Below are 57671 nucleotides of genomic sequence, written 5' to 3'. Positions count from 1 at the left end.
GTTCTCCCCCACCAGCGCCAGCTTCTGGCCGGGCTTGAGCGTGAGGTTCACGTTGCGCAGCGCCCACGCGTCCTTGCCCGCGTAGCGGAAGGAGACGTCTTTCAGCTCGATGGCGTTGTTGCGTCCGCGCGGCGGTGAGACGGCGGGCAGCGCGCGCGGCGTGTTCTCCAACGTGGGGATGTCCAGGTAGGCGAAGAGGTTGCTCATGAAGAGCGCGTCCTCGTACATGGAGCCCACGCTGGTGAGGATGCCCTGGAACGCGGCCTGCCCCTGCCGGAACACGGCCAGGTACAGCACCATGTCGCCCACGGAGATGCCGCCGGCCGCCGCGCGGCTGGCCACGAAGAGGTAGCAGCCGTAGAAGGCCGCCAGCGACAGGAGGCCCAGCCCCAGGCCCCACACCATGCGCTTGCGCGCGAGCGCCCGGTCCTCCGCGAAGAACTTCTGGAACAGGTCGCGGTAGCGCCCCAGCACCAGCGGCCCCAACCCGAAGAGCTTCACCTCCTTCACGGTGCTGTCACGCGTGAGGATCCACTCCAGGTAGTTGAGCTTGCGGCCCTCCGGCGCGCGCCACGAGTACAGCCGGAAGCCCTCCGCCGCCAGCCGCGCCTCCGCGATGAACGCGGGGATGGACGCGGCGAGCAGCACCACCACGCTCCACGGCGACAGCGCCACGAGCAGCACCGCGTAGGTGGACAGGGTGATGACGTTGCGCACGATGCTGAACGCCTGCATCACCAGCGACAGCGGGCGCGCGTTCGCCTCCCGCCGCGCGTTCTGCATCTTGTCGTAGGTGTCCGAGTCCTCGAAGTGCTTCAGCTCCAGGTCCAGCGCCTTCTGGAGGATGCGCTCGTTGAGCAGGTTGCCCAGGTGCGCGCGCAACAGGTCCTTCGTGAGCGTGAGCCCGCGTTCCACCACCGCGGAGGCCACCATCAGCGCGAACTCCGTGGCCACGAGCCCCAGCACGCGCGAGTTCGCCGCCGCGTCGCCCTTCGCCGCGGCCACCACCGTGTCGACGATGAGCTTGCCCACCCACGCGATGGCCGCCGGCAGCAGCGCCGCCACCAGCGTGAGCACGCCCAGCACCACCGCGCCCCGGGGGCTCGCCCGCCAGAAGAGCTGGAAGGTGCCCGGCAGCTGCTTGAAGAGGACGCCCGCGTTCTTCAGACGGGCCCGGAGCGAAGGCGGCGGTGTCGGCAGGGGACGTGGCAAGGTGCCGCCCCTCATAACGCCTTGACGCGCGCCGCGCTGGACTTCCCTGCTTTCAGGAAGCCGGTGCGCCCCCGCCGTCCGGCAGGGTGGCGGGCGGGGCGGCGTGCCGCGAGATGAGCACGTCGCAGCGCGAGTGCCGCAGCACGCCCTCCGTCAACGCGGTGGGCGGATTCGCGGAGGACATGCCCAGCGTGAGCAGGTCCGAGTCACGCTCCCGTGCCTCCGTGAGGATGCACTCGCACGGGTCTCCGAAGCGCAGGCGGAGCTCCATCACCCGGCCCGTCTCCCGGTACGGCGCCAGGAAGCGCGCGAGCGCCCTTCGTGCCGCGTCCTCGCGCTCCTGCCGCCGCAGCAGCTGCTCCGCGAGCGGGGCGTCCTCGTCCTCGCGCAGGTCCACCACGTGCAGCACCTCGATGGGGGTCGAGGCCGGACACAGGCGCATCGTCAGCTCCAGCGCGCGGCGGGACTCCCGCGAGAAGTTCACCGCGACGAGGGGCCGGTGGTAGACGCGGCCCGGGTGCGGCATCACCACCAGCACGGACGCGTCCACCTCCCGCACCAGGCGCATCACCAGGGCGTCGTCCGGCAGCGGCTTCGCCGGTTGGGGCAGGTGCGGCCGGCCCACCACCAGCACCTCCACACCCTGGTCCTTCGCCAGCTCCGCCGCCTCGTGCGGCGCGTCACCGGTGCGCAGCTCCTCGCGCACGTCCACGTCCGGCCGCTGCCGCAGCCGCTTCGCCGCGGACGTCACCGACCGGCGCAGGCACTGCTCGCCGCCCACCGCCCCCTCCGGGCCGGTATGGCCATCCGTTGGCGGGCTCACATGCAGCACGCTGAAGGCCGCCCCGTGCGCGAGCGGGAGCCGCAGCGCGCGCGCCAGCGCGAACTCGGACTGCAGGGAGAAGTCCAACCCCACCGCCACCCGCCGCAGCCCCCGCTGGGCGCGGAGGAGGCCGTCGGGCAGCAGGGGCTGACTCCTTCTGAAAGATACGTTTGGCCTCATCTCGACTCCCTTCCACCTCACCGCTGGACGCACCGCGCGGAAGGGCTTGCCGCCCCACGCGGGCCCTCATCGACATACATTCAGCCCCGTCGGTGGATGTGCCACCCGTCTTCTGCGGGGACGCTGCGTCCGCTGCCGGGCGGCGGTGCACGCGAGCGGCGTGGCCCGGCGGGACGCCCTGGCGGGGGCAGGCGGACAGGCCTTCCATCCTCTGGACGCAGCCCTGTTTCTGTAACGTTTTCAGGGGGCCGCACCGCTTCGTTCAAGGACTCCAGGGCAGGCGTGCGTTCAGGGCCGCCATTTCAACGGTTTGAGACGTTCACCGCAGGACCTTGGGGAGAGCGGGCGTTTTCAGGGGCTCGGCCAGCCCTTTGCAGAGACCTCTGCCCGGCCTCTCACGAGGCCATGGGCGGCGGGTCGGACGGCAGGACGCAAGGGAGCGGGAACATGCGAGGGGTCATCACCGGACGTGAGGTGGTTGCCAACCTGGGACTCATCTACCGGGAGTTCGGAACAGCCTGTGTGTTGCGCTGTCTCTGGGTGATGCTCAGCGGGAAGTCCACCACCTTCCTGGAGGTGGCGTGCCCCTGCGAGAAGATGCGGCAGTGAGCACGCGCAGCGCAGAGACAGCTCGGGCCGCGGGAAGCGCTGGCTTCCGCGGCCCGAACGGTTTCAACGGCGATGCGGTGAGGCGTCGCTAGCGCTGATAGGGGTCCGCGTCACCGCGGCGCACTTCCTCGCGCTCGTCGCTCTTGTCCTTGATGGCGTGCTTCACGTCCTCGACCACGCCCTTGACCTTGCCCTTGAGCGTGTCCGCCTTGCCTTCGGCTTCCAGCGAACGGTCGCCGGTCGCGACACCCACGGTTTCCTTCACCTTGCCCTTGGCCTTGTCAGTCCACTCGCCCATGGCGTCCTCCTGACGTCGGTGTGTGAATCGTTGTGGAGGACAACGTGCTCACGTCACAGGCGCGCGGCAGGTGACGGTGGCTCGTCCGCACGGCCGCCCTGCTCGAGCCGGGACAGGCCGGAATGTCAGGCAATGGACAGTGCGCGGCGCGCGATGAAACGACACGCGCCCTGCCCTCCCTACCCCTTGCGTCCCTGTTATCCACGGAGACCCGGGAGTCTGGCTGGCAAGACGAAGACGTTGCATTGACGCATCCGCACTTCGCCCTCAGGCTGGGTCCGTTCAACCGGATCCGTCACCCGATGACCCAGCCCGATTCCCCTTCGACCCAGGCGCTGCTCTTCAAGCTGCTCTTGCTGCGCACGCTGGTCGTCACGGTGGCGGTGGCGCCGGCCATCTACGTCGACATGCAGCTGCTGGACGTGGACGCGAGCCATGCGGGGTTCGTGCTGGGCGTCGTCACGCCCATCGTCATTGGCGGGTTGGCGTTGGTGGTGCCCATTGGAGCGGTGGGCGCGCTGTTGCGGCACGCGGTGGAGGCGAAGGCGAGCCCCGCGGAGCGGCTGAGGCGGCTGTTGCGGCTGCCGGGCGTTCTCACGTTCGTGGAGGCGCAGGCGGGCTGGTTCCTGGGCGGCATCTTCTTCAACGGCGCCATTGGCCTGGCGCTGGACCGGCCGCCGCGCGTCATCCTGGTGGGCGTGGCGGTGGCGATGAGCGCGGGGCTCTTCAGCGCGCCCATCATGTACATGCTCTACGAGAAGGCGCTGGCGGCGGTGACGCTGGAGGCGTTCCGCCGCGCGCCGCATGAGCGCCCCGCTGGCGAGGGACTGTTCCTGCCCAGGCAGAGCTGGTTCCTGCCGGCCATCGTCGTGTCCGCGCTGCTGATTACGTGCATCACGAGCATCGCCACGTTGCAGCTGCGGCTGGAGAAGAACCTGTCGTCGCTGGCGGACGACCTGGAGCTGTCGGGCCAGTACCGGGGCGCGGCGCGGGTGCGCGCGCGCATTGAACCGTTGCAGCGCGACCTGACGCTGCCGGTGGCGTTCCTGGGCGGGTTCGCGGCGCTGGGGGCCATCCTCACGGCGGCGTGGGCGGCGCGCCGGCTGGCGCAGGGCGCGCGGGCGGTGGGGGCGTCGCTGGACGCGCTGGTGGAGGGCCGCGCGGCGCCACCGCAGTGGGTGTCCACGGATGAGCTGGGCGATCTGTCCGCGCGCACGTGGCTGCTCTATGAACAGTTGCAGGAGCTGCCTCGGGCGCTGAGCTCGTCCGCGGGGCACCTGGCGAAGGCGGGCACGCGGCTGACGGAGGCGAGCGACCAGCAGAACCGCACGTTGTCGCGGCAGGCGTCGGCCATCCACCAGGCGCGCACGACGGCGCAGGAGATCCAGCAGATGTCGAAGCTGGCGGCGAGCCGCGCGGGGAGCGTCCTGCAGGTGGCGGAGCGCGCCGCGGCGATGGGCAAGCTGGGCGAGGAGTCGCTGGCGGGCACGGAGCAGGGGCTCGACGACATCCGCGGTCTGACGCACGGCTTGAATCAGCAGGTGGTGGACCTGGGCACGCGCGCCCGCGAGGTGGGCCGGGTGTCGGAGGTGGTGAAGTCGCTGGCGGACCAGTCGCACATGCTGGCCATCAACGCGGCCATCGAGGCGAGCCGCGCGGGCGAGCAGGGCCGGGGCTTCGCGGTGGTGGCGCGGCAGATGCGCGAGCTGGCGGACCAGTCCATCAAGGCGACGGGCCAGGTGCGCGGGCTGCTGGAGGGCATGGAGACCGCGACGGGTGAAGCGGTGGCCACGGCGGACAAGAGCTCCGCGGGCGTGGAGGCGGCGCTGGTGCCGCTGCGCAAGAGCGGCGAGCGGCTGCGGGGGCTGATCAAGCTGACGCACGAGTCCGCGGCGGCGGTGCGGCAGATTGCCGAAGCCGTGGCGCAGCAGCACGCGGGCGTGGATCAGCTGTTCAGCGCGGTGAGTGAGATGGACGAGCTGATGGCCGCGACGCTGCGGCAGCTGGGCACGACGCAGGAAGCGGCGACGGCGGTGGCCCAGGCGACGGGGCAGGTGTCGGAGCTGGCGGAGCGGTACGTTTCATAGTCTGGCATTCCGTCTGCCATTGCATTAGCCTCCCCCCGGTCGAAAAACGGCGGACCGGTTCGGTGAGCCCCGGTCACTTCCATGGTGGAAGCACTTGTCCGTCTCCTTCGGGATTCAGGACCCACGGCCCTTCGAAGGCATTCGTGTGCCTTCGCGAGGTCCACCATGAAGCTGAATCACCTTGATCTGCAGGTCCCCGACGTCCAGGCCACCGCCCGCTTCTTCGTGCGCTACTGCGGCTTCACGTCGCACGCGAAGAACCATGACTCGCCCGCCATCGCCATGCTCGGCGGGGCGGATGGCTTCGTGCTCATCCTCCAGCGCCGCAAGCGCGACTCCGACGTCTTCCCCGAGGACTTCCACGTCGGCTTCCTCCAGGACTCCGAAGCCCCCGTGCTCGCCTTCCATGAGCGCGTGAAGGCAGACGGCCTGGAGGTGTCCGACGTCATCCGCAACAACCGGGGCACCCTCGTCTACTGCCGCGCCCCGGGCGGCATCCTCGTGGAGGTGAGCTGCCGCCCCGGCGCCGCCTGACGCGCGCCCCGTCAGCCGCTCCGCGCCATGCGGAGCGGCGCCTCTGCTCCGGCGTCCTCCATGGGCGGCACGTACGGCCAGCCCTTCAGCGGACCCTTGCCGGCCTCGCGCGTGAGGTAGTCCGCCGCGATGTTCGCGCTCTCCATGATGGTCAACAGCCCGCTGCCCGGGTGCGTCCCACCGCCCACGAAGTACAGCCCTTCCACCTGCGCGTTCTTCACGCGGGGCCGCAGCGGGCCCAGCTGCATCCAGGTGTGCGACAGGTTGAACACCGCGCCCCGGAACACGTTGAAGTCGTCCCTCCACGTCTCCGCCGTGAAGTAGCGCTCCGCCTTCACGTGCTCTCGCAGTCCCTTGATGCCCACCTTCTCCAGCATCTTGGGGATGCGCTCGCGCAGCGTCGCCTCCGTCTTCGCCCAGTCCACCGGCCTGGCCGTGTTGGGCGTGGGCACCAGCACGTACAGCGTGGAGTGCCCCTTCGGTGCTCCCGTGCCGTCCGTCACCCCCGGGTTGCACACGTAGAAGGGCGGGTCGTCCACGTCCATCGTGCGGTCCTCCAGCGCGTCCCTGTCCGTGCGCCTCGCGCTCTCCGACAGGTAGATGAGGTGGTGCGGCAGGTCCGCGTACGTCGTGTCCACCCCGTAGTACGCCATGAACGTGCTGCACGAATACTTCGCCCGCTCCAGCGCTCCGTCCGACAGCCGCGTGCCCTCCCGCAGTTCCGGCGCCAGCAGCTTCTGCGCCGCGTACGCCAGGTCCGCGTTCACCACCACCGCGTCCGCGTCCAGCACCGCGCCGCTCGCGAGCTTCACGCCCACCGCGCGCCCGGCCTCCGTGCGCACGCGCTCCACCGCCGTGCCCATCCGGAACGTCACGCCCAGGTCCTGGGCGCACTTCATCATGCCTCGCGCCAGCTCCCGGAAACCGCCCTGCACGTGCCACACGCCGAAGCACAGCTCGATGAACGGAATCACGCTGAACACCGAGGAGCACGTCGTCGGGTGCAGGCCCAGGTACTTCGACGGATACGCCAGCGCGTACGTCATCCGGTCGTCGTGGAAGAACGAATCCAGCTGCCGGTAGAGCGTCTGCCACGGCTTGAAGCGCAGCGTGGGCGCCAGCCGCCAGGGCGCGTAGTAGTCCAGGCTGCCCGCGTTCGTGCAGATGAACTTCTCGTACGCGAGCGCGTACTTCCGCCGCCCGTCCTCCATCCACTCCTGGAGCGCGCGCCCCTTCCCCGCGCCGAACCTCTCCAGGTCCTGGCCCATCCGCTCCAGGTCCCGCCGCGTGTCCAGGTGCGTGCCGTCCCAGAAGTGCACGCGCGTGTTCGGGTCCACCGGCACCAGCGTGACGTAGTCCTCCAGCCGCTTCCCCGAGCGATGGAAGATCTGCTTCAGGATGCCGGGCAGCTGGAGGATGGACGGGCCCGTGTCCACCGCGTACTCGCCGCCCTCCCCCAGCGTGAGCCCCTTCATCCGGCCCCCGGGCACCGGGTCCTTCTCCACCACGGTGACCCGGAAGCCCTGCCCCGCGAGGTTGATGGCGGCCGTCAGGCCTCCCGGGCCCGCGCCCACGACGATGACGTGCTGAACCATGTGCCTCACGATGCCCGGCCCCATGCCGCCTGGCGACTGTCCCTTGAGGACGGCCCGCACGAAAAAGCGTTTCCATCCGGGACTCCGGGCGCTCCGCCGGGCGTTGGCTCCAGTGCGGACCCGCTCCCTTCCCCGGGAGCGTTCTCTGGAAGACGGGCCTACATCCTGAATCCCCAGGGTGCCCTGCCTCTTGTAGCCTGCGACGCGCATCCATGAATCCCCCCTCGGAGGCCCGCCCACAGGAAGTCCTGCTGTTCACCCTGGAGCGGCAGCGCTATGGCCTGCCCGTGGAGGACGTGCGCGAGTTGGTGCGCGCCGCGCGCCTCACGCCCCTGCCCCGGGCCCCCGACGTGGTGGAAGGCCTGCTCAACCTGCGCGGTGAGCTGCTGCCCGTGCTGGACCTGCGCCGCCGCTTCCGCCACCCCGCTCGCGCCCTGTCCCCCATGGACCACTTCATCGTCGCCTCCGCCGCTGGACGGCTGGTGGCGATGCGCGTGGACCGGGCCGAAGGGCTGCACACCGTCACCTCCGGGGAATGGGACCCGTCTCCCCGGGAGCTGCCGGGCGTGGGGTTCGTGGCCGGAGCCGCGAAGCTGACGGACGGGCTCGTGCTCGTGCACGACCTGCGCTCCTTCCTTTCCGAGGCAGAGGCCCTGCAACTCGACAGCGCGCTCGGAGCCCTTCCGGAGCCCGCTTGATTGGCGGCGTCCTCCCCCCGGGCTTCAAGGAGGTGCTCGCCCTGGTGGAGGAGCGCGCGGGGCTCGCCGCGCCCAGCTGCCTGGCCGCCGCGCTGGAAGGCATCCAGCGCGCCATGGCCCGCGCCAACCAGGACGACGTGGAGTCCTACCTGCGCGAGCTGTCGTTCAACAACGCGCTCCTGGACGACCTGCTCACCGAGCTCACCATCGGGGAGACGTACTTCTTCCGCACCCACGAGCACTTCGACCACCTGCGCCGCGTGGTGCTGCCGGAGCTGCGCGAGCGCCGGGGGCAGGACCACCTGCTGCGCGCGTGGAGCGCGGCGTGCTCCTCCGGTGAAGAGCCCTACTCCATCGCCGCGCTGCTGATGGCCGAGGGCTGGGAAGAGCGCATGACGGTGCGCGCGACGGACGTGTCGCGCACGGCGCTCCAGCGCGCCCAGCAGGCCCGCTACACGGATTGGTCCCTGCGCGGCCCCTCCGCGGACCGCATGCGCCCCCACCTCAAGCAGGAGGGCCGCTTCTACTGGCTGTCCCCGGACGTGAAGCGCCACGTGCAGCTGGGCTACCTCAACCTGGCGCTGGAGACGTGGCCCTCGGCGGAGAGCGGCCTCTGGCAGATGGACGTCATCTTCTGCCGCAACGTCCTCATCTACTTCAACCGCGCCACCATCGAGGGCGTGGCGCGCAGGCTCCATGCGTCACTGAATGACGGCGGGTACCTGTTCACGGGGCCGTCGGATCCGCCGCTCGGGGACTACGCGCCGTTCGAGCCCGTCCTCACGGAGTGGGGCGTGCTGTACCGCAAGCCCCTGGCCGGCTCGAACGCCGGGCACTTCGTCCCGCTCCAGCCTCTGGCGCCGCTGCGCGCGGATGGCACGCCCTTCCCCGTGGGCACGCCGGGTGCGACCTCCGGCGGACGTCCCGGCTCCGGTTCGTCCCCCGCGGCGGCGGGAGCCCGGCCTTCTGCGGCGGGAGGGACCGCGCCGGGAACGTTCACCGCCGGGATGTCCTCGACCGCCGGAGCGGATGGAGCGACCGCGGGGGGCTCCCCGTCTTGGACATCCGGGCTCGCGGGCGCGGGGACCGGCTCCTCCGGCGGGGCTCCCGCTTCGGGCCCCGGGACTCCAGGTGGCGGTGCACCCTCGTCGGGAGGCGCGCTCTCCGGCGCCATTCCCGCCTCGGGGACACCGGCGGTTCGCACCGGGGATGCGTCCACTTCGGGCACCCGCACCCGCTTCACGCTCAGCGTGGAGGCCCTGGAGGCCGTGCGGGCGGCGCTGGCCCGCGGCGACTGGCGCGAGGCGGCCCGGCGGGCGGGGGCCCAATCAGCCGATCCGGAAGGCGCCCTGGCCGCGGTTCGTGCACTGGCCAACCTGGATCCGCGCGCGGCGCTGTTCGCCTGCGAGGAGGCCTCGGTTCGTCACCCACTGGTCGCCGGTCTGCGGTATCTGGAGGCCTTGCTGCTCCTGGGACAGGCGCGGCTGTCCGACGCGGAGAGGTCCGCCCGGCAGGCGCTCTACCTGGAGCCGGGGCTCGCGGTGGGCCACCTGCTCCTGGGCCACGTGCTGCGCCGGCAGGACCAGACCGCCGCCGCCGCGCGGGCCTACCGCGAGGCGGAGGGGCTGTGCCGGAAGCTGCCGCCAGAGGCGCTGGTGCCGCTGGCGGAGGGTGAGCGGGCCGGAGCGCTGGCGGACGTGGCCCGCGCGGAGTGGCGGCGCCTGGAGCGGACGGAAGGCTAAAGAGGCGAGCGGATGCCGAAGCGCGAGGGAAACATCGACTGGGACAAGGCCCGGGCCCGGCTGGAGGCGCTGGAGCGCGCCACCGAGGCGCGCGACACCTTCACCGACGAGGCGGCCCTCGCCGCGCTCGACGCGCGCGCCCTCTCCCTGGCCCGCCCGGCGCAAGTCCCCGTGCTGCCCGGCAGCCAGCGGGAGATGGTCCGCTTCAAGGCCGCGGGCCAGACCTACGCGCTGGAGTCGCGCTTCATCCTGGAGGTCATGCGCGCGCCGGAGCTCACCCTGCTGCCGGGCGCGCCGCCGCTGTTGCGCGGCCTGACGCTCCTGCGCGGCGAGGTGCTGCCCGTGGTGGAGCTGGCGCCGCTGTTCGGCCGGCCCGCGGCGCAGGGCACCGGCCCCGTGCTGGTGGTGGGCACGGCCCGCGCGGAGCTGGGCCTGCGCACGGATGAGGTGATGGAGGTGGTGGTGCTGACGGGCACGGAGCTGTTGCCCGCGCCCCCCGCCCTGGAAGAGGAAGCGGGCGCGCTGGTGTCCGGCGTCAGCCCCGACGGCACGCTCGTCCTGGAGGGAGAGGCCCTCCTCGCCGACGAGCGTCTCGTGTTCGAGCTTTCCGAAGAAGGAGTCGCATGAGCATCGGGAATCGCATCGCGCTGGGCTTCGGGCTGTCCCTGCTGGTCCTGCTGATCATCGCCGCCGTGGCCTTCCAGGGCGCCCAGCAGCTCACCACCACCACCGAAGGCCTGCTGGAGTCGCACAACAACTACAAGATGCTGCGCGAGGCGCGCGCCCTCATCGTGGACGCGGAGACGGGCCAGCGCGGCTTCATCCTCACCGGCGACGAGGCCTACCTGCGCCCGTACCAGAACGCCATCACCGAGCTGCGCGCGGACCTGGACGCCCTGCGCCCCGCGATGGCGAAGTACGCCGACCAGCGCACGCGCTTCGCGAAGCTGGAGCCGCTGGTCGCGAGCAAGCTGGACGAGGTGGCCGACACCATCCGCCTGCGCCGCGAGCAGGGCTTCGAGGCGGCCGCGGCCGTGGTGAAGACCAACCGTGGCCAGCGGGAGATGGAGACCATCCGCGAGCTCATCGCGGAGATGCGCGAGACGGAGGAGGACCGCTGGAAGCTCTACTCCGACGCCGCCACCCAGGCCGCGCAGCGCAGCGTCTGGGTGCTGGCGCTGGGCACCCTGATGGGTCTGGCCATCGTGGGCGTGGGCAGCTACGTCATCACCCGCGGCATCACCGACCCCCTGCGCAAGCTCACCCTGGGCGCGGAGCAGCTGGGCAGGGGCGAGCTGGCCCACCGCATCGACGTGCGCGGCAAGGACGAGATGGCCGACCTGGCCGGCGCCTTCAACGCCATGGCGGAGCGCCGCCAGCAGGCGGAAATCCAGCTGGCGAAGCAGGCCGAGCAGCGCGAGCACACCCTCAAGACGGTGGCGGAGTTCGTCAACCAGCTGGCCGGCGCGTCCTCCGAAATCCTCGCCAGCACCACCGAGCAGGTGGCCGGCGCCCAGGAGCAGGGCACCGCCGTCACGGAGACGGTGAGCACCATCGAGGAGATCACCAAGACGTCGGAGGAGGCCGCCGGCCGCGCCCGCGCCGTGAGCGAGTCCGCCCGTCACTCCGAGGAGGTGGGCCGCTCCGGCCGCCGCGCCGTGGAGGAGGCGGTGTCCTCCATGGGCGCCGTGCGCGAGCAGGTGGAGTCCATCGCGTCGCGAATCCTCGCCCTGGCCGAGCAGGCCCAGGCCATTGGCGACATCATCACCACCGTCAATGACATCTCCGAGCAGACGCACATGCTCGCGCTCAACGCCTCCATTGAAGCGAGCCGCGCGGGCGAGCACGGCCGCGGCTTCGCCGTCGTCGCCTCCGAGGTGAAGGCCCTGGCGGACCAGTCCAAGAAGGCCACCGCGCAGGTGCGCCAGATCCTGGGGCAGATCCAGAAGGCCACCCACGGCGCGGTGATGACCACGGAGGAGGGCACCAAGAGCGTGTCCGCCGCCACGCGCGTCGTCACCGAAGCGGGCGCCACCATCCAGCAGCTGGCGGACCTGCTCACGCAGGCGTCGCTCACGGCGGCTCAAATCGCCGCGTCCGCCAACCAGCAGGCCACCGGCATCGGGCAGATCCGCCAGGCGATGCACGACGTGAACCAGGCCACGCAGCAGGGGCTCATCTCGTCGCGGCAGACGGAGCGCGCGATGCAGGACATCAACGCCATGGGCCAGAAGCTCAAGGGACTGCTCGGGGAGTTCGGGCGCTAACCCATGGATCGCGACAGGCTGGCGCAGGCACTGCTGGACTCGTTCCTGGAGGAGCTGGAGGGGCACGTCGTGTCCCTCAACCGGGACCTGCTCGCGCTGGAGCAGGCCCCGGCGCGCGCGAAGGAGCTCGTCCCGGGCATCCTGCGGACGCTGCACAGCGTGAAGGGCGCGTCGCGCGCGGCCAGCGCCAGCATGGTGGAGAACGCCTGCCACCGCATGGAGGAGGTGCTGGAGCCGCTCATCCACGGGCGCGCGCCCTCGCCGGACCTCTTCGAGCTGTGCTTCGCCACGGTGGACGCGCTGGACGACGCGGGCCGCCGCCTGGCCGCGCGCCAGGAGCTGGCCGGCTCGCCGCTGGAGACGCTGCTGCCCCAGCTGGAGCGGGCCGCGCACGGCACGCCTGGCCAGGCTCCGCCGGGGCCCGCTCCGAAGCCGGCGCCCGCCGCCCCTGTTCCCAACGCGAAGCCCCCGGCCACCGCGGAGGCCGAGCCGGAGCTCGCCGTCCCCTCGCAGGCCAGCGGGGAGATGCTGCCGGTGCGCGTGTCCGGGCAGAAGCTGGACGCGCTCCTGGGCCGCAGCGGCGAGCTGCGCGTGGCGATGCTTCGCCTGGAGGGCCACGCCGAATCGCTGGAGGCGCTGCGCGACGACGTGATGGGGCTGCGCGAGCGGGTGCGCGGCACGCAGTCCGAGACGACGCTGCGCCGCGTGGAGCTGGAGCTGGGGCGGGTGGCGCGCGTGCTGGCGCAGGACCGCCGCGCGCTGTTCCAGTCCTCCACCGGCCTGGATGATGAGGTGCGCCGCGCGCGCATGCTCCCCTTCGAGGAGGGCTGCACCGGCCTGGAGCGCGCCGCGCGCGACGTGGCGCATGGCCTGGGCCGGCGCGTGCGCATGGAGGTGCACGGCGGCGGGTTGGACCTGGACCGCTCGCTGCTCCAGTCGCTGCGCGAACCGCTGCTGCACCTGGTGCGCAACGCGGTGGCGCACGGCCTGGAGTCGCCGGAGGAGCGCGTGCGCCACGGCAAGCCGGAGGAGGGCCGCGTGGTGCTGTCCGCGCGGCTTCGCGGCAGCCGGGTGGAGGTGGCGGTGGAGGACGACGGGCGCGGCCTGGACCTGGAGGCCCTGCGCGAGCGCGCGCGGACCCGGGGCATGGAAGCGCCCGAGGACGACGAGGACGCGGCGCGGCTGGTGTTCCTGCCGGGACTGTCCACCGCGCAGAAGGTGACGGCGGTGTCCGGCCGGGGCGTGGGCCTGGACGTGGTGCGCGCCCAGGTGGAGGCCCTGCGCGGCAGCGTGGAGGTGGCCTTCAAGGCGGGCCAGGGCACCCGCTTCACGCTGGACGTGCCCCTCACCCTGAGCACCCTGCGCGTGCTGCTGGTGTCCGTGGGCGGGCAGGTGCTGGCGCTCGCCAGCGAGGGCGTGGACCGGCTGTTGCGCCTGTCGCCCTCCGACGTGCGCGAGGTGGAGGGCCGCATGTCCTGGGTGACGCCGGAGGCGCTGGTGCCGCTGGCGTCGCTCGCGGGCGTGCTGGACCTGCCCCCGGGGCCGCCGAAGACGCGGCCGCCCGCGGTGGTGCTGTCCGCGGGCACCGCGCAGGCGGCGCTGGTGGTGGACGAGGTCATCGCGGAGCAGGAGGTGCTGGTGCGCTCGCTGGGCAGCCGCGTGAAGCGGGCCCGGCACGTGGCCGCCGCGGCGGTGCTGCCGGATGGGCGCATGGCGCTCCTGCTCAACCCCGCGTCGCTGGTGCGGGCCGCGGGGGGACGCCCCTCCGCGCAGTTCTTCCCCACGCCCAAGGAGCAGGTGGCGCGCCGGCGCGTGGTGCTGGCGGACGACTCGCCCACGACGCGCATGCTGGAGCAGAGCATCCTGGAGGGCGCCGGCTACGACGTCGTCGCGTGCGCGGACGGCGCGGAGGCGTGGGAGCGGCTCCAGGCGGGCGGCGCGGACGCCATGGTGATGGACGTGGAGATGCCGCGCATGGACGGCTTCCAGGTGACGGAGGCCGTGCGCACCTCTCCACGCTTCGGACGGGTGCCGGTGGTGCTCGTCACGTCCCGAGAGAAGCCCGAGGACAAGGCGCGCGGCCTGCAAGCCGGCGCGAGCGCATACATCGTGAAGAGCGCGTTTGACCCCACGAGTCTGCTGGAGACCCTGAGGCGACTGCTATGAAGACCGAACCGTTGCGCATCCTGGTGGCAGAGGACTCGCCCACCGCCCGGCGGCTGCTGGTGGAAATCCTGCGCACCGACCCGGCGCTCACCGTGGTGGGCGAGGCCCGGGACGGCCTGGAGGCGGTGGAGCTGTGCCAGCGGCTACAGCCGAACCTGGTGACCATGGACATCCAGATGCCGCGCATGGACGGCCTGGACGCCACCCGCCGCATCATGACGGAGGTGCCCACGCCGGTGGTGGTGGTGTCCACGCTGGTGGAGCGCGACATCCAGACGTCCATGGCCGCGTTGAGGGCCGGGGCGTTGGCGGTGCTCCAGAAGCCGGTGGGCCCGGAGTCGCCGGACTTCGAGGCGGACAGCCGCCGCCTGCGCGACACGCTCAAGGCCATGTCCCAGGTGAAGGTGGTGCGCCGCTGGCCGGACCGTTCCGTCGCGCCGCAGCCCCCGCCGGAGGCGACGCCCACACCCGGCGCCCGCCCGCCCGCCGTGCTGGCGATGGCCGCGTCCACCGGAGGCCCCGCCGCGCTCTACCGCATCCTCTCCGACATGGGCGGCAGGGACACGCCCCCACCTCCCATCCTGCTGGTGCAGCACATCGCGCTGGGCTTCGGCTCCGGCCTGGCCACGTGGCTGGGCACGGCCACGAAGCTGCGCGTGAAGGTGGCCGAGGACGGCGAGCCCCTGATGCCCGGCACCGTGTACCTGGCTCCGGACGACAAGCACCTGGGTGTCACCATGGACCAGCGCGCGCAGGTGTCCGGCGCCGCGCCCATCCAGGGCTTCCGGCCGTCCGCCAACTGGCTCTTCCGCAGCGTGGCCCGCGCCTACGGGCAGACGTCGTTGGCGGTGGTGCTCACCGGCATGGGGCAGGACGGCCTGGACGGCATCCGGGACCTGCACCAGGCAGGCGGGCGGGTGATCGCCCAGGATGAGGCGACGTCCGTCGTCTACGGCATGCCCGCCGTGGTGGTGGCGGCCAACCTGGCGCACGAGGTCCTGCCGCTCGGGCAGATCGCGCGGAGGCTGCTGGCGCTGCTCCAGCCCACGGGCCGGCTCACCTGAAGTGTTGGTTGAGTGAAACTCATTCTCGGGAGTTCGTGGCCGGAATGGCGGGCCTGGAACGGAGTGTCAATATCGGGTCCAATCCGGGCCTCCCCCAGCCCCTTCTTCCTGATGAGCGCGCCCATAACCGGTCTGGCCTACGAAGCGGTGTTCGCCGCCATCCCCGACCCTGCCTACCTGTTGGATGGCACGGGCCGGCTGGTGTCGTGTAGCGCTGCGGGCGCCCGGGCGCTCGGCCGTGAGGCGGGCGCGCTGGCGGGCCGGCACTGGAGCGAGCTGGGCCTGCCGCAAGAGGCCCTGGCCGCGCTGGAGTCCGCGCGCGTCCGCGTGGTGACGCTGCGCGAGTCCACCACCGTGGAGGCGCCGTGGCCGGGCGCGCAGGGCATGTGCCGGCACGCGCTGGTGCTCACGCCGCTGGGCACGGACGCGGATGCGTCCCCGGCCGTGCTGGTGACGGCGCGGGCGCTCACGGAGGCCGAAGCCATCTATTCGCGCGCCCTGGAGCTGGAGCAGGCCGCGCGCGCGGAGGTGGAGACCGCCGAGCGCCGCCGCTCCTTCCTGTACCAGGCGATGACGACGCTGTTCACGCACCCGCCGGATCCGCAGGGCATGTACACGCTGCTCGCGCACCTGGCGGTGCCGGACCTGGCGGACTGGTGCCTGGTGGACGCGCTGGAGCAGGGCCCGTGGGTGGGCCGCGCGGCGGTGGCGTGCCTGGACCCGACGCAGCAGGAGCGCGCCCGGGGTCTGCCCATGCGCACGGAGCTCCGCGACGACGCGCCCGTGGGCCTGTTGCGCGTGCTGCGTACGGGCGAGCCGGAGCTGGTGCCCGCGGTGACGGAGTCGCTCTTGCGCGCGGCGGCGGCGGAGCCCGCGCACCCGGCGATGCTGGAGGCGTTGCAGGCGCGCTCGTACATGATCATCCCGCTGCGCGCGCGCGGCCACACGCTGGGCGCGGTGACGTTCGTGAGCTCCGGCTCCGGGCGCCGCTACGGCCCGGACGACCTGGCGCTGGCGGAGGACCTGTGCCTGCGCGCGAGCCTGGCCATCGACAACGCGCGGCTGGTGGGTGAGTCCCGCCGGGCGGCGCGCGCGCGTGAAGACCTGCTCGCGGTGGTGTCGCACGACCTGAAGAACCCGCTGGGCGTGGTGCAGCTGGGCGCGGCGCTGCTCCTGCGCGGCACGGCGGGCAAGCCGGGCGGCGAGGCGGTGGCGAAGCAGGCCACGCGCATCAACGACGCGGCGGAGCGCATGTCGCGGCTCATCTCCGACCTCCTGGACTGGGGCCGCCTGGAGGCAGGCCACCTGCCGCTGGAGCTGGGCGAGCACACCGCCGTGGCGCTGGCCACGGAGGCGCTGGAGGCCATCCGGCCGCTGGCGGAGGCCAAGGGGCTGCACCTGGAGGCGGACCTGCCCACGGAGGGCCTGCGCGTGAAGTGCGACCGCAGCCGCGTGCTCCAGGTGATGGGCAACCTGCTGGGCAACGCCGTGAAGTTCACCCCGCCGGGCGGCACGCTGGCGGTGAAGGCGGTGATGCGCAACGGCGAGGTGTCCTTCGACGTGCGCGACACGGGCAACGGCATCGCGCCGGACGCGCTGCCGCACATCTTCGACCGCTACTGGCAGGCGCGCGACGCGGCTGCCCGCGGCACCGGCCTGGGGCTGGCCATCGCCAAGGGCCTGGTGGAGGCGCACGGCGGCTCCATCCGCGCGGAGAGCATCCTGGGCACCGGCAGCGTCTTCACCTTCACGCTGCCCGTCGCACACATCGGGATGCCCGTCGCCGCTCCGCAGGCCGCCGCGACCGGCGGCCTGTCGCGTCCGCGCGACACCTACGAGCACTGAGTCTCATCCCAGATGAAGTTCGCCGGTTAGTAGCAGAAAGTGCGGTGCGGATTGGCAAGGGTAGCGGCCCAGCGATAGGGACCGCGTTGGCGGCAGACATTGCGCTCCCAGGCGCGGGGCCTGTGGCGCAGGGCCGCTACTGCGTCGACTCGCTAGCGTCCCGAGCCCCAGGTTAGAAACAAAGGTCACCTCGACGTCCGATTGCTTGAGCCAGCTGCCATGCACCGGGGTGTAGTGGACGCAGAAGGGATTCCACGTCCGCAGGCCCTCCTTGGACCCAACGCCGATGTTAGCAAGAAGCGTGTGTGGACGTTGAGGTCGTCCACCACGAGGTGAGTCCTTCTTCGCGCTTGGGGTAGCGAGGTGCGCTAGGTCCCTCCCAGCCTCCGCGAAGCAGACAACGGGCCCACACCGGTTGAAGAGCTTCTCTCAGAGGCACATCACGTCCTCGACGCGCTAGATGTACTGCGCGTCCAGACATGGCTCGCACCACGTCTCTTCACGCCAGCGCTTCAAGTCGTGCCGCTGAAAGAGTTCCCGCACCTTCTCCATCTCTACTCACAGTACGATTCCCTGCCTAACTACTTCACGTACCAGGAGACTCAGCATCCACCGGGCATATCCTTCAGGCGGACTGCTTCACACCAGCGCCACCACCAGGGAGGCCTGCCTAGCGGTGAAGCGCCGCTGATGGCCGTGACCTATCCTGAAGGGCAACGTCGAGTCTTTCACGCCATAGAGCTCTCGCTCCTGCCGCACCGTCCGCTCCGAGAGGTCAGCGGTTTGTGCAGCGGCCCCCCCCGTCCCAGCCTTCGCCCAGCAATTGCGGAGCGCGCTCGATTCAAGACCCGCACGGACTGACGGTCCCGACGCGTCAGCGCGTACGCCTCTTTCTCAGCATGCTTCAACTTCAAAGCGAACTCCTGCATGTCGCCCCATCTACCTGGGACAATATGCAGGCACGGCAGACTTCATTCGGCGGGAGGACTAGTTACTCTTCATGATGAAAAACTCGAAGGCAGTGAAGGTGCCGCCCGTAAGATTCTTGTGGGAGTCGTCCAAGCCTCCGACGAAGTGATTCAGAGGAGTCATCCTCTTTGGCAAACTTGATGGGGTATCGCTGCTCCATGTACAGAGATATTTGTAGGTCAACTACCTATTCAGCAGCCCTTGGGGCGGAGCCTGAGCGTGGCGCGTAAGGGAACGCAGGACAGCAGCCAGACGGCAAGCCTAGGCTTCGAGGCGAAGCTCTGGGAGGTAGCGGATCTCCTCCGCAACAACATGGATCCTGGCGAGTACAAGCACGTCGTACTCGGCTTGCTCTTTCTTAAGTACATTGATGATGCCTTCGCGGAGCGGGGTGAGCAACTCCAGGAGGCGGTCGCAGATCCCAAGAGCAGCTACTACATCGCAAATGCGAAGGAGCGCGAACAGGAACTAAAGGCTTTGCTGGAGGATCGGGACGAATACACGGCCGAGAACATCCTCTGGCTTCCTCCCAACGCTCGCTGGTCTTACATCCGGAACATGGCCCCGCAGCCGAACATCGGCCGGATCATTGATGACGCGATGTACGCAATCGAGAAGGAGAATCCTATCTTCACGGTCCTTCCGAAGGTTTATGCCCTACCGAACCTCACCCGGGAGAATCTCCGGGACCTGATCAACTTCGTCAACCGCATCAACCTGGGGACCTTGGAGCACCAGCGCAAGGACACTCTCGGTCGCGTCTACGAGTATTTCCTGTCCCGATTTGCTGGCGCAGAAGGCAAGGCCGGCGGCGACTTCTATACTCCCAAGAGCGTCGTCCGCCTCCTGGTTGAGATACTGGAGCCTTACAAGGGCCGCATCTACGACCCGTGCTGTGGCTCGGGCGGCATGTTCGCACAGGCACTGGAGTTCATCTTGGCCCACAACGGCCGACGTGACCAAGTCACCATCTACGGACAGGAGTCCAACTACACGACTTGGCGGATGGCCCAGATGAACCTCGCCATCCGAGGCATTGAGGCCAGCCTGGGAAAGAAGCATGCGGACAGTTTCCACGAGGACCTACACCTAGACCTCCAGGCTGACTACATCCTCGCCAACCCGCCATTCAACACCTCCGATTGGGGCAGTGAGCGGCTAGAAAATGACGTACGCTGGAAATACGGGCGCCCTCCGGCCAGCAACGCGAACTTCGCCTGGATTCAGCACATTCTTCATCACTTAGCACCCTCTGGCACCGCAGGCGTGGTTCTCGCCAACGGCTCAATGTCTTCTCTGCAGTCTGGAGAGGGTGAAATCCGACGAAGTATCATTGAGGCAGACTTAGTCGACTGCATGGTGGCCCTACCGGGCCAACTCTTCTACTCGACGCAGATCTCTGCCTGCCTTTGGTTCCTCACGAAGAGCAAGAGCACCCTAGGCCACCGCCCCAGGAAGGGACAGACACTCTTCATTGATGCTCGCAGGCTGGGACAAATGGAGAGTCGAGTGCACAGAGCACTCACTGCGGAGGACATCCAACGGGTAGCAGATACCTTCCACGCATGGCGCAATAAGGATGGCCGCTATAAGGACATACCGGGTTTCTGTAAGTCCTCCACGCTGGAGGAGATTCAGGCGCGCGACTTCGTCCTTGCCCCTGGCCTGTACGTCGGAGCCGAGGAGACCGAGGACAGTAGGGAGCCATTCGAAGATCGAATGGAAAGGCTCGTTACGGACTTGCGAGACCAACTCGCACGCTCGGAGAGATTGGAGGTGCAAATTAAATCGGCGCTAAAGGGTCTCGGTTATGAAATTTGATCCCATCGACCAGAGGGTTCCGGACACATGGACGGTGACCACCCTCGGCGAGATCTGCGACGCGTCGGGCGGCGAGATCCAGACAGGCCCCTTTGGCAGCCAACTCCATGCCTCCGACTATGTCTCCTTGGGCATTCCGTCCGTAATGCCCAAGGACATCAAGGCAGATCGAATCTCAAGCGAAGACATCGCACGTGTCTCAGAGGCTGACGCAGAGCGACTCTCGCAGCATCGACTTCGAGAAGGGGACATAGTTTGCAGCCGCCGGGGCGACGTGGAGCGCCGGGCGTTCGTCACTAAACGAGAAGAGGGGTGGCTTTGTGGAACCGGGTGCCTGCGGATCCGCCTTAATGCGTCCCAACTGCTCACTCGCTATCTCTACTACTATCTCGGACATCCGTCCGTCCGGGCTTGGATTGTCCGCCACGCCCAGGGCGCCACGATGCCCAACCTCAACACGTCCATCATGCGGACAATACCTGTCGCCTTTCCACCGCTTGATGAGCAACTCCGCATCACGTTCACACTGGGCGGGCTCGACGAGAAGATCGAACTGAACCGTCAGATTAACCAGACACTGGAAGGCATGGGTCGAGCACTCTTCCGTTCCTGGTTCATCGACTCGGACCACGACGGAGTGGTCGTCGCCAGTGGCCCGGGTCGGAGGCCCAAGGACTGGGAAACCATGCCGCTGGATCAGGTGGCCACGTTCCTCAACGGGCTCGCGCTCCAGAAGTACCCTGTGCAGCCCGGCAGGGCCGCCCTACCCGTCATTAAAATTCGCGAATTAAATCAAGGAAGCATCCGCGACTCGGCTGAGGCCTCTGCGGAACTCCCGAGTGAGTACATCGTCAAGGACGGTGACGTGCTGTTTTCCTGGTCGGGCTCGCTTGTGGTGAGGCAGTGGAGCGGAGGCCTAGGCGCACTTAACCAGTACCTCTTCAAAGTCACGTCCAGCCGCTTCCCGAAATGGTTCTATTATCATTGGCTGCAGCACTATCTTCCGGAGTTCCGGCGGATCGCTTCTGACAAGGCAATAACAGTGGGGCACATCCAGCGCCGTCACCTGACGGAGGCAGAAGTGCGCATCCCACCTTCCAAGGAGCTTGAGAGGATGGGTGGCGTGCTTGCTCCTCTCCTGGCCCGCCAGCTCGAGAACGACCTTGAGTCGCGAACGCTGGCGCGAATCAAAGATAATCTGCTGCCACGACTGATTTCGGGAGAATTGCGCGGACCTTCGGCTGATGCCCTTCAGGGAGTGCCATGAGCCTGCGCGAGTCCGCCATTGAGGAGGCCGTGCTCTGCTGGTTTCGCGAGCTGGGCTACAGCTGCGCTTCGGGGACGGCCATCAATTCGGATGGAGGGACTCCTGAGCGGAGCGGCTCCGACGAGATCATCCTAGCGGGCCGTCTCCAGGAGGCGCTCAGGCGCATCAATCCGCATCTTGAGCCCGACACTCTTGAGGGCGTAGCACGCATGCTCCTCCACCCGGAGTCTCCCTCACTGGAGGATACGAACCTCACCTTCCAGCGGCATCTAATGTGGGGGGTAGACGTTCAAGTCCGCGCAGGCGCCAATCTCCGCGGTGACAAGGCTTGGCTTTTCGATTTCTCGAGGCCGGATAACAACGACTGGCTAGTCGTCAGTCGACTGCGAGTCCAAGAGGAACGGGTCATCTTCACGCCGGACCTCGTCGTGTACATCAATGGTCTGCCGCTCGCCGTCATCGAACTAAAGAATCTGAGTCTTCCCTCTGTTTCCCTGAGAGAGGCCTACGCTCAGCTCGACAATGCCCGTAGAACAATACCGGCACTGTTCCGTACCAACGAACTCCTCGTGGTCTCGGACGGTATCGAAGCTCGGGTAGGCAGCCTGACCACGGGCTTCGAGCGGTTCAGTCCGTGGCGTACGGTTGACGGGACGACGCTTAGTCCGGCCGACACTGCCGGGCTAGAGGTACTCCTCCGAGGGCTGTTCGACCGACGGCGGCTGCTTGAGTTCATCCGACACTTCGTGCTCTGGAAGACCGAAGGCGGCTTGGTGAAGACGATCGCCAGCTATCACCAGTTCTACGCCGTCAACAAAGCTATTGAACAGACGCTCCGGGCCTCCCGCGAGAAGGGAGACAAGCGCATTGGCGTCGTCTGGCATACCCAGGGCGCGGGCAAATCAATCTCGATGGTGTTCTACACGGCCCGACTGCTCCTCCATCCGGAGATGTCCAATCCGACCGTTGTTGTTCTCACAGATCGAAATGATCTCCACCGGCAGCTCTTTTCCCAGTTCTACGCGGCCAGGGAGTTACTCCCGCCCCCCGTGCAGGCTGAGAGCCGCGAGCACCTCAAAGAGCTGATCCGGGAAAGGAGCGGCGGACTCGTATTCACGACGATCCAGAAGTTCGGAACCTCGCGTGGCGAGCGGTTCCCGCTGCTATCTGACCGACACAACATCGTGGTCATCGCTGACGAAGCCCACCGTAGCCAGTACGACTTCATTAAGGGCTTCGCTCGGAACCTGCGAGATGGGCTGCCTAATGCTTCGTTCATCGGTTTTACCGGTACGCCCCTTGATTTTGATGACAAGAGCACTCCGGCAGTCTTCGGCGACTACATCGACATATACCCTATCGACCAAGCGGTCGAAGACAAAGCTACCGTCCCACTCTATTACGAAGCCCGGCAGCTCCTATTAGCTTTGCCGGAGAATCGACGTCTGCATTTTGAGACAAACATTGAGGAGGTAACCGAGGGCGAGGAGGCACTCCTTAAAAGTTCGCTCACGACACGATGGGCTCGCGTCGAGACGCTCGTAGGCGCTGAGGATCGAATCCGCCTTTTAGCGGAGGACATCGTGCAGCACTGGCAGCGACGGCAGGAAGTGCTCGATGGCAAGGCAATGATCGTTGCCATGTCCCGCCGCATCTGCGTAGCCCTCTACCGGGAGCTGATCCGGATCCGTCCCGAGTGGCACTCGGACAAGGATGAGGATGGCGCCCTCAAGGTCATCATGACCGGGGCGGCGGACGACCCCGAGGAGTTTCAACCTCACATCCGCAATAAAACTCGCATCGCTGAGCTCGCCCGGCGATTCAAAGATCCCGAGGACCCGCTCAAGCTCGTCATCGTCCGGGACATGTGGCTCACCGATCTCGACGTTCCGTGTGCCCATACCCTCTACCTGGACCGGTGGATGAAGGGGCATGTCCTGATGCAAGCCATTGCCCGTGTCAACCGCGTCTTCAAGAACAAGCCCTCCGGGCTCATCGTGGACTACACCGGCCTGACCCAAGCGCTTCAGGAGGCCATGCAGGACTATGGGGCGGTGGTCCGCGAACACCCTGGGATTCCCATGGAAGAAGCATTTCAGACGCTCCAGAATAACTTTGGAGTTGTCCAGGCTCTCTTCCACGGATTCGACTACCAGGGGTACTTCGAACCGGACGCACCGCAGCGGCTCGCCGCACTCGCGGGAGGTGTCGACTACATCTGCGGGCTTATCGAAGGCAAGACGCGCTTCTTCACCGCAATGGATGCGCTAAACCGCGCGATCGGTACCGCTATCCACCTCGACGAGGCGCGCCCCCTTCGGAAAGAGATCGATTACTTTCAGGCCGTCCAAACCCATCTGAGCAAGTACATCGTTCGTGCAAGCAATGGCACGGACGGGGAACTGAACCTCGACGTCCAGCAGACCATCAACCGGGCTATCGAGTCAGTGGAGACGTTCGACATCTTCAGCCTGGCCGGACTCAAGCATGCGAATATCTCCATTCTCAGCGACGAGTTCCTAGAGACGCTCCAGACGAGTCCTTATCGCAACCTCCAGGTCGAGCTGCTCAAAAAGCTGCTTCAGGATGAGCTACATACGCTTCAGAAGCAGAACCTCATCCTGGCGCAGAGATTCTCGGACATGCTGGAACAGACGTTACTCAAGCGCCAGAACCGCTCGTTGGAGACGCCCCAGGCTCTTCAGGCGCTGGTCCTCCTTGCCCGAGAGATGCGGAACTCACCCCTACGTGGGCAAGAACTAGGCTTGAGCCAGGACGAACTGGCCTTCTATGACGCGCTTTCGCTTCACGGAAACGTCCGGAACCTGATTGGGGACATGGAGCTGGTAGGCATCACCCGTGACCTAGTGCAAACCATCCGGTCCTCGGTGACCATCGACTGGCTCCAGAAGGAGTCAGTCCGCGCCGATATGCGGAGGAAGCTTAAGCGGTTGCTGCGCAAGCACGACTACCCGCATGATCGCCTTGAATCAGCCGTTGCGACCGTAATCGAGCAGGCGGAAGTCCTGTGCAAGGACTGGGCGGAGGCGTCGTGACACCGAAATACGACGACCACCCAGACTTTAATGCAGAGCTCGATGCGGACGGCGCCATCACCATCGCCGGAGCGGTCTTCTCTCGGAGCCGAATTCTCTTCGATCTGGAGCAGGAGACTTATCGCCTTGCCTTGATGGATTGGCAGCGCCAGCGCCAGGAGGAGCGCAGGGAGGAACTCCGAACGAAGGTCCAAGATACGCTCACGCTCCGAGCCAACGACACCCGGTTCAAAGAGCTCGTCAAGGTTGCTCGGAATGGAGGGCTTGTCCCCTTCGTCGGTGCAGGCATAACCAAGCCTTGTAAGATGCCCATGTGGACGGAGTTCTTGATCCTGGCTGGCATTCAAGTCGGCTGCGATGCCGTTGTGACCAAGCAGCGACTAAGCCTGGGTGAGTATGAGGAGGTAGCCGAAGAACTAGTCACTAAAATGGGACCGAATTGGTTCAACGAGCACGTCGAGCGCACATTCTGCCAGGACACCCCGCTTACAGGCCCTGTTCTGCACATTCCCCGGATTACCGACGGCTGCGTCATCACGACGAACTTCGACGACGTCCTTGAGCGTGCATTCACGCAGTTTGGAAACCCCTTCACCGAAAAGATCATTGGGAAGTCCCAGACCGGATTCCGCAAGGCACTGATGGAAAAGCGTCGCTATCTCCTGAAAATCCATGGAGATGCCAAGGATCGAAGGGGGCGGGTCCTCACGATAGCGGAGTACAATGATGCCTATGGAGGTGCCTCGATCGACTTCACGCGCGAGCTCCCTAAGAACCTCAAGACAGCGTTCACCTACTCGACGCTATTGTTCCTAGGGTGCAGCTTGGAAACAGACCGCACCCTGAAACTATTCAAGCAGGTCGTGAATGACGAGGGTACAGATGATCTCGCACGACACTATGCGATTCTTGAGTTGCCAGCTGTCAATGTGGAGGAGCGGGAGCGCTTCCTGACGGAGCATCACATCTTTCCAATTTGGTTCCCTCCCAAGCGATTTGATGTAGCGGAGGCCCTCGTGGCACTTCTGGCGGAGATGGCGACGTGCTGATGCAGTCCGGCTTCGTGCAAAGCATCTTGTCCAAATGGATTAGCCCAATTCGTTGACACCTGAGATGTAATGAAAGGACTAGAGGATGTCCACGAACGAGACGAGGCCTCCCAAGCCGCATTGTGAACTCTCGGCGAGTTCGAGACCGAGACCATAAAGCTTGTGTTGGAAGAGGTGAGTCCATCGTCCAGATAGCTCACGACTTGGAGGCGCACGGCGGCTCCATCCGCGCGGAGAGCATCCTGGGCACCGGCAGCGTCTTCACCTTCACGCTGCCCGTCGCACACATCGGGATGCCCGTCGCCGCTCCGCAGGCCGCCGCGGCCGGCGGCCTGTCGCGTCCGCGCGACACCTACGAGCACTGAGTCAGCGCCCCTTCCTCCTCGCGGGAGGGCGCGCGTGCTCCAGGAAGGCGCGCAGCGCGGGGGACACCTGCGCGCGGCTGGGGAAGTAGAGGAAGAGGCCCGGCACGGACGCGGCGTACTCCTCCAGCACCCGGCGCAGCGTGCCCGCCTTCAGCTGTGCCTCCACCTGTGACTCCAGCACGTACGCCAGGCCCAGGCCGGCCTCCGCCAGTCCCAGCCAGACGCGCTCGTCGTTGGTGGTGACCGCGCCGCGCACCGGCAGCCGCCACGTGCGCGAGCCCTTCTCCAAATCCCACGGCAGCAGCGCGCCGGTGTTGGACGAGCGGTAGGTGAAGCAGTCGTGCTGGAGCAGGTCCTTCGGCTTCACCGGCGTGCCGTGGCGCTCCAGGTACTCCGGCGCGCCCACCACGATGAAGCGGAACGGGGGCGCGATGCGCACCGCCACCATGTCCCGCTCCAGGTACTCCTCCAGCCGGATGCCCGCGTCGAAGCCCTCCGCGACGATGTCCGCCTTGCGGCTCTCCACCACCAGGTCCAGCTCCACCTGGGGATGCCGCTCCCGGAACGACGCCAGCAGCGGCGTGAGCACGAAGGGCAGCGCGGTGGACGGCAGCGTCAGCCGCAGCGCCCCCGTCACCTCGCCGGGCCGCGAGGACGCATCCTTGAGCGCCCCCAGCGCCTGAGCCACGCCCGGCCCGGCCTGCTCCACCAGCCGCCGTCCCGCCGCCGTCACCGCCACGCTGCGCGTCGTGCGCGACAGCAGCGGCACGCCCAGCCGCTCCTCCAGCTGGCGCACCGTGTGACTCAGCGCGGAGGCGGACACGCCCAGCTCCGCCGCCGCCGCCGCGAAGCTGCGGTGCCGGGCCACGGCGAGGAACTGGTGCAACGCATTGAGCGGGGTCAGGGCCATTCCTGAGTTTTCTTCAGGAGTCCATCCGGATTCCAGACCTACTCCCGGAGGCGCCCGTTTCCTATCCCTTGTCCTGTCTCGCGAAAGCAGCACCCTTCCCGAGCGCGAGCAGGAGTCCTCCCATGGCATCCCCTCCCCTGCCCCTGTCCGGCCGCGTCGCGGTCATCACCGGTGCCTCCAGTGGCATTGGCGCCGCCACCGCCCTGCGACTCGCACGCGACGGCGCGAGCGTCGCCCTGCTCGCACGCAGCAAGGAGCGGCTGGACGCGCTCGCCTCCACCATCACGCAAGGGGGTGGCCGGGCGCTCGCCCTGGGCACCGACGTGCTGGACGCGAAGTCCGTGAGGGAGGCCGCGAAGGCCATCGCGGGCGAGCTGGGCGTCGCGGACCTGGTCCTCAACAACGCCGGGTTCATGCGGCCCACGCCCATGGAGGCACATCCCACGGAGGATTGGGAGCGGATGATCGACCTGAACGTGAAGGCCACCGTGCGCGTCGTGGAGACCTTCGTGGACCCGCTACTCGCGGCGGCGAAGGCGGGCGGACGCTCGGACCTCATCAACGTGTCGTCCGTCTCCGCGCAGACGGTGGCCCCGAACTTCAACGTCTACGCGGCCACCAAGGCCGCCGTCACCCACCTGTCCCGCCACCTGCGCGCGGAGCTGGGCCCCCGCTTCGTCCGCGTGATGGCGCTGGAGCCGGGGCTGGTGGACACCGCCCTGCACGAGGGCAACACCGACCCGGGCGCGCGGGCCTGGCTGGACAACGCCCGGAAGTCCCTCACCTGGATGTCGCCGGAGGAGGTCGCGGGCGTCATCGCCTTCGCCACCGCCCTGCCGCGGCACATCAACTTCCAGCAGCTCACCCTCATGCCCACCCAGCAGGCCTGAGCCGCGCCCCACGCCTGTTGCCGAGGTGGCCTTCAGCGTGCCATGCAGGCGCCTTATGTCCTTCCTGCATCAGGCGCTGGTGTTCCTGGCCGCCGCGGTCGTCGCCGTGCCCCTCTTCAAGAAGCTGGGGCTGGGGTCGGTGCTGGGCTACCTGGCGGCGGGCGCGGCCATCGGGCCGTATGGCGCGGGCCTCATCTCCGACGTGGAGAATGTCCTCCACACCGCGGAGCTGGGCGTGGTGCTGCTGCTGTTTGTGATTGGCCTGGAGTTGCAGCCGTCGCGCCTGTGGAACCTGCGCCGCTCCGTGTTCGGCATGGGCGGCGCGCAGGTGGTGCTGACAGGTCTCCTGCTCGCGGGCGTGTCGAAGGCGCTGGGTCTGTCCTGGGGCGCGGCCATCGTCGCGGGCTTCGGCCTGTCGCTGTCCTCCACCGCGTTCGCGCTCCAGCTGCTCGGGGAGAAGAACCAGCTCACCACCGAGCACGGGCAGCTGGCCTTCGGCATCCTCCTGTTCCAGGACCTGGCCGTGATTCCCCTGCTGGCCGCGCTGCCGCTTTTGGGCAGGTCCGACACGCCGTCCACGGAAGCCGGCTGGTTGATGGCCGTGAAGGCCGTGGGCGCGGTGCTGGTGGTGGTGGTGGCGGGCCGCTACCTCTTGCGGCCGGTGTTCCGCGCGGTGGCGTCCGTGCACAGCCAGGAGCTGTTCACCGCGACGGCGCTGCTCGTGGTCGTGGGCACCGCTTCGCTGGTCAGCGCGGTGGGCCTGTCCATGGCGCTGGGCGCGTTCCTCGCGGGCGTGCTGCTGTCGGAGTCCGAGTACCGCCACGAGCTGGAGGCGGACATCGAGCCCTTCAAGGGCCTCTTGCTGGGCCTGTTCTTCATCGCCGTGGGCATGTCCGTGAACCTGGCGCTGCTCGCGCGCGAGCCCCTGCGCGTGCTGGCGCTGGTGCTGGGCCTCACGTTCCTCAAGGCGCTGGTGCTGTACGGGCTGGGGCGCGTGGGGCTGAAGAAGCCGGGCTCCGCGGAGAGCCTGGCGGTGGTGATTTCGCAGGGCGGTGAGTTCGCCTTCGTCCTCTTCTCCCTGGCCGTGTCCTTCCACGTGATGGACCGCGAGCAGGCGGACCTGCTGGTGCTGGTGGTGGGCCTGTCCATGGTGGTGACGCCGTTCCTGTCCGCCATCCACGAGCGCTGGGTGGCGCCGCGCTTCAAGCACAAGGGCCCGCAGCGCGAATACGACGTGTCCCCGGAGGAGGACCACCCGGTCATCATCGCGGGCATGGGGCGCGTGGGGCAGGTGGTGGCCCGCCTGCTGCGCGCCCGCCGCATCGGGTTCACCGCCATCGACGTGAGCGCGGAGCACATCGACTTCATCCGGCGCTTCGGCAACCAGGTGTTCTACGGCGACGCGTCCCGGCTGGACCTCCTGCGCGCCGCCCGCGCGGAGAAGGCCAAGGTGTTCGTGCTGGCCATCGACGACATGGCCGCGTCCCTGCGCACCGCGCAGATGGTGAAGGAGCACTTCCCGCACCTGACCATCTACGCGCGGGCGCGCAACCGCGAGCACGCGTACCGGCTGATGGACATGGGCGTCACCCACCTCATCCGTGAGACGTTCGACGCGAGCCTCGTCATGGCCGGCGACGTGCTCCAGGAGCTGGGCCTCACCTTCGCGGAGGCCCGCCGCTCCGTGGAGCGCTTCCGCGAACACGACGAGGCCCTGATGCTGGAGAGCGCCAAGGTCTTCAAGGACGAGAAGAAGTTCATGGAGGTCATCGTCCGCGCGCGCCGTGAGCTGGAGCAGCTGTTCGAGAAGGACGAAGCCGAGCAGAAGTCGGCCTGAGCGGGAGACACACGACCATGAGCGCCGACACCGCTGGCCACTCCAAGTCCTCGCGCCTCTATGTCTGGGTGCTGGCCGCCATCTTCGCGGGGGGCCTGCTGGGCCACTTCGCGCCAGCCACCGCGGTGAAGCTCAAGCCGCTGGGCGACGGGTTCATCGCGCTGGTGAAGATGCTCATCTCCCCGGTCATCTTCCTGACCGTGGTGCTGGGCGTGGCCAACGTGGCGGACATGAAGAAGGTGGGCCGGGTGGGCGGCAAGGCGCTGCTCTACTTCGAGGTCATCTCCACGTTCGCGCTCATCATCGGCGCGGTGGTGGTGACGGTGCTCAAGCCCGGCGCCGGCTTCAACGTGGACCCGCGCACGCTGGACGCGAGCGCCGTGGCCCGCTTCGCCCAGCAGGCGCATGACCAGTCCACCCTGGGCTTCCTCTTGCACATCATCCCGCGCACCTTCGTGGACGCCTTCACCGGCGAGGGCGACCTGCTCCAGGTGCTGCTCCTGGCGCTGCTGTTCGGCTTCTCGCTCACGGCCATTGGCGCGCAGGCGAAGCCCGTGGTCGTCCTCTTCGAGGCGCTCTCCAAGGCCTTCTTCCACATGATTGGCACGGTGATGAAGCTGGCGCCCATTGGCGCGGGCGCGTCCATGGCCTTCACCCTGGGCGCCTACGGCGTCACCAGCCTGGGCCCGCTGCTGCGCCTCATGGGGTGCTTCTACCTGGCGTGCGTGCTCTTCGTCGTCGTCGTGCTGGGGCTCGTCGCGCGGGTGACGGGCTTCTCCATCCTGAAGTTCCTGCGCTACATCCGCGCGGAGCTGCTCCTGGTGCTGGGCACGTCGTCATCCGAGTCCGCGCTGGTGCCGCTGATGCAGAAGCTGGAGCGGCTGGGGTGCTCCAAGTCCGTGGTGGGGCTGGTGGTGCCCAGCGGCTACTCCTTCAACCTGGACGGCACCAACATCTACCTCACCATGGCGGCGCTGTTCGTGGCCCAGGCGCTCAACGTGGACCTGACGTTCACGCAGACGGCCACGCTCCTGGGCGTGGCGATGCTCACGTCCAAGGGCGCCTCCGGCGTGACGGGCGCGGGCTTCATCACCCTGGCCGCCACGCTGGCGGTGGTGCCGTCCGTGCCGGTGGCGGGGCTGGCGCTCATCCTGGGCATCGACCGGTTCATGAGCGAGGCGCGCGCCATCACCAACTTCATTGGCAACGGCGTGGCCAGCATCGTCGTGTCCCGCTGGGAGAACGAGCTGGACCGCGAGCGGCTGCGCGCGGAGCTCAACGGCGTGCCCGCTCCCGAGGCCCCGCCGGCCGATGCTGGAACGCCGGCCTGATGCTCAGGGGTGCGCCACCGCGTCGCGCACCGCGTCCTTCAGCACGTCCAGGTCCACCGGCTTGTCCAACAGCCGCCGGGCGCCCAGCCGCTGGGCCTCCGCGTGCGTCTCCTCGTCCGCGAAGGCGCTGAGCAGCAGCACCGGGCACGCGATGCCCTGCGCGCGCAGCCTCCCGAGCGCCTCCAGCCCGGTGCGCCCCGGCATGCGCACGTCGCTGACGATGAGGTCCGGCGGGGCGAGCGAGCCGCCGTGGCCCTGCATCATCGCCACGTAGTCCCCCAGCTCGAAGCCGTCCTCCACCTCCACCACCGTGTAGCCCGCGCGCCTCAACGTGCGCACGAGCATCGAGCGCATCGCGTCGTCGTCCTCGGCCACCAGGATGCGTGGGGCGTGCGTGGCTTCTTCCTGCGGAGGTGCGTTCGTCATCCGGGTGCGGAGGAGCATGGCGCATGCCACGTGCCTTGGAGGGACGTGGCTCCGTCATGTCGCGTGGGGTTCCGGGGCATCCTGCCCCCGCCGGGGCAATGTGCCCCAGGCATGCATGGGCATCCTGCCCCGCGTTGGCAGCGCCCCACGCCGGGGCGCGCGTTGGCATGGCCGATGCTCCAGCAACTGTCGTGACGCAGCACCCGCGGTACCCGTAGCGTACCTCCCCGGTCCGTGTGTTCCTTCCCCCTCACACACGAACCGGGGGTTGCCTCTTCCGTGAAGCTCGCTCGCAAATTCACCCTCGCCCTCGTGCTGCTCGCCGTCGCGGTGATGGCCGGCCTCCAGGCGTTCCAGGTCAACCGGGAGCTCGCCCGGTCGGAAATCGACACGCAGCACGACCACCGCCTGCTCGGTCACACGCTGGCCGGCTCCATTGGCAAGGCGTGGCAGCTGGCGGGCGAGGTCGAGGCGCTCACGCTCCTCCACCAGGCCAACCGCTTCCAGGAGCAGGTGCGGCTGCGCTGGGTGTGGCTGGACGGTGGACCGGGCTCCGGCTTCGCGCCGGCGCTGCCCCCGGCCCTGCTGCTCAGCCTGCGAGCGGGCAATGACGGCTGGCTGATGGACAACACCACCAGCCCGGGCGTGCTGCGCTCGTACACGCCGGTGTTCCTGGGCCGGCGCATGGGCGCCATTGAAATCACCGAGTCCATGTCCGAACAGGAGATGCACGTGCGCACCACCGTGGTGGGCACCTTCATCGCCACGGCGGCGCTCTCCGTGTTCTTCCTCCTGGCCGCCATGGCCATGGGCCGCAAGCTGGTGGGCCAGCCCGTGGAGCAGCTGGTGCATCTGGCCGGACGCATTGGCGAGGGCGACCTCACCGCGCGCGTTCCCTTGCGGCGCGCGCGCGGCGACGAACTGACGACGCTGGCGGTGGCCATGAACCGGATGGGTGAGCAGTTGGAGGAGACGCGGGCGCGCCTGGCCGTGGAGACGGCGGCGCGCCTGCGCACGGTGGAGCACCTGCGCCACGCGGATCGGCTCACCACGGTGGGCAAGCTCGCGTCCGGCGTGGCGCACGAACTGGGCACGCCGCTCAACGTCGTCATGGGCCGCGCGAAGATGGTCTCCTCCGGCGAGGCGGAGGGCGACGAGGTGAACGAGTGCGCCCGCATCATCTTCCAGCAGGCCCAGCACATGACCGCCATCATCCGGCAGCTCCTGGACTTCGCCCGGCGCCGCACGCCGTCCCGCGCGCCGGAGGACCTGTCCCAGCTCGCGGAGCGCACGCTGTCGCTGCTCAAGCCCATGGCCACCAAGCGGGGCGTGACGTTGTCCCAGGAGGTGCCCCCGGGCTTCACCGTGGAGGTGGACGCGGGGCAGTTCCAGCAGGTGCTCACCAACCTGGTGATGAACGGCCTCCACGCGATGAACCAGCCCGGCACCCTGCGCGTGCGCTCGCAGGTGCTGCGCGCCACGCCGCCCGCGGACGTGGGCGGCCCGGAGCAGGACTGGGTGCGGCTGGACGTGGAGGACCAGGGCTCGGGCATCCCCGCGGACGTGCTGCCCCACGTCTTCGAGCCCTTCTTCACCACCAAGGACGTGGGCGAGGGAACGGGGCTCGGGTTGTCCGTCTCCTATGGGATGGTGCGCGACCACGGCGGCTGGATTGACGTGAAAAGCGAGCCGGGCCGTGGGAGTTGTTTTTCCATCTATCTGCCGCCAGGGAAGGACGCATGCCAGGCCGCATCCTGATTGTCGAAGACGAGCGCGAGATGCGCGCCATGGTGGAGAAGGGCCTCCAGCGCCGGGGCTTCCAGCCCGTGGCCGTGGCCGCCGCGGACGAGGCCCTCCAGAAGCTCGCCGCCGAGGACTTCGACACCGTCCTCACCGACCTGCGCATGCCGGGCATGGATGGCCTGGCGCTGTGCGAGCGCATCGTGCTCAACCGGCCGGACATCCCCGTGGTGGTCGTCACCGCCTTCGGCAGCCTGGAGACGGCGGTGGCCGCCATCCGCGCGGGCGCCTACGACTTCATCACCAAGCCCATCGACCTGGACGCCCTGGTGCTGGTGCTGGAGCGCGCCGTGCAGCACCGCGCCCTGCGCGCGGAGGTGCGCCGGCTGCGCCAGGCCCTGGACCAGCGCCAGGACGACGGCGCGCTCGTGGGGGAGAGCCCCGCGCTCAAGCAGGCGTACGCGCTCATCGACCGGGTGGCGGACGTGGACGCCACGGTGCTCATCACCGGTGAGAGCGGCACGGGCAAGGAGGTGGCCGCGCGCGCCCTCCACGCTCGGGGCCGGCGCAAGGAGGGGCCCTTCGTGGCCATCAACTGCGCGGCCATGCCGGAGCAGCTGCTGGAGAGCGAACTGTTCGGCCACGCGAAGGGCGCCTTCACCGACGCGAAGGCGTCACGCACGGGCCTGTTCGTGAAGGCCCATGGCGGCACGCTGTTCCTGGATGAAGTGGGCGAGTTGCCCATGACGCTCCAGCCGAAGCTGTTGCGCGCCTTGCAGGAGCGCGTGGTGCGTCCGGTGGGCGGGGACACGGAGACGCCCTTCGACGCGCGCATCGTCGCGGCGACCAACCGCGACCTGGAGCTGGCGGTGGAGGAGAACCGCTTCCGCGAGGACCTCTACTACCGGCTCAACGTCATTGGCCTGAAGCTGCCCCCGCTGCGCGCGCGCGGCAACGACGTGCTGCTGCTGTCCCAGCGCTTCGTGGAGCAGTTCGCGTCCCGCACGGGCAAGAAGGTGGTGGGCCTGTCCCCCGCGGCGGCGCAGCGCCTGCTGGCCTACGGGTGGCCGGGCAACGTGCGCGAGCTGCAGAACTGCATCGAGCGCGCCGTGGCGCTCACGTCCTTCGAACAGCTCACGGTGGACGACCTGCCGGAGCGCATCCGCAACTACAGCACGCCGCGCGTGGTGCCGGAGAACACGGACCCGTCGGAGCTGGTGACGCTGGAGGAGCTGGAGCGCCGCTACATCCACCGCGTGCTGGAGGCGGTGGGCGGCAGCCGCACGCTCGCCGCGCGCATCCTGGGCGTGGACCGCAAGACGCTCTACCGCAAGCTGGAGCGCGGCGACACCGAAGCCCGGGAGGCCAAGAAACCTTGAGCCGGGGAGGCACGGGACCCACCACCCCCGGGGGGTGCCCGCCCCGTTTTCCCATCCCCTGGGAGGCCTGGGCCATCCGCTCCGGCCACAACCCTCCGCCAGGGGCACAAGTCGCGCGTCATCCCTCGGGGCGGGCCCCCGCCCGGCCTTCCGCGGGGTATGGTTCTGGGAGGATGCGTTCCGTTCCCGTCCAGAGCCCTGTCTTCTGTCGCGTGGTGGACCTCGCGCGCAAAGCAGGCGACAGGAATGTCACGGACCCGTTTCCTCCTGGAGGTTCCTGCCTACCCTCGGAAATCCACGAGTCCTTGTTTCGCGTAAACAGGCGGTCAGGACACCCGCCGCTGTCCTGGTTCCGTGCTCCCGCATTGAAGCCGGGCACGCTCCGCGGCACCGCTGTGTTTCCCACCTGAAGGAACCCGCTCCCCCGTACCCGACGACCCACCGATGGCCCAAGCTCCTGCCCGCCCGCGCTCCCGTCCTTCCGCCCCGTCCCCGACGGAGGCCTCTGGCCCGGGTCTGCAAGCGCTGCTGGAGGCGCTGCCGGAGGCCTTCCTCGGCGTGGACGCGGGCTGGCGCATCACCTGGCTGAGCCGGCGCATGCGCGAGCTGCTGGGGCCCCGCGTCCAGCCGGGTGATGACCTGCGCAAGAAGGTGGCGGACGTGCTGGGCCTGGGCAAGCACCTGCGCCTGGACGCGCCCGCCAGCGAGCAGCCCTCCGCCGCGCCCTATGAGCACCGCTGGCACGAGGGCGGCTTCTGCTTCGAGGTGAGCACCCGCCCCGCGGACGGCGGCCTGCTGGTGCACTGCCGCGACATCACCCGCGAGTTCCAGGCCCGCCACGAGTTGCAGCGCGTGGGCCAGCTCTTCCAGGCGGTGATGGAGGGCACCACCGACGCCATCTACATCAAGGACATGGAGGGCGCCTACCAGGTCATCAACTCGGCGGGCGCGCGCGCCGTGGGCCGCACCGTGGCCGAGGTGCGCGGCCGCACCGACGCGGAGCTCTTCCCGCCCGACGAGGCCCGGGTCAACCTGAGGCACGACCGGGACGTGCTCAAGGCGGGCCATCCGCTCACCTACGAGGACACGCAGCGCGCCCCCGACGGGGACCCGCGCGTGTGGATGTCCACCAAGGGCCCGCTGCGCGACCCGGAAGGCAACGTGTTCGGCCTGTTCGGCATCAGCCGCGACATCACCCAGCGCAAGTGGGCGGAAGACGAGGTGCGCCGGCACGCCGAGTTCCAGGAACACCTGATGGGCATCATCAGCCACGACATCCGCAGCCCGCTCGGCGCCATCATGAACTGGTCGCGCGTGCTCGCGGCCGGCGGGCCCGCGGAGGAGACGGCGCGCACCAGCCAGCGCATCGCCACCGCGGCGGTCCGCATCGAGCGGCTGACGCGCCTGCTGCTGGACTTCACCCGCGCCCGGCTGGTGGGCGGCGTGGTCATCGAGCCGCGCGGTTCGGATACGCAGGAGCTGCTGGCCAAGGTGGCGCACGAGTTCCGCGTGGCCTTCCCGAAGCGCGACATCGTCGTGGAGCACAAGGGCAACACGCAGGGGCACTGGGACCCGGACCGCCTGGCGCAGGTGGTGTCCAACCTGGTGGAGAACGCCCTCAAGTACGGCCCGGCGGACGCGCCCGTGAGCCTGGCCACGCGCGGCCTGCGCAACAAGGTGGTGGTGACGGTCCACAACCAGGGCCGCCCCATTCCGGAAGCCACCCTGCCCCACCTCTTCGAGCCCTTCCGTCAGGGCCCGCAGCAGACGCGCACGCTGAAGATGAGCTACGGCCTGGGGCTCTACATCGTGCGCGAAATCGTGCACGCCCACGGCGGCACCATCGATGTCACCTCCAGCGAGAGCGACGGCACCACCTTCACCGTCACGCTGCCGCGCCGCGCGCCGCCCCGGAAGGGCCCGCCGCCCGAGCCGCCTTCGCCGCCCTCGCACCGCGCCTGAAGAAGCGGGCGGCTGCCCCGCGGTCCGTCAGACGAAGCGCGAGAGGAGGGGCACCAGGTCGTCCAGCGGCGCGCTGCCGTTGGACAGGCCGGCTTCCGCCACCGCGCGCGGCATGCCGTACACCACGCAGGAGGACTCCGCCTCCGTGAGCACCACGCCGCCCGCGGCGCGCAGGGCCCGCGCGCCCAGGAGCCCGTCCTCGCCCATGCCGGTGAGCACCAGCCCCAGCGCGTCCCGCCCCCAGACCTCCGCCACGCTCTGGAAGAGCACGTCCACGGAGGGGTGGTGCGGGGTGCCCAGCGGATGGCGGTCCAGGCGCACCAGGTTGAGCGCCCCGTGCCGCGCCACCTTCAGGTGGTGGCCCGCGCGCGCCAGCACCGCGCGGCCCGGCACCAGCTCCATGCCGTCGCGCGCCTCCACCACCTCCAGCGCGCTCTGCGAGTCCAGCCGCTTCGCCACGGCCTCCGTGTAGCCGGCGGGGATGTGCAGCGCGAGCACCACCGGCGCCGGGAAGTCCCGGGGCATCGCGGACAACAGCCGCGTCAGCGCCTGCGGCCCGCCCGTGGACGTGCCCACCGCCAGCAGCTTCGTCGACGTCGCGGGCAGCGGCTTCGGGGGCGGGGCATCCACGGCCTCCGCCAGCTCCTGCTGGTAGCGCGGCACCGCGCGCCCCGCGATGCGCACCTTCTCCACCAGCTCCGCGCTCATTTCGTAGAGCCGGTCCGTGGCGAGCGCCGTGGGCTTGTGCACCAGGTCCACCGCGCCCGCCTGGAGCGCGGCCACCGCCAGGTCGCTGTCCGTGCCCGCGCTGCTCACCACCACCACGCGCGGCGCGTCCGGCATGCCGGACAGGGCGCGCAAGAAGCCCGCCCCGTCCAGCGACGGCATCATCAGGTCCAGGGTGATGACGTCCGGCTTGAGCTCCGCCACCCGCTCCAGCGCGTCCAGGCCGTCGCGCGCGGTGCCCACCACCTCCAGCCCCTCCGCGTCCGACAACACCTTGCGCAGCACCTTGCGCGCGAACGCCGAGTCGTCCACCACCAGCACGCGCAACGTCATGGGTCCGCCTTGCTGTAGAAGAACGCGCCACGGCGCTCCTCGCAGCGCAGCGCCGTGCCGAAGCGCATCAGGGACTCGGAGGTGCCCACCACCAGGTGCCCGCCGGGCCGCAGCGCCCCGGTGAGGCCGTCCACCACGCGGCGCGCGGTGTCGTCCTGGAAGTAGATGAGCACGTTGCGGCAGAGGACGGCCTCGCAGCTGCCCGGCTCCGGGTAGCCCGCGGTGTCCACCAGGTTGAGCTGGCGCCACTCCACCCGGGCCATCAGGTCCGGCCGCACGCGGGGACGGCCGTCCACCATGTCCAGCCAGCGCCCCATCACGCCCGGGGGCAGCGCGCGCAGGCAGCGCAGGTTGTGCTCCCCCGACTTCGCGCGCTCCAGCGCCTTGGAGCTCAGGTCCGTGGCCAGGATGGACACGTCATTCAGCACACCGCGCGAGTCCAGCAGCATGGCCAGCGTGAGGGGCTCCTCGCCGGTGGCGCACGCCGCGCACCACACGCGGGGCTTCCTGCCCGCGCGCACCGCCGGCACCAGCAGCTCGTCCACCAGCACCTCCAGCGCCTGGGGCTCGCGGAAGAAGTACGTCTCGTGGACGAGCAGCGCCTCCACCAGCGAGTCCAGCGTCTCCGGCCCCTTCGGGTCGTAGCGGAGGAAGTAGTAGTAATCGAGCAGCGAGTCGAACCCGGCCTCCAGCGCCCGGGTGGACAGCTTCTCCGCCAGCAGGTCCCGGTCCTCGGGCCCGTAGTGCAGGCCCGAGCGCTGCTCGATGAGCATGGAGAGGATGGTCAGGACCTGCGGAGACAGCGGCAGCGTGCTCATGGGCCGTGGGTTCTCTAGCGGCCCAGGGCCAACAGGCAGGCGCGGCGCACTTCGGGGTCCTCGTCGCGGTGGGCCGCCTTGTCCAGCGCCTCGCGCGCCTCCACCGTGCCCAGCGCCGCCACCGCGGGCGCGGTGGCCCGGCGGCCCGCGGGGCTCGCGCTGACGAGCGACTGCATCAGCGCCGCCCTCGCGTCCGCCCGGCGCATGCGCGCCAGCGCCGCCACCAGCAGGGGCGCCGTCGCGTCGTCCGCGGCCTCCAGCGCCGCCATCAGCCCGGGCAGGCGCCCCTCCACGGGCAGCGCCAGCGCGGACACCACCTGCTCGCGCAGCATCATGTCGCCCAGGAGCGACACCAGCTGCTGCGTCGCGTGCGAGCCCGTGCGCGTGGCGAGGAAGCCCACCGCCGCGCTGCGCACGCTGTCATCCCGGTCCCCGGCGGCGCGCAGGAGCGCGGGCAGCGTCTCCGGCGCGTCGTACTCCGCCACGGCGGACAGGGCCACCAGCCGCGTGGCCGGGTCCTCCGAGTGCACCGCCTCCAGCAGCACCGGCAGCGCGTCCGGCCGCCGGGCCACGCCCAGCCCCAGCAGGGCCGCGCGGCGCACGTCGGCGTCCGCGGACGAGGCCGCCCGGCGCAGCGCCGCCATGGCGCTCTCCGTGTGCATGTGCGCCAGCGCGTCCACCACCGCCACGCGCACCTGGCCCGCGTCGTCGTTGGCCAGCGCGACGATGGCGTCCGCGGCGGCCTCCTCGTTGAGCTTCCCCAGCGACTGGCACGCGTAGTAGCGCACCCACGGGTCGCGGTCGTTCAAACCGCCCAGCAGCGTGGAGGTGATGCGCGCCTGCTTGTCCGTCTGGCCCAGCGCGCGCATGGCGGTGGCGCGCGTGCGCTCCGACTCATGGCTCGCGGCGGCCAGCAGCGCGTCCACCGCGCGCGGGTCGTCGATGAAGGGCAGGCCGTAGATGGCCGCGTCGCGCAGCCGCTCGTCCGGGTCCCGCATGGCCAGCAGCAGCGCGTCCAGGCCGCGCGGGTAGCCGAAGTACGCCACGATGCGCAGCGCCGCCCGCCGCTGGCGCGCGTCCGTGGAGCGCGCCGCCTCCAGCGCCAGCGTCTCCGTCATATCGCTGCCCAGCGACTGGATGGCGCCCACCACCGCCTGCGACACGCGCGGGTCCTCGTCCGCCAGCCGCGCGAACAGGGCCGGCACCGCGGACGGGTCGCCAATGCGCGACAGCGTCTCCGCCGCCAGCGCGCGCACCGTCGCGTCCCGGTCCTCCAGGCACAGGAGCACGTCCGGCACCGCCGCGGAGCGCTTGCCCACCAGCGGCAGGAGCACCCGCCTGCGCGAGCTGTCGCCCTCGCGCAGCGCCTGCAGGATCTGCGCGTCCGCCTCCGCGCCCAGCTCGCCCAGGGCCGCCGCGGCCGCGCGCGACACGCCCAGGTCCTGCGAGTCCAGGAGCTTCAGGAGCCCCGTGGCCGCGTCCGCGCCGCCCACCCAGCCCAGCAGGCGCGCCACCGCGGTCTTCTCCCCCGCGTCCGCGCCCGCGATGACCTGGGCCAGCCGGCGTCCGGTGGGGTGCGGCTCCGCCGAGCTGGAGCGCAGCACCGACGGCACCGTGCGAGCGCCGCCGAAGCGCTGCACCTGCGCGTCGTGGATTTCAACCAGCGCCACCGCCGCCACGCGCACCACCGCGTCGTTGCCGCGCTGGAGCAGTCCCACCAGCGCGGGCACCGAGGCCTCCTGGCCGGTGCGGCCCAGCGCGCGCGCCGCCTCCAGGACGTAGAAGGGGTCGGACAAGAGCGCCATCAGCGCCGGCACGACGGTGGGGTCGCCCGAGCGGCCCAGCACGTCGATGGCGGGGAAGATGCGGAAGAAGTTGCCGCTCCCCAGCGAGGACAGGAGCGCGTCCACCGCCGCGCCGCCGCCCACGCGGCCCAGCGCCTCGATGGCGGCCACCGCCACGTTGTCGTCCGGATGGACGATGAGCCGCGACAACAGCGGCACGGACCTCCGGCTGCGGCGGCGTCCCAGCACCTGGGCGGCGTCACAGACGATGGCCGGGTTGGGGTCGTCCCCCAACAGCTCCACCGGGCCCTCCACCTCGCCCGTGGCGGCCACCAGCGCGTCCACCGCCGCGGCGATGCGCGCCTCGTTGTCCCGGCGGTGGCGCAGCACCTCACACAGGGGCTCCACCGCGGCGGAGCCCAGGCGCGCCAGCGCGGACACCACGGCGCGGCGCACCGCCCACGACGGCGCGTCCAGCCCGTTCACCAGCACCGGCAGGCTCGCCGGCCCCCGGCGCGCCAGCTGCTCCACCTCTTCCACCCGGGCGCGGTCCTCCGCGGACAGCGACAACGGGTGTTGTTTCGCGGTCGTGCTGCTCACGTGGCCTGCTCCCGTGTGTTCCGGGACGTCCCCGGCTCCGTGGCGCCCAACAGGCCGCTCAGGTGACTCAAGCCCTCCACCTGCTCTCCGTGCAGCCGCGACAGCTGCCCCAGCCGGCCCGCCACCTCCTTCACCTCCTGGGCGGTGACGGCCATGGCGCGCGCCTGCTCCGCCGTGGTGCCGGCGATCTCCTTCGCGCGGATCCGCATGTCCTCCACCGACCGGCCCAGCTGTTCGCTCATCGCGGCCTGGTCCATGGCGGCCCTCGCCACCGCCGCCACGCCCGTGGCCTGCTTCGTGGCGGACACGGTGAGCAGGGACAGGGCGTCCGTCTGCTCATCCAGCGCGCGCGCGGTGGACTTCGCCACCCGGCGCACCTCCTCCGCGCCGCGCACCAGCGACGTGAGCGCCTGGGCCTGCTCGTCCGTGGCGCGCGTGACCTCCTTGGCCAGGGTGGCCACCTGGCGGCTGGCGAGCTCGCCCTGCTTGAGCGCGCGGGCCTGCTCCGACATGGCGCGCGTGGACTGGGCCACCTCCTTGCGCGTGGCCTCCATGGCCTTCGCCACCTCCTGCGCGGCCTTGGCCTGCTCCGAGATGCCGGTGAGCGTGCGCTGCGTGGAGGCCGCCACCTCCTGCGCCGTGGCGCCCAGCGCCCCCACCTGCTGGCCCTGCGCCATCACCGCGGCGCTCACGCCCTGCACCAGCTGGCGCATCTGCGCGGTGCCGCGGGCCAGGTCCGTGGCGGCCTGCGCCTGCTCCTGCATCGCGCGCGACACCTTCTCCGCCACCTCCGTCAGCTGGTTGTTGGAGCGCACCGCGTCGCGCAGCGCCTTGGCCTGGTCCTGGGTGGCCTGGGTGGTCTGCCGCGCCATGCGCCGCATCTCCGTGCCGCCCTGGGTCAGCGCCTGCGCGGCCTGCGCCTGCTCCACCGCGGACGCGGCGATGAGCCGCCCCTGCTCGCTCACCTTCGCCGTGGCCTGCACCAGCGCCTGCACCGCCTGCACCTGCTCCGCCGACGCGCGCGACGCCTCGCGCACGTTCGAGCCCACCTCGTCCACGCCCTTGAGGATGGTGCCCAGCGCGCGCTCCGCGTCTCCCGCCAGCGCCGCGCCCTCGTCCGCCGCGCGCACGCCCTCGCCGGTGGCCACCGCCGCCTCGCGCGCCGTCGTCTGGAGTCCCCGGACAATCTTCGCCACGTCGCTGCTGGCCGCCGCCGCGCGGTCCGCCAGGGCGCGGATCTCCTCCGCCACCACCGCGAAGCCGCGGCCGTGCTCGCCCGCGCGCGCCGCCTCGATGCTGGCGTTGAGCGACAGGAGGTTGGTGCGGTCCGCGATGAGGTTGATGGTCTGCACGATGTCGCCAATCTCCTCGGCGCGCCGGCCCATCTCCTTCATCACCCCGGACGACTCCACGATGGACTGGCGGATGCGGCCGAAGCCCGCGATGGAGCGCGCCACCGTGGCGCCGCCCTCGCGCGCGCTCGTGCCCACGCGCTCCGCGGCCAGCCGCGCCTCCTCCGTCAGCTGCGCCGCGCGGCGCGTGGAGGACTCCAGCTGCGAGGACGCGGTGGCGCTGGTGGACGCCTGGGTGTTGATGCTCTCCGCCGCGCGGGCCACCGCCTGGGCGGAGCGCGACAGCTCCTCGATGGTGGCCGCGTTGGCGTCCACCACGGCGGCGTTCTTCTCCGCGGTGGCGGCCACCTCCTCCACGCTGGCGGCCACCTCCTGCACGGTGGACGCGGTGGTGACGGTGCTCGCCTCCAGGGTGCGCGTGTGCTCGGCCACGCCGCGCACGCTGCGGGCCACCTGCTCCGTGGCGGCGGCCGCGTCCTCCACGCTGGAGGACATGGTGGCCGCGTCGCGCACCACGTCCTGGAGCGTCTTGCCCAGGGACACCACGGCGCCGGACACCTGCCCCATGCGCTCGCCCACGCCCTGCGCGTCCGCGGCCAGCCGGGTGATGCCCTTGGACATCTCTTCAATGGTGGCGGCGACCTCCTCCGTGGTGGCGGCGCTGGTCTGGTTGCGCGAGACCAGGTCCTCCACCGTGGCGGTCATCTCCTGCATGCTCGCCAGGAGCTCCTCGCTGGAGGCGGCCAGGTCCTCCGCGTTGGCGCTCACGCCCTTCACCGAGCGCGCCACCTCCTCCAGCGTGGAGGCCGTCACGTCCGCGCTGGAGGCGAGCGTGCCCGCGTCCTTGCGCACGCCGGACACCGACGCCGTCACCTCCTGCATCGTGGCCGCGGTGGTCTCCGCCTCCTGCTGCACGCCCTTCGCCGCGTCGCCCACGGACGACTGGCTGCGCACCAGCGCCTGCACCGCGATGCCCGTCTGCTCCACCTGCGAGGCCACGGACTCGATGGCGATCCGCACCTGCTCGCCCGCCGCCGCCTGGTCGTTGCCCGCGGACGCGAGCCGCGCCGCCAGCTGCTCGGTGGACTTCACCAGCCCCACGCCTTCCGCCACCTGGAGCGAGGCGCGCTCCGCCAGCGCGCGAGCGTCCTCCAGCTTGCGCACGCTGTTACCGTTGTCCGTCGACATCCGCCGCCTCCTCCCCCACCACCCGGGGGAAATCAATGAGCATCACCAGCCGCGGGCCTACCTGCGCCACGGCCTTCACGAACCCCTTCGCGCCCTCCACCACCATGGGTGGGGGCGGCTGGATGGTGCGGGGGTCCAGCTTCAACACCTCGCGGGCGCTGTCCACGAGCAGCCCCACGGTGCGCTCGCCCAGCTGCCCCACCACCACCCGTGAATCCAGGGACTGCGTCCCCGCCGGCAGCCCGAAGCGGACGCGCGCGTCCACCACCGGGATGACCCGGCCGCGCACCTGCACCAGGCCGGCCACGTGCGAAGGCGCCCCGGGCACCGGCGTCGCGCCGGTGAAGGACTCCATCTGCACCACGTCCGCCGCGGGCATCGCGTATTCCGTCCCGTCCACCTTGAACAGCACGTGCAGCACGTTCATGACACCCACTCCCCTGCCCTGGACGCCCGCTTGCGGCGGCCCGCGCGCGCCGCACCCAGCGCGCCCAGGTCCAGCACCAGCGTGGGCTGTCCGTCACCCAGGTCCGTGGCGCCCGCCACGCCGGGCACGCGCACGAGCGGATCCTCCAGCGGCCGCAGCACGATCTCCTGCTGTCCCACCAGCCGGTCCACCGCGAAGGCCACCGGCTCCCCGCGCTGGCGCACGATGAGCGCCTTGGCGCCCTGGCCCGCCGCGCTGGCGTTCACGGGCGCATCCAGCAGCCGCGCCAGCGACACCAGCGGCACCGCCGCGCCCCGGCGCTCCACCAGCCCCAGGCCATCCGCGCCCGCGGGGCGCACCACGCCGGTGACGTCGATGAGCTCCTCCACGGTGCCCACCGCGACCGCGTACCGGCGGCCCGCGCATTCAAAGACGATGGCGTCCATCAGCGTCACCGTCAGGGGGACGCACACGGTGAAGGTGGTGCCCACGCCCTTGCGCGTCTCCATGCGCAACTCGCCGCCCAGCTGCTCCACGACGATGCGGCGCACGATGTCCATGCCCATGCCCCGGCCGCTGGTGCGCGTGGCCTCCTGGCGCGTGGACAGGCCGGGCCGGCACAACAGGTCCAGCAGCGCGTCCACGGAGTCCGGCACGGGGGCGTTCGCCGCCTTCGCCACCGCCTTCGCGTCCACGCCGCGCCCGTCGTCGCGCAGGGTGAGCTCCAGCTGGCCATTGGCGCTGGCGTGGCAGCTGAGGCGCACCAGCCCTTCGGCGGGCTTGCTCGCGGCCTGGCGCTCCTCGGGGGACTCCAGCGCGTGGTCCACGGCGTTGCGCACCAGGTGCACCAGCGCGGGCAGCAGCCGGTCCGCCACCGCCTTGTCCAGCTCCGCGTCGCCCACGTCCAGCTCCAGCCGCACCGCCTTGCCCGTGGCGCGGCGCAGGCCGCGCACCAGCAGGGGCAGCCGCTCCAGCACGTCCCCCACGCGCACCATGCGCAGCCGCAGGATGGCGGAGCGCAGGTCGCGCAGCTGCCGGCCGTTCTCCTGGAGGATGGCGGTGATTTCGCGCGTGGGCGCGCCCGCCTGGGTGAGCGCCGCCACCGCGCGCATCAGCCGCGAGCGGTTGACCACGAGCGACGCCAGCCACTCCATGGCCTCGTCCAGCCGGGACACCTCCACGCGCAGGAGGCCACCGCCCCGGCGCACCTCCGGCTCGTCCAGCTCCTCCTCGAGGACGGCGGCGCCGGGCAGGCCCGCCACGTCTCCGGAGCCCCCGTCTCCGTCCTCGGGCGGGGCTTCCGCGAGCGCGGGCGCCTCCAGCGAGCGCACCGTGGCGGGAGCGCCGCCCACCGCGTCCAGCAGCACGGCGTCCTCCGCGCGGGTGATGAGCAGCAGCGCGAACGCGAGCGACGCGCCCCCCGCGGCGGCGCCGGACAGGGGCAGCACCTTCACGATGTCCGCGAGCTTCGCCACGCGCTCGCGCACGGTGTTGATGTTGAGGCCCTTCGCGGCGCGCTCCGACGACGGCACGAAGTCCAGCCGCAGCGCGCGCTGGCCCGCGGCGAGCCCGCCCTCCAGCTGCTCGCGCTCGGACGGGGCCAGGCGGGAGGCGAACGAGGCCTCCGCGTCCAGCTTCACGGGCCGGGCCCGCTGGGGGACCGCGTCCCGCACCTGCGGCCCCAGCGCCTCCAGCCGCTCCAGCAGGTTCGCGGGCGCGGGCGACGCCGTCTTTCCGGCGCCCAGCTGCCGCACGCGCAGCTCGATGGCGCGCAGGCCCTCCACCAGCGGCTCCACGCTGGACTCGGGCAGCCGGCCGCCGGCTTGATCCGCCAGCCGCAGCGACGCCTCCATCCAGTGCGCCAGGGAGACGACGGGCTCCACGTCCACCATGGCGGACAGGCCCTTGAGCGTGTGCAGCGCGCGGAACAGCTCGCGGACGGCGCGGGGCTGGGTTTGCCCCTTGCGCACGGCCTCCTCCACCGCGAGCAGGTCCTTCTGCGCGGAGGCGAGCAACTCATCCGCCTCCGCCAGGTAGGCGGGGAGGAACTCAGCGAACTCCCCGGTTCCGGTCACCCGCGCGGCGCCTCGGCCGGGGTTTTCTCCAGAAGGGCCCGGGCGGCGCTTTGGATGGAGTCCGGAGTGAAGGGTTTGGTCATGAAGCGGTCCGCGCCGGCCTGCAGCGCGCGCTCGCGAGACGCCTCGTCGCCGCGCGTGGTGACGATGATGATGGGTAGGTTGCGCAGGTGATCCTGTCCGCGCACGAACTCCACCACTTCAATGCCACCGATGTCCGGCATGTTGAGGTCCAGGACGAGCAGGTCGTACGGCTTGAGCGACAGCTGCTCAATGGCTTCCAAACCGCTGGACGCCTGGGTGAAGTGGCTTTCCGGATAGGGCCGCAGGCAGGCGACCACCATGTCGCGCATTACCTTGCTGTCATCGACGACGAGTACCTCGGGCATGGCGTCCTCTGGAAACGACCGGCCAAGCTAGATCGATTCCGACCCGCTGAAAGAAATGAGTCATCAGGCGCGCGTTGAACGTTGGCTGGTCCACGCCCGCCTTGGACGATGTGCCACGGCGGGCGACGAAGCGCCACGGCTGCCCGTACATCCGGCACCCTGCGCCCCGTTGTTTTTCCGCCCTGGGGACCGAATTCCATCCATGCGCCCGCCTCCTCCCACCGACGCTTCCTTCCCCCGACTGCCGGGCCCGCCTCCGCTCCCCCTGGAAAACGCACCATGCGTCTGGGTGGTGGACGACAGCGCCAGCGAGGCGCGCTTCATCAAGACCGCGCTGGGAACGGGCTTCCAGGTGGAGACGTTCCCGGACGGCGCCGCGATGCTCGAAAGGCTGCACACCGGGCGGGCGCCAGACGTCGTGGTGTTGGATTGGGAGATGCCAGGAATGTCCGGTCCTGAGGTCTGTCAGTTCCTGCGCGGACAGCGGGAGACCCAGGCCCTGCCGGTGCTGCTGCTCACCTCGCACGGGCGGCCGGAGGACCTGGTGCAGGGCCTGCGCGCGGGGGCCAACGACTACGTGGCCAAGCCATTCCGCACGGAGGAGGTGCGCGCGCGGGTGGACGCGCTCGCGCGCACCAAGCGGCTGGTGGACGACGTGCGGCGCACCAGCGAGGAGAAGGCGGAGGTGTTCGCGCAGCTGGACGCGCTGCTCACGTCCTCGCCCGTGGGGCTGTCGCTGATGGACCGGGACCTGCGCTTCGTGCGCGTCAACGCGCGCATGGCGAAGCTGGACGGGCTGTCCGTGGACGCCTACCCGGGCCGGACGCTGGCGGAGGTCCTGCCCCGCTTCGCCCCCCGGCTGGAGCCCCTCCTCCGCCGCGTCATGGAGACGGGCGAGCCCGCCGAGGAGCTGGGCTTCACGCTGGAGCACCCGGACGCGCCCCACGGCGAGCTGTACGTGATGGCCAGCTACCACCCGGTGCGCACCGCCCGGGGGGACGTGGTGGGCGTGGGCACCGTGATGGTGGACGTCACCCGGCTCAAGGAGGCGGAAGCCGAGCTGCGCTCGACCGCGGAGTTCCGCGAGCGCTTCCTGGGCATCGTGGGCCACGACCTGCGCAACCCGCTCAACTCCATCCGCATGGGCGCCAGCTTCCTCGTCGCCAGCGAGCAGCTGCCCCCCGCGCTGGAGCGCACCGCCAGCCGCATCATCAACAGCACGGACCGGATGACGCGGATGATCACGGAGCTGCTCGACTTCACGCGCAGCCGGCTGGGCAGCGGCATCCCGCTGAACCCGGCTGCCACGGACCTGGGGCAGGTGGCGCGACAGGTGGTGGAGGAACTGGAGCTGGTGCACCCGCGCCGCACGGTGAAGGTGACGTCCACGGGCCCCCTCACGGGGAACTGGGACGCGGACAGGCTGGCGCAGGTGTTGAGCAACCTGGTGGGCAACGCGCTCCAGTACAGCCCGCCGGACGCCACCGTGGAGCTGTCGCTCGTGGGCGAGGCGGAGCAGGCCATCGCGCGGGTGACCAACGCCGGGGAGCCCATTGCCCCGGAGGAGCTGGAGCTGCTCTTCCATCCCTTCCAGCGCGCGCGCACGGGCGCGCATGTTCCGTCTGGCCTGGGCCTGGGCCTCTTCATCTCCGACCAGATTGCCCGGGGCCACCGGGGCACGCTCACCGTGACATCGGATGCACAGCGGACCGTCTTCACCCTGACGCTGCCGCGTGGGGGGGCATGAATCCCGGAGGGCGCGGGAACACCCGCCCCCGTGCCTTCCGAGCGTCCAGGCCCTCGAGCCCCCTGGAAACGCTGGGGTCCGTGCCCTACCGTGCACGCGTGTCCATTGCGCAACACCGCACCACCCTGCTCCTCGTTGAGAACAACGAGGACGTCCGCGAGGCGCTGCGCGAAATCCTGGAGTCGGAGGGCTACCGCGTCCTCACGGCGGCGAACGGCCAGGTCGCGCTGAACCTGCTGGCGGAGCAGGAGCGGATGCCCGCCCTCGTCCTGCTGGACCTGGTGATGCCGGTGATGGACGGCCACGCCTTCATCGAACACCTGCGCGGCACGGGTGCGCTCGCGCTCACGCAGGTGCTGGTGCTGACGGCGCACCCCACCCTGCCCCTGCCGCAAGGCGTGGCCGGACGGCTGGGCAAGCCGGTGAAGCTGGAGGCGCTGCTGGACGCCATCGCGGTGCACACCGCGTCCGCGTGAAGCCGGGCGCTCAGGCGGCGGCGGGACAGTGCCGCGCCACCATGGCCAACAGCTCCGCGATGTCCACGGGCTTGCGCAGCAGGCCCACCGTGCCCGGCGGGGCCTTGGCGGAGAAGTGGGCGGTGAGCATCAGCACGGGCAGCTCGCGGTAGCGCGCGTCCTCCCGCAGCCGGTGGAGGAACTCGTGTCCGTCCATCACTGGCATCATGAGGTCCAGCAGCACCAGGCAGGGCTGCTCGTTGGCGGCGAGGACCTCCAGCGCGGCCTGGCCGTTGGCGGCCTGGAGCACCGTGTAGTCCTCCATCTCCAGCAGCTCCGCCACCACCTCGCGCAGGTCCGGTTCGTCGTCAACGATGAGGATGATGGAACGCGAGGGGGTGCTGCTCACGGACGGCAGCCTACGCAGGTATTGCTACGAGCGCCAAGGAAGACGTGCCCCCCTGCCCGTCACGGCGCGCGATGATTTCACGCGGGGCGGGCCCCTGCCTGTTCGCCTGCCGGGAATCCTCGGTGAAAACAGGGTGGGTCCATTGCACCTGAGGGCCCGAGCCCCTACCCCCTTCATTACGGCCCCATGAACCTCGTCGCGGACTTCATCGAAGCGAACCTGGACGTCCTGGTGCGGCGCTTCGCGGAAGCCGCGCGCGGGCTGGAGAGCACGCAGGGGCTGAAGCCGTCGGAGCTCATCTCCACGCTCCCGGAATATCTCCACGCGGTGGCGGCCATCTGCCGGCACGGCCCCACACCGGAGCGGCTGGAGACGCGGGCGCGCCTGGAGGAGGCCCACATCAACCTGCGGTTGCGCGTGGGCGCCACGCAGGAGGACGCGACGGACGAATACACGCTGCTGGGGCGGCTCATCCCCCAGCTCTGGGAGGACGTCCAGCCGGAGCGCAAGCCCAGCGCCGCGGGCATGCAGTGCCTCTTCCAGCAGCTTGAAGAGGCCATGGACCACGTGGTGGTCCTCTTCTCCGGCTACTCGCTGGAGGACCGCCAGCGGGAGAAGCGCTTCCTGCGCCAGATGGACGCGCTGGCGCCCCGGTCGCTGGAGTGCGGCGCGGACATTCAGGGTCTGCTGAAGCCGCTGGTGGAGCTCATCGTCCGCGCGCTGGAGGCCGCCGGCGCGGAGCTGTTCCTCGTGGAGCCGGGAGGCCGGAGGATGGTCCCCGTCGTGCACACCAGGCACCGCGTTCCACCTCCCGGCCGGTGGGTGGATGCGCAAGGGCCGTCCTTCCTGGGCCGGGTGGCGCGCTCGGAGGAGCCGCTGGTGCTCACCCAGGCGCGGGGCCTGGAGGACGCCGCGCTCGACGGGCTGCACGCCCTCGGGTGGAGCACGCTCCTGGGCCTGCGGCTGTGGCCCCACGGCGACCTGATGGGCGTGCTCTGCGTGGGCTTCGCGGAGGCGCGGCCGGTGCCGCCTCAGACCAAGCGCTTCATGGAGACGCTGGTGGAGTACTTCTCCGGCATCCTCGACCGCGCCCAGCTGATGGGCCAGCTGCGGGAGACCGCCACGCGGCTGGAGGTGTCGGAGTCGCGCTACCGGTTGGCCAGCCAGGCCGCCGCGGACACCGTCTGGGATTGGAACCTGCTCACGCAGGAGGTCACCTGGAGCGGGGAGACGCGCAGGCTGCTCGGCTTCGCGCCCGACGAGATTGGCCCCGTGGCGGACTGGTGGGTCGCGCGCATCCACCCGGAGGACCGGGAGCGGGTGCGGCACGGCATCCACGCGGCCATCCAGGGCACGCAGGCACGCTGGCAGGACGAGTACCGGTTCTTCAACCGCGAGGGTGAGGCCGTGCGGGTGATGGACACGGGCGTCATCCTGCGCGACGCGACGGGCCTGGGCGTGCGCATGGTGGGCGCCATGCAGGACGTCACCCTGCAGCGGGAGGAGGAGAGCGGGCGCGCACGGCTGCTCCTGGAGGCCCGCACCGCGCGCGTCCAGGCGGACACGGCGCTCGGCCATCTGCACGTGCTGTTGCAGAAGGCCCCTGTCGCGCTCGCCATCCTCCGCGGCCCCGAGCACGTCGTGGAGCTGGCCAACGACCGCGTCTGCCAGCTCTGGGGCCGCGTCAGCGACCAGGTCCTGGGCCGCCCCCTGTTCAACGTCCTGACAGAGGTGAAGGGACAGGGCTTCCGGGAGCTGTTGGACGGCGTGCTCACCACGGGCATCCCCTACGTGGGCCACGAACAGCACGCGCGACTGGCGAGGGCCCCGGGTGGCGCCCTGGAGGACAGCTACTTCAACTTCGTCTACCAGCCGCTGCACGAGACGGAGGTCGGCCTCCAGGGCATCCTCATCGTCGCCAACGAGGTCACCGAAGCCGTGCAGGCCCGTCAGCGGGCGGAAGGGCTGGCGGGGACGCTGCACGCCAGCGAGGAGCGCCTGCGGCTGGCGTTGGACGCGGCGGACATGGGCAGCTGGGACATCGACCTGGCCACGGGCCGGGCCACCTGGGACCCGCGCTTCCGCGCCATGCTGGGCCTGCCCGCGCAGGGCGAGCTGACGCTCGACGAGGCCATGCGGTTCGTCCTGGAGGAGGACCGGCCCCTGGTGGAGCACGCGATGGAGGAGGCCGCCCGGCCTGGAGGCACAGGCGAGTACGCGTGCGAGTTCCGCGCGCGGGCTCCCCAGGGCGGCCAGCCCGAGCGCTGGCTCTCCGGACGGGGCCACGTGCACTTCGGGCCGGACGGGCGGCCCGTGCGCTTCGTGGGAACGGGGCTGGACGTGACGGAGCACAAGCTGGCGGAGGAGGCGGCGCGCCAGCGCACGGAGTTCGAGCAGTACCTGATGGGCATCGTGTCACACGACCTGCGCAACCCGCTGAACTCCATCATGCTGGGCACGACGTCGCTGCTCCGGCGCGAGGATTTGAGCGAGCGCGCGACGAAGGCCGTCCTGCGCGTCCAGGCTTCCGCGGAGCGCGCGGTGCGGATGATCCGCGACCTCCTGGACTTCACCCAGGCGCGCCTGGGCGGCGGGCTCCCTGTCCATTGCCAGGACCTGGAGCTGGGGGCGCTGGTGCGGCAGGTGGTGGAGGAGGCGCGGATGACCGCTCCGGAGCGCGACCTCCAGCTGTCGCTGCCGCAGGCGGGCCTTCGCGGCTGCTGGGATCCGGACCGCGTCACGCAATTGCTCATCAACCTGCTGGGCAACGCGCTGAAGTACTCGCCGGAGGACACGCCGGTGGCGGTGCGCCTGCGGGAGGTGCCCGGGAGTGTGTTGCTGGAGGTGCACAACGGCGGAGACCCCATCGCCTCCGACGTGCTGCCCCGCATCTTCCAGCCCATGCAGCGCGGGGCGCCGGGCATGGACGCGGCGACGCGCAGCGTGGGCCTGGGGCTCTACATCGTGCGGACCATCGTGCATGCGCACGGAGGCACCATCGACGTGACCTCCACGCGGGAAACGGGCACGACGTTCACGGTGAGGCTGCCGCACGCCGACGCGAGGTAGCCGGCCGGAGAGTGGGAGCGTGGGGCCGGTGCCAGCGCGACGGCCCGCCCACCGATTCAGACCGCAGGCGTCGACAGGTGCAACACGCTGCCGGATGGGAAGGCGCCCACGTCCGCCTGGAATGCCTCCAGCCGTGGCGCCGTCTTCTCAAGCGCCCGCTGAAACTCCGCTGCGGCTTCTGCCCCACCATACGGGCCACCCAGCGTAGCCGCATGGGCGCGGAGGTCGGCTTCCAGCGCCTCCGCCGTCGCGTAGCGTTCCGACGGTTCCCGCCTCAGCAACCGGTGGAGGATGGCACGCAGTCCGGGCGACAGCCGCGCCATCAGTGACTCCAGGTCTTCTGGCCGGTAGGCGGCGGCGTGCATCACGACGTCGGCATACTCGTCCGAGCCGTGCCCCGCCTGCGCCCCCACCATCATCCCCTGGAACACGCGCCGCGCATCCGCGTCCGTCAACCGCGCCTCCAGGTCGCTCATGAGCGCGCGCGGCAGACTGTAGAGATGCAGGCCCGTCGCCAGCTCCACCAGGATGAGCCCCAGCGAGAAGAGATCCGAGCGCGCATCCGTGTCTTCCCCGAACAGCACCTCTGGCGCGCCGTAGTACACCTCGCCGTGCGGGCGCGTGATGCTGGAGGGGACCCGACCCGGCATCCGGGAGAGGACATCCCCCAGGTCCGTGAGCGCCAGCGCACCATCCGGTCCGAACCGGATGCCCTGAGGATGCAGGTCGCGGTGCACGAAACCCAGCGGAGTCCCCCGCGCGTCCGTCTTCCCATGCAGGAACCCGAGCAGCGACGCGAGTCGGAGGCCCACGTGCACCAGGAACGCTTCGGGATACGCATGCACATACACCAGCGGCAGCATCGCCACGTCATCCAGCGTGCAACCCGGAACGCGCGCCCATTCGAAGAAGAGCAGGTCGGCCACCTCATGGCCGCCGTACAGCCGCGCGATGCGCGGATGCTCCAGCAGCCGTGAGAGCGCCAGCGTCTCCTGCAACCGCGCTCGCGGATCCCGCGACGGAGAGAGGTCTCCACCGCGCATGGACAGCGCCTGGAGGAACACCGGCACGGGCTCACGTCCGGGCTGCCTCCGGACGGCCAGGAAGTGCTGCTCCCCGTGGCCGCGCCGCCGCAGGATCCGCTCCAGCTCGAACGACTTGGACCCGGCCTTGAACATCACTTCGGGGAGGGGAGACTTCACTGTCCTGGATGGGCTCATGCCGTACAGGCTCCTTGGAGAACAACGCCAGACTACTTTTGGAGTAGCCAGATTCTCCAGGACCCATCAGGTTGTATTAGAACGTTTCTCCTGGCCCGGCGTCCCGTCAAGAATGGCTCACGGGAACTCGTGCACGACAGTATAGGCAAAGGTGCGCGGCATCCGGACCGCGCCGGGCTTGGAGCCCTCGTCCCACTCGCCGCCATCATGGTTCCCATAGACGAAGCACACGGGATGGATGCTCCCGTCGGGCAGCTCCGCCTTGGTGTAGCGGCCCGTCACCCGGCCTTCCCCCGTCCAGAGGCGCCCATACAGGCGGGTCCCCTCGGGCAGATGTCCATACTGCTGAATGACGAGGCTGACGATGGGGCCGTCGTGAACGATGAGCTTTTCCGAGCCCAGGCCAGGTTGCGTGATGTCCGTGTAGACGCTGGCACCGCCGCCCTTGTTCAGGCCGAGCTTTCGCATCGCCTCCAGGGCCCCCGTGGGACACCGGCTCGCGTCCGGCCGCACCTGGGCGCCCGTGCAGGCCGTGAGGACGGCGGCCCCCACTGCCGCGGAGCACCGCTTGAGCGTGCCAGACCGAGCGGGCGTGGGAATGACGGCCGCCTGCTGCGGCGAAGGGGGGGTCATGGCTTCTTTCTCCTGCGGAAGAGGGACGGGTGGGGAGGTGCCCGTCGATGGCCCGTGAGCTTCTTCCAGCCCGGAACGGGGCGCCATTTGCTGGACGTTTCGCGCCTCACTCACCGCCAGCGAGGGCTCCTCCCGCACCAGGGCCCGCCGCAAGCCCCACACCGTAAGGCCGGCGACGAGCGGCCCCACCAGCAACACCGCGAATGCGCCCCAGAAGAGTGGATGCGAGCGGCCCCCGCGAACCCGCGCCTGGAGGGCACGGAGCGACCGGGCCTCGGCGGCGGCCACCTTCGCGGGATCGCGTCTGCGCAGCTCGCGGGCTTCGCGAAGCCGACGGACAGCCTCCAGGTGACGGACGCGGGCGTCCCGCAGGGCGACCTCCTGCCCCGGCATCACGGGACCCAGGACCTCCTCCGCCTCCAGGGTCGTGCGTGAGCCGCTGGCGGTCCGCTCGCGCCAGTCGAACAGCGGCGCGTTCCAGGCCGGACCGACATCCACCAGGCGCTGGCGCAGCTCATCCGCCAGCAGTGCCGTGCTTTCGGGACGCCGCTCCGGCTCGAAGGCCAGCAACCGCATCAAGGCGTCCGACAGCTCCTCCGGCACATGGGGGTTGAGGTTCCTCACGGAGCGCAGGCCATGGGGCTCTGATGCATCCCGGGGCATTCCCCATTGCGCGGCGGGGTATTGATCCGTCAGCAGTCGATAGAAGGTCACGCCGACCGCATACAGCTCGTCCGCCACGGAGTAGGCATAGGGACTGGAAGCACCGGGCCGGCGCTCCGACAGCACGCGCCACATGAACAGCTGGGGGCTGTAGTAGCGCGGACTGCCCGGTGGCAACCGGGCGGTGGCGGTGAGCACGGGTGCCCCCGCGTACCAACCGGCGCCCCAGTCCAGGACCTTCACCTTGCCGTCCGGCGCGACCAGGACGTTGTCGCCCTTGAAGTCCCGGTGCAGTGCCCCCTGGCGGTGCGCGGCTGCCAGCGCCTCCAGCACTTGCACCAGCAGGCCCGTCACCTGTCGAGCCGTGGGGTTGCGGGCCAGCGCCCATTCATAGAGCGACTCTCCCTCCACATACTCCATCACCAGATAGGGGTGTTCCACGGGCCCCAACCGCCAGACGCCATGGGTGATCAACCGCACCACCGCACAGTGCCGCACGCGGGCCAGCAGCTCCGCCTCCCGCGCGAACCATCGCTCTCCGGGACGCCGGGACAACTTCAAGGCATACAGCTTGCCCTGAGGGCGGCCTGCCCGGCGCACGGAGTACGTGGTGCCGTACCCTCCCGCCCCCAATCGCGCCACCACCTCCCAGCGGTCCACGCGGGTTCCAGGCGGCAACCACTCGGGGGACAGCAGGACCCGTCCCAGCACCGCCTCCGCATGTCGAAGCCCCAACTCGGGTGACTCGCTGATCACGGGGACAGCCCTTTCCATCGCACGGAGCGATCGCCTTCCTGATTCCAGACCTCCAGCACATAGCGGGCCTGAGGATCCAGGCCCTCTGGCAGATGCCACTCCAGGACCACCTGGCCGCTCGCGCCGGGTGCCAGCCGGTCCTCCAACATCCGGACGGGAATCTCCCGATGAATGACCTGCCCCTCCTTCTCAGCCGGCCCCAACTGGATGAGCCGTCCCACGCCGGGCACCCACCGTGCGGAGCCGGATGAATTTCTCAAGGTGAAGGCCATCACCCGGGTTTGGATGTGGCGGTAGAGAAGCGCACTCCTCACGACATCCAGGCCCGGCGTTCCAACGGCGTTGGGAAACCATTCCACCGACACCGGCTCCGGCCCCAGCGCGCCGGTAAGCACCGCGCCCGCCAGTCCGGTCTGGGCGCACTGCGCACGCAGGGTCGCGAGCCCCGCCTCGGCGGCGGCACACCGTCCCCGCAGCAGCGCCAGCTCCTCGCCCAGGTCCTCGGCGGACAGCGCGTGGCGGGACACCTCCACCACGGTGTCCACCTCCCTGGGGTCGGTGACGAGCAGGAAGGACACCTGCCGGGGCGCATCCTCTCCGGCGAAGCGCGCGGTGATGAGCGGCCGGGACGACTCCGGCATGGCCACGGCGGGGCGCAGCACCATCACGCCCGGGTACACCTTCAGCTGCCCGAACAGCGGCGTCAGGGCCTTCGTGTCCACGGATTGCGGCAGGATGTCCTCGTTGAACACGACGGTGGTGACGGTCCCGGGAGCGACGCGCAGCAGGTGCAGCGTCGTGGCCTCCTCCGCCCGAACCACCAGCTTCCGCTCCCGGGTGACACGCTGCTGTTCTGGGGCCGCCGCGCCCAGCAGCACCAGCAGCATTGGCCAGACAACCACACGGGGTACGAGCACGCGGGGCAACCTCCAGCATCACACCCTAGCAGATGGGGCTGACGTGACGGGGAGGTTCGAAGCTCGGTACGCGGTGGGTTGTCCAGCGGCGAAACCCAAGTCGAGCCCGGAGGGAGGATGAGAGCTCCATCTCGTCCCTTGCCCCTCGCCGCTTCATCCTCTTCTGACGCGTCGCCGTATTTCTCATGGATGCGCCGAAGCGCGTCGAGCACTGGCGCCGCCGCCAACCCCCACGACGGACTCCAAGGCGACTGCCGCCGTGTGCCGCTTCAACCAGGCCTGGCGTCGTGGCGGGCGAACTCCTATCACTGCTGAGCGACGATGAGGCCGCGCCGCACGTCGACGGCGTAGAGCCCACCGGCATTCGTGGCTGTATCGTTCGGGTCGCAAAGTTCTGTGTGCGCGTAGATGCCAACCAGGACGGTGCCGTCCGGCAGCTTCTCCACCGCCACCTGATAGATGTCGCGGCGAAAGAGGCACAACTCGACTGGCGTTGCGTCCTTGGGTGGCTCGCGGTCCAAGGGGAGAAAGTCATCCATCGCGAGCTGGACGGCGGTGGCGATGTCACCATCCAAGAGCGTTGTCCGGCCCTCCTGGAAGGGGAGGGCCGGGAAGACGAACTTCCGGGCCTCTTCGGGAGGCGCATGAGGATGACGCATCGAGCGCTGGAAAAGGGAACACCCGCTCAACGCAACGAGCGACAGAACAAGCAGCGACGCACGTCTCATCGAGAGGCCTCCGGCACAGGCTGGATGATGCCATTCACTTTGTCCACGACGCGTCCGATAAGTACCCATCGCCGTTCCTGACGCACGTAGACCTCCCCAGGACGATCCTGCCCGATGTGTGGGACGCACATCTGCACGGTGCACCCGGCGTCCATCTGGACGCGGAACGAGTACCGCTGGCGAGACTGCCAGCGATCCTGGAAGGACATCTGTGAGTAGCGCCAGGGGTGGGTATGGTAGTCCGCGACGATTGCAGTCCGTCCCCGCTCATCCACCACCTTCCGAGGCACACGGCAATCCTTGAAGTCCCTGTTCTCAGCGCTGAGCCGCCGCGTCTCCAGTGCAGCGGGCCAGGATGCATAGTAGCGGCCATCATAGGAGGTCAGGAACGCACTCGAACAGGTCGGCAACCTGGGCGTGATGTTCGAACGGGTGACGTGACGGGGAGGTTCGGAGTCCGGCACGCAGCAGGTCGCCTGCCGGAACCAACTACGTCGGCCCTGGGGGGAACTTCTTCATGAGTTCTTCAGGCAGGGGGGTCCGCAGAAGCGTCTGCGGGCCTCCACCGGTCCTGATGACCTGGAACCCCTGCCCCGCGATGCGGAGGAGATCTCCATCTCGTCCCTTGCCACTCTCCAGCCACTCTTCCGCCGCCTGCCGTGTTTCGAATGTCCCCGCGACGACGACCTCCTCGATGGCTGGCGTATAGAACGAACGGAAGAACTCCCGGTATTCATCCATCCGCCCACTATCCTGGAGGTAGATCAACGCGACCGCGGAGATCCGAAGCGCTTCGTCCTCCTCGGAGGCGTCGCCGTACTTCTCATTGATGCGCCGAAGCGCGTCGAGCACTGCCTCCAGCCGGAAGTTCTGGTTGTATTTCATGAACGTTTCCCTAAAGAGCAAGCGGAGCCAGGATCAACGCACCCGCCGCGCTGACCGTCAGGACGAATGCGACGCCTCCCACCACCACGATGGTCCCCAAGGCAACTTCCGCCTTGTGCCGCTTCAACCACATCATTGCGCCGTCCATCTCCGTGAACTCCAGTTTCTTGGCGTTCTCGCGCGCGGCGGTTTCCTGTTCTTTGACGCAATCCGTGTATTGAGTGCCGCAGTCGGAAACGCACCGTTTGTAATACCAGCCGGATTGCTCCTGGCTGTGCGGCCACGGATAGCGCTTCTGCCAGCACTTCTCCACACACTCCTCATGCTCCTTCTGGCAGTCGTGCCCCCCAGCCCCTCCTCTGCCAAGGGCGGCCC

44 protein-coding genes (1 of these 44 running past the window's edge) are annotated in these 57671 nt (G+C 69.8%); 24 read left to right on the top strand and 20 right to left on the bottom strand.

Annotated elements, in window-relative coordinates:
* On the bottom strand, positions 1 to 1227 hold the 5' portion of the coding sequence (locus tag D7V80_RS12080; protein WP_120588301.1) for an ABC transporter ATP-binding protein. Its footprint begins 639 nt before the window's first position; the window shows 1227 of its 1866 coding nt (coding positions 1-1227); the start codon lies at positions 1225 to 1227; its stop codon lies off the left edge, out of view.
* A 37-nt stretch (positions 1228 to 1264) separates the two neighbouring features.
* Positions 1265 to 2215, bottom strand: coding sequence for a universal stress protein (locus tag D7V80_RS12075; RefSeq protein WP_120588300.1), 951 nt, complete (start codon positions 2213 to 2215; stop codon positions 1265 to 1267).
* Between the two features lie 447 nt (positions 2216 to 2662).
* Between D7V80_RS12075 and D7V80_RS42200 the strand changes: the two genes are divergently transcribed.
* Positions 2663 to 2824, top strand: a complete 162-nt coding sequence (locus tag D7V80_RS42200; RefSeq protein WP_014400293.1) for a hypothetical protein — start codon at positions 2663 to 2665, stop codon at positions 2822 to 2824.
* Positions 2825 to 2912: 88 nt separating this feature from the next.
* Here the strand turns inward: D7V80_RS42200 and D7V80_RS12065 are convergent, their stop codons facing one another.
* Positions 2913 to 3122: a CsbD family protein gene (locus D7V80_RS12065; protein ID WP_120588299.1), complete on the bottom strand. Its 210-nt coding sequence runs from the start codon at positions 3120 to 3122 to the stop codon at positions 2913 to 2915.
* 302 nt (positions 3123 to 3424) lie between these two features.
* Between D7V80_RS12065 and D7V80_RS12060 the strand changes: the two genes are divergently transcribed.
* Together D7V80_RS12060 and D7V80_RS12055 are read left to right on the top strand one after the other, a co-directional pair.
* Positions 3425 to 5209, top strand: a complete 1785-nt coding sequence (locus D7V80_RS12060) for a methyl-accepting chemotaxis protein (RefSeq protein ID WP_120588304.1) — start codon at positions 3425 to 3427, stop codon at positions 5207 to 5209.
* 165 nt (positions 5210 to 5374) lie between these two features.
* A complete protein-coding gene (locus D7V80_RS12055) occupies positions 5375 to 5743 on the top strand; it encodes a VOC family protein (RefSeq protein ID WP_120588298.1) in 369 nt (122 codons plus the stop codon).
* An 11-nt stretch (positions 5744 to 5754) separates the two neighbouring features.
* Here D7V80_RS12055 and D7V80_RS12050 read toward each other — a convergent pair whose 3' ends face one another.
* Positions 5755 to 7338: an NAD(P)/FAD-dependent oxidoreductase gene (locus tag D7V80_RS12050; protein WP_120588303.1), complete on the bottom strand. Its 1584-nt coding sequence runs from the start codon at positions 7336 to 7338 to the stop codon at positions 5755 to 5757.
* 212 nt (positions 7339 to 7550) lie between these two features.
* On the opposite strand from D7V80_RS12050, the gene D7V80_RS12045 reads away from it, so the two are divergent.
* The 12 genes from D7V80_RS12045 to D7V80_RS41750 all read left to right on the top strand — a co-directional run bounded on the left by D7V80_RS12045 (position 7551) and on the right by D7V80_RS41750 (position 25647).
* The gene (locus D7V80_RS12045; RefSeq protein WP_120588297.1) at positions 7551 to 8036 is read left to right on the top strand and encodes a chemotaxis protein CheW; all 486 of its coding nucleotides are present in this window, start codon (positions 7551 to 7553) and stop codon (positions 8034 to 8036) included.
* Entirely contained in the window at positions 8033 to 9778 is a 1746-nt protein-coding gene (locus D7V80_RS12040; protein WP_120588296.1) for a protein-glutamate O-methyltransferase CheR, read from the top strand. The genes D7V80_RS12045 and D7V80_RS12040 overlap by 4 nt, the downstream gene beginning before the upstream one ends.
* Before the next feature lie 12 nt (positions 9779 to 9790).
* A complete protein-coding gene (locus D7V80_RS12035) occupies positions 9791 to 10405 on the top strand; it encodes a chemotaxis protein CheW (protein ID WP_120588295.1) in 615 nt (204 codons plus the stop codon).
* Positions 10402 to 12045, top strand: coding sequence for a methyl-accepting chemotaxis protein (locus D7V80_RS12030; protein WP_120588294.1), 1644 nt, complete (start codon positions 10402 to 10404; stop codon positions 12043 to 12045). Before D7V80_RS12035 ends, D7V80_RS12030 begins: the two co-directional genes overlap by 4 nt.
* A gap of 3 nt (positions 12046 to 12048) precedes the next feature.
* Positions 12049 to 14211 carry a response regulator gene (locus tag D7V80_RS12025; RefSeq protein WP_120588293.1) on the top strand — a complete coding sequence of 721 codons (2163 nt, stop codon included), beginning with the start codon at positions 12049 to 12051 and terminating at the stop codon, positions 14209 to 14211.
* A complete protein-coding gene (gene cheB, locus D7V80_RS12020; protein ID WP_120588292.1) occupies positions 14208 to 15275 on the top strand; it encodes a chemotaxis-specific protein-glutamate methyltransferase CheB in 1068 nt (355 codons plus the stop codon). The genes D7V80_RS12025 and cheB (D7V80_RS12020) overlap by 4 nt, the downstream gene beginning before the upstream one ends.
* A 111-nt stretch (positions 15276 to 15386) precedes the next feature.
* Entirely contained in the window at positions 15387 to 17120 is a 1734-nt protein-coding gene (locus tag D7V80_RS12015; RefSeq protein ID WP_120588291.1) for an ATP-binding protein, read from the top strand.
* 1188 nt (positions 17121 to 18308) lie between these two features.
* Complete coding sequence (locus tag D7V80_RS12010) at positions 18309 to 19910, top strand: class I SAM-dependent DNA methyltransferase (protein WP_120588290.1); 1602 nt, start codon at positions 18309 to 18311, stop codon at positions 19908 to 19910.
* Positions 19900 to 21177: a restriction endonuclease subunit S gene (locus tag D7V80_RS12005; protein WP_120588289.1), complete on the top strand. Its 1278-nt coding sequence runs from the start codon at positions 19900 to 19902 to the stop codon at positions 21175 to 21177. Before D7V80_RS12010 ends, D7V80_RS12005 begins: the two co-directional genes overlap by 11 nt.
* Positions 21174 to 24233 (top strand): type I restriction endonuclease subunit R, encoded by a 3060-nt coding sequence (locus tag D7V80_RS12000; protein ID WP_199738512.1) that lies wholly within the window; start codon positions 21174 to 21176, stop codon positions 24231 to 24233. Before D7V80_RS12005 ends, D7V80_RS12000 begins: the two co-directional genes overlap by 4 nt.
* Positions 24230 to 25282 (top strand): SIR2 family protein, encoded by a 1053-nt coding sequence (locus tag D7V80_RS11995; RefSeq protein ID WP_120588288.1) that lies wholly within the window; start codon positions 24230 to 24232, stop codon positions 25280 to 25282. Before D7V80_RS12000 ends, D7V80_RS11995 begins: the two co-directional genes overlap by 4 nt.
* Before the next feature lie 203 nt (positions 25283 to 25485).
* Positions 25486 to 25647: a hypothetical protein gene (locus tag D7V80_RS41750; protein ID WP_158616609.1), complete on the top strand. Its 162-nt coding sequence runs from the start codon at positions 25486 to 25488 to the stop codon at positions 25645 to 25647.
* A gap of 1 nt (position 25648) precedes the next feature.
* Here the strand turns inward: D7V80_RS41750 and D7V80_RS11990 are convergent, their stop codons facing one another.
* Positions 25649 to 26557, bottom strand: a complete 909-nt coding sequence (locus D7V80_RS11990) for a LysR family transcriptional regulator (protein WP_120588287.1) — start codon at positions 26555 to 26557, stop codon at positions 25649 to 25651.
* 122 nt (positions 26558 to 26679) lie between these two features.
* Here D7V80_RS11990 and D7V80_RS11985 point away from each other — a divergent pair, with 122 nt between their 5' ends.
* The 3 genes from D7V80_RS11985 to dctA are packed head-to-tail and all read left to right on the top strand — an operon-like array spanning position 26680 to position 30615.
* Positions 26680 to 27447: an SDR family oxidoreductase gene (locus tag D7V80_RS11985; protein ID WP_120588286.1), complete on the top strand. Its 768-nt coding sequence runs from the start codon at positions 26680 to 26682 to the stop codon at positions 27445 to 27447.
* 55 nt (positions 27448 to 27502) lie between these two features.
* The gene (locus D7V80_RS11980) at positions 27503 to 29284 is read left to right on the top strand and encodes a monovalent cation:proton antiporter-2 (CPA2) family protein (protein WP_120588285.1); all 1782 of its coding nucleotides are present in this window, start codon (positions 27503 to 27505) and stop codon (positions 29282 to 29284) included.
* Positions 29285 to 29301: 17 nt separating this feature from the next.
* Complete coding sequence (gene dctA / locus D7V80_RS11975) at positions 29302 to 30615, top strand: C4-dicarboxylate transporter DctA (protein WP_120588284.1); 1314 nt, start codon at positions 29302 to 29304, stop codon at positions 30613 to 30615.
* A 3-nt stretch (positions 30616 to 30618) separates the two neighbouring features.
* Here the strand turns inward: dctA and D7V80_RS11970 are convergent, their stop codons facing one another.
* Entirely contained in the window at positions 30619 to 31059 is a 441-nt protein-coding gene (locus tag D7V80_RS11970; protein ID WP_120588283.1) for a response regulator, read from the bottom strand.
* A 261-nt stretch (positions 31060 to 31320) separates the two neighbouring features.
* Between D7V80_RS11970 and D7V80_RS11965 the strand changes: the two genes are divergently transcribed.
* From D7V80_RS11965 to D7V80_RS11955, 3 genes are all read left to right on the top strand, one after another.
* Positions 31321 to 32799, top strand: a complete 1479-nt coding sequence (locus D7V80_RS11965) for a sensor histidine kinase (protein WP_120588282.1) — start codon at positions 31321 to 31323, stop codon at positions 32797 to 32799.
* Positions 32781 to 34160: a sigma-54 dependent transcriptional regulator gene (locus tag D7V80_RS11960; protein WP_120588281.1), complete on the top strand. Its 1380-nt coding sequence runs from the start codon at positions 32781 to 32783 to the stop codon at positions 34158 to 34160. Before D7V80_RS11965 ends, D7V80_RS11960 begins: the two co-directional genes overlap by 19 nt.
* 444 nt (positions 34161 to 34604) lie before the next feature.
* Positions 34605 to 36122, top strand: a complete 1518-nt coding sequence (locus D7V80_RS11955) for an ATP-binding protein (RefSeq protein ID WP_120588280.1) — start codon at positions 34605 to 34607, stop codon at positions 36120 to 36122.
* Between the two features lie 27 nt (positions 36123 to 36149).
* Here the strand turns inward: D7V80_RS11955 and cheB (D7V80_RS11950) are convergent, their stop codons facing one another.
* From cheB (D7V80_RS11950) to D7V80_RS11920, 7 genes are read right to left on the bottom strand one after another with little or no spacing between them, the layout of a single operon-like run.
* Positions 36150 to 37181 carry a chemotaxis-specific protein-glutamate methyltransferase CheB gene (gene cheB / locus D7V80_RS11950; RefSeq protein ID WP_120588279.1) on the bottom strand — a complete coding sequence of 344 codons (1032 nt, stop codon included), beginning with the start codon at positions 37179 to 37181 and terminating at the stop codon, positions 36150 to 36152.
* Positions 37178 to 37999, bottom strand: coding sequence for a protein-glutamate O-methyltransferase CheR (locus D7V80_RS11945; RefSeq protein WP_120588278.1), 822 nt, complete (start codon positions 37997 to 37999; stop codon positions 37178 to 37180). Before D7V80_RS11945 ends, cheB (D7V80_RS11950) begins: the two co-directional genes overlap by 4 nt.
* A 14-nt stretch (positions 38000 to 38013) precedes the next feature.
* Positions 38014 to 40383 carry a HEAT repeat domain-containing protein gene (locus D7V80_RS11940; protein ID WP_120588277.1) on the bottom strand — a complete coding sequence of 790 codons (2370 nt, stop codon included), beginning with the start codon at positions 40381 to 40383 and terminating at the stop codon, positions 38014 to 38016.
* Complete coding sequence (locus D7V80_RS11935; RefSeq protein WP_120588276.1) at positions 40380 to 42923, bottom strand: methyl-accepting chemotaxis protein; 2544 nt, start codon at positions 42921 to 42923, stop codon at positions 40380 to 40382. The genes D7V80_RS11940 and D7V80_RS11935 overlap by 4 nt, the downstream gene beginning before the upstream one ends.
* Positions 42904 to 43350, bottom strand: a complete 447-nt coding sequence (locus D7V80_RS11930; RefSeq protein ID WP_014400320.1) for a chemotaxis protein CheW — start codon at positions 43348 to 43350, stop codon at positions 42904 to 42906. The genes D7V80_RS11935 and D7V80_RS11930 overlap by 20 nt, the downstream gene beginning before the upstream one ends.
* Entirely contained in the window at positions 43347 to 45425 is a 2079-nt protein-coding gene (locus D7V80_RS11925; RefSeq protein WP_120588275.1) for a chemotaxis protein CheA, read from the bottom strand. The genes D7V80_RS11930 and D7V80_RS11925 overlap by 4 nt, the downstream gene beginning before the upstream one ends.
* A complete protein-coding gene (locus D7V80_RS11920) occupies positions 45422 to 45814 on the bottom strand; it encodes a response regulator (protein ID WP_120588274.1) in 393 nt (130 codons plus the stop codon). Before D7V80_RS11920 ends, D7V80_RS11925 begins: the two co-directional genes overlap by 4 nt.
* Positions 45815 to 46106: 292 nt before the next feature.
* On the opposite strand from D7V80_RS11920, the gene D7V80_RS11915 reads away from it, so the two are divergent.
* Both D7V80_RS11915 and D7V80_RS11910 read left to right on the top strand, forming a co-directional pair.
* The gene (locus D7V80_RS11915; protein WP_158616608.1) at positions 46107 to 47561 is read left to right on the top strand and encodes a response regulator; all 1455 of its coding nucleotides are present in this window, start codon (positions 46107 to 46109) and stop codon (positions 47559 to 47561) included.
* Between the two features lie 80 nt (positions 47562 to 47641).
* Complete coding sequence (locus D7V80_RS11910) at positions 47642 to 48037, top strand: response regulator (RefSeq protein WP_233585269.1); 396 nt, start codon at positions 47642 to 47644, stop codon at positions 48035 to 48037.
* A gap of 10 nt (positions 48038 to 48047) precedes the next feature.
* Here the strand turns inward: D7V80_RS11910 and D7V80_RS11905 are convergent, their stop codons facing one another.
* Positions 48048 to 48425 (bottom strand): response regulator, encoded by a 378-nt coding sequence (locus D7V80_RS11905; protein ID WP_120588271.1) that lies wholly within the window; start codon positions 48423 to 48425, stop codon positions 48048 to 48050.
* Positions 48426 to 48611: 186 nt separating this feature from the next.
* Between D7V80_RS11905 and D7V80_RS11900 the strand changes: the two genes are divergently transcribed.
* Positions 48612 to 51494 carry a PAS domain-containing protein gene (locus tag D7V80_RS11900; RefSeq protein ID WP_120588270.1) on the top strand — a complete coding sequence of 961 codons (2883 nt, stop codon included), beginning with the start codon at positions 48612 to 48614 and terminating at the stop codon, positions 51492 to 51494.
* Positions 51495 to 51550: 56 nt separating this feature from the next.
* Here D7V80_RS11900 and D7V80_RS11895 read toward each other — a convergent pair whose 3' ends face one another.
* The 6 genes from D7V80_RS11895 to D7V80_RS11865 form a co-directional block, all read right to left on the bottom strand.
* Positions 51551 to 52696: a serine/threonine protein kinase gene (locus tag D7V80_RS11895; RefSeq protein WP_158616607.1), complete on the bottom strand. Its 1146-nt coding sequence runs from the start codon at positions 52694 to 52696 to the stop codon at positions 51551 to 51553.
* A gap of 135 nt (positions 52697 to 52831) precedes the next feature.
* Complete coding sequence (locus D7V80_RS11890; protein WP_158616606.1) at positions 52832 to 54766, bottom strand: serine/threonine-protein kinase; 1935 nt, start codon at positions 54764 to 54766, stop codon at positions 52832 to 52834.
* A complete protein-coding gene (locus D7V80_RS11885) occupies positions 54763 to 55683 on the bottom strand; it encodes a DUF2381 family protein (RefSeq protein ID WP_147447069.1) in 921 nt (306 codons plus the stop codon). Before D7V80_RS11885 ends, D7V80_RS11890 begins: the two co-directional genes overlap by 4 nt.
* A gap of 305 nt (positions 55684 to 55988) precedes the next feature.
* The gene (locus tag D7V80_RS11880) at positions 55989 to 56411 is read right to left on the bottom strand and encodes a hypothetical protein (protein ID WP_120588266.1); all 423 of its coding nucleotides are present in this window, start codon (positions 56409 to 56411) and stop codon (positions 55989 to 55991) included.
* A gap of 489 nt (positions 56412 to 56900) precedes the next feature.
* Positions 56901 to 57296, bottom strand: a complete 396-nt coding sequence (locus D7V80_RS11870; RefSeq protein ID WP_120588264.1) for a hypothetical protein — start codon at positions 57294 to 57296, stop codon at positions 56901 to 56903.
* Between the two features lie 10 nt (positions 57297 to 57306).
* Positions 57307 to 57671 (bottom strand): hypothetical protein (locus tag D7V80_RS11865; RefSeq protein WP_120588263.1); only part of this gene is annotated, 365 nt, incomplete at its 5' end.

Source organism: Corallococcus sp. CA054B, from assembly GCF_003611625.1.
In the GTDB taxonomy this organism is placed as follows: Bacteria; Myxococcota; Myxococcia; order Myxococcales; family Myxococcaceae; genus Corallococcus; species Corallococcus coralloides.
Note: the sequence above shows the minus strand (reverse complement) of the source record. Positions and strands in the feature narration are given on the sequence as shown.

Bases quoted from the DNA above. Each gene is read 5' to 3' on its own strand.
- D7V80_RS12075 (WP_120588300.1), bottom strand. From the start codon at position 2,215: ATGAGGCCAAACGTATCTTTCAGAAGGAGTCAGCCCCTGCTGCCCGAC.
- D7V80_RS42200 (WP_014400293.1), top strand. From the start codon at position 2,663: ATGCGAGGGGTCATCACCGGACGTGAGGTGGTTGCCAACCTGGGACTC.
- D7V80_RS12065 (WP_120588299.1), bottom strand. From the start codon at position 3,122: ATGGGCGAGTGGACTGACAAGGCCAAGGGCAAGGTGAAGGAAACCGTG.
- D7V80_RS12060 (WP_120588304.1), top strand. From the start codon at position 3,425: ATGACCCAGCCCGATTCCCCTTCGACCCAGGCGCTGCTCTTCAAGCTG.
- D7V80_RS12055 (WP_120588298.1), top strand. From the start codon at position 5,375: ATGAAGCTGAATCACCTTGATCTGCAGGTCCCCGACGTCCAGGCCACC.
- D7V80_RS12050 (WP_120588303.1), bottom strand. From the start codon at position 7,338: ATGGTTCAGCACGTCATCGTCGTGGGCGCGGGCCCGGGAGGCCTGACG.
- D7V80_RS12045 (WP_120588297.1), top strand. From the start codon at position 7,551: ATGAATCCCCCCTCGGAGGCCCGCCCACAGGAAGTCCTGCTGTTCACC.
- D7V80_RS12035 (WP_120588295.1), top strand. From the start codon at position 9,791: ATGCCGAAGCGCGAGGGAAACATCGACTGGGACAAGGCCCGGGCCCGG.
- D7V80_RS12030 (WP_120588294.1), top strand. From the start codon at position 10,402: ATGAGCATCGGGAATCGCATCGCGCTGGGCTTCGGGCTGTCCCTGCTG.
- D7V80_RS12025 (WP_120588293.1), top strand. From the start codon at position 12,049: ATGGATCGCGACAGGCTGGCGCAGGCACTGCTGGACTCGTTCCTGGAG.
- cheB (WP_120588292.1), top strand. From the start codon at position 14,208: ATGAAGACCGAACCGTTGCGCATCCTGGTGGCAGAGGACTCGCCCACC.
- D7V80_RS12015 (WP_120588291.1), top strand. From the start codon at position 15,387: ATGAGCGCGCCCATAACCGGTCTGGCCTACGAAGCGGTGTTCGCCGCC.
- D7V80_RS12005 (WP_120588289.1), top strand. From the start codon at position 19,900: ATGAAATTTGATCCCATCGACCAGAGGGTTCCGGACACATGGACGGTG.
- D7V80_RS12000 (WP_199738512.1), top strand. From the start codon at position 21,174: ATGAGCCTGCGCGAGTCCGCCATTGAGGAGGCCGTGCTCTGCTGGTTT.
- D7V80_RS11990 (WP_120588287.1), bottom strand. From the start codon at position 26,557: ATGGCCCTGACCCCGCTCAATGCGTTGCACCAGTTCCTCGCCGTGGCC.
- D7V80_RS11985 (WP_120588286.1), top strand. From the start codon at position 26,680: ATGGCATCCCCTCCCCTGCCCCTGTCCGGCCGCGTCGCGGTCATCACC.
- D7V80_RS11980 (WP_120588285.1), top strand. From the start codon at position 27,503: ATGTCCTTCCTGCATCAGGCGCTGGTGTTCCTGGCCGCCGCGGTCGTC.
- dctA (WP_120588284.1), top strand. From the start codon at position 29,302: ATGAGCGCCGACACCGCTGGCCACTCCAAGTCCTCGCGCCTCTATGTC.
- D7V80_RS11970 (WP_120588283.1), bottom strand. From the start codon at position 31,059: ATGCTCCTCCGCACCCGGATGACGAACGCACCTCCGCAGGAAGAAGCC.
- D7V80_RS11960 (WP_120588281.1), top strand. From the start codon at position 32,781: ATGCCAGGCCGCATCCTGATTGTCGAAGACGAGCGCGAGATGCGCGCC.
- D7V80_RS11955 (WP_120588280.1), top strand. From the start codon at position 34,605: ATGGCCCAAGCTCCTGCCCGCCCGCGCTCCCGTCCTTCCGCCCCGTCC.
- cheB (WP_120588279.1), bottom strand. From the start codon at position 37,181: ATGACGTTGCGCGTGCTGGTGGTGGACGACTCGGCGTTCGCGCGCAAG.
- D7V80_RS11945 (WP_120588278.1), bottom strand. From the start codon at position 37,999: ATGAGCACGCTGCCGCTGTCTCCGCAGGTCCTGACCATCCTCTCCATG.
- D7V80_RS11935 (WP_120588276.1), bottom strand. From the start codon at position 42,923: ATGTCGACGGACAACGGTAACAGCGTGCGCAAGCTGGAGGACGCTCGC.
- D7V80_RS11930 (WP_014400320.1), bottom strand. From the start codon at position 43,350: ATGAACGTGCTGCACGTGCTGTTCAAGGTGGACGGGACGGAATACGCG.
- D7V80_RS11920 (WP_120588274.1), bottom strand. From the start codon at position 45,814: ATGCCCGAGGTACTCGTCGTCGATGACAGCAAGGTAATGCGCGACATG.
- D7V80_RS11900 (WP_120588270.1), top strand. From the start codon at position 48,612: ATGAACCTCGTCGCGGACTTCATCGAAGCGAACCTGGACGTCCTGGTG.
- D7V80_RS11880 (WP_120588266.1), bottom strand. From the start codon at position 56,411: ATGAGACGTGCGTCGCTGCTTGTTCTGTCGCTCGTTGCGTTGAGCGGG.
- D7V80_RS11870 (WP_120588264.1), bottom strand. From the start codon at position 57,296: ATGAAATACAACCAGAACTTCCGGCTGGAGGCAGTGCTCGACGCGCTT.